57 protein-coding genes, 4 tRNA genes and 2 rRNA genes (2 of these 63 only partly in view) are annotated in these 56,024 nt (G+C 54.4%); 36 read left to right on the top strand and 27 right to left on the bottom strand.

All coding sequences use genetic code 11. The annotated features are described in order from the left end of the window. A protein-coding gene (glyS, locus tag DOP62_RS09005; protein WP_208675470.1) for a glycine--tRNA ligase subunit beta crosses the window boundary here: on the top strand, positions 1-1,892 show its 3' portion. 295 nt of this gene lie to the left of the window's left edge; 1,892 of the gene's 2,187 nt are visible here — the last part of the coding sequence; its start codon lies beyond the left edge, outside the window; it ends in the stop codon at positions 1,890-1,892. Positions 1,893-1,904: 12 nt separating this feature from the next. Then, on the top strand, positions 1,905-2,468 hold the full coding sequence (locus DOP62_RS09000; protein ID WP_208675471.1) for a bifunctional 4-hydroxy-2-oxoglutarate aldolase/2-dehydro-3-deoxy-phosphogluconate aldolase: 564 nt from the start codon (positions 1,905-1,907) through the stop codon (positions 2,466-2,468). Positions 2,469-2,487: 19 nt separating this feature from the next. On the opposite strand, the gene DOP62_RS08995 is transcribed toward DOP62_RS09000, so the two are convergent. Together DOP62_RS08995 and DOP62_RS08990 are read right to left on the bottom strand one after the other, a co-directional pair. Next, positions 2,488-3,078, bottom strand: a complete 591-nt coding sequence (locus DOP62_RS08995; RefSeq protein ID WP_208675472.1) for a hypothetical protein — start codon at positions 3,076-3,078, stop codon at positions 2,488-2,490. A gap of 97 nt (positions 3,079-3,175) precedes the next feature. Then, positions 3,176-3,424 (bottom strand): hypothetical protein, encoded by a 249-nt coding sequence (locus DOP62_RS08990; RefSeq protein ID WP_208675473.1) that lies wholly within the window; start codon positions 3,422-3,424, stop codon positions 3,176-3,178. 176 nt (positions 3,425-3,600) lie between these two features. On the opposite strand from DOP62_RS08990, the gene DOP62_RS08985 reads away from it, so the two are divergent. Continuing rightward, on the top strand, positions 3,601-4,263 hold the full coding sequence (locus DOP62_RS08985; RefSeq protein ID WP_208675474.1) for a Fe2+-dependent dioxygenase: 663 nt from the start codon (positions 3,601-3,603) through the stop codon (positions 4,261-4,263). 168 nt (positions 4,264-4,431) lie between these two features. Then, positions 4,432-4,776, top strand: a complete 345-nt coding sequence (locus DOP62_RS08980) for a hypothetical protein (protein ID WP_208675475.1) — start codon at positions 4,432-4,434, stop codon at positions 4,774-4,776. 42 nt (positions 4,777-4,818) lie between these two features. Here DOP62_RS08980 and DOP62_RS08975 read toward each other — a convergent pair whose 3' ends face one another. Continuing rightward, entirely contained in the window at positions 4,819-5,526 is a 708-nt protein-coding gene (locus DOP62_RS08975; RefSeq protein ID WP_208675476.1) for an XRE family transcriptional regulator, read from the bottom strand. Between the two features lie 365 nt (positions 5,527-5,891). Between DOP62_RS08975 and rpsF the strand changes: the two genes are divergently transcribed. The 3 genes from rpsF to DOP62_RS08960 all read left to right on the top strand — a co-directional run bounded on the left by rpsF (position 5,892) and on the right by DOP62_RS08960 (position 7,599). Beyond that, on the top strand, positions 5,892-6,215 hold the full coding sequence (gene rpsF / locus DOP62_RS08970) for a 30S ribosomal protein S6 (protein WP_208675478.1): 324 nt from the start codon (positions 5,892-5,894) through the stop codon (positions 6,213-6,215). A gap of 166 nt (positions 6,216-6,381) precedes the next feature. Then, positions 6,382-6,852, top strand: a complete 471-nt coding sequence (locus DOP62_RS08965; protein ID WP_208675480.1) for a hypothetical protein — start codon at positions 6,382-6,384, stop codon at positions 6,850-6,852. 123 nt (positions 6,853-6,975) lie between these two features. After that, the gene (locus tag DOP62_RS08960; RefSeq protein WP_208675482.1) at positions 6,976-7,599 is read left to right on the top strand and encodes a DedA family protein; all 624 of its coding nucleotides are present in this window, start codon (positions 6,976-6,978) and stop codon (positions 7,597-7,599) included. 110 nt (positions 7,600-7,709) lie between these two features. Here the strand turns inward: DOP62_RS08960 and DOP62_RS08955 are convergent, their stop codons facing one another. Next, entirely contained in the window at positions 7,710-8,912 is a 1,203-nt protein-coding gene (locus DOP62_RS08955; RefSeq protein ID WP_208675484.1) for an argininosuccinate synthase, read from the bottom strand. 17 nt (positions 8,913-8,929) lie between these two features. On the opposite strand from DOP62_RS08955, the gene DOP62_RS08950 reads away from it, so the two are divergent. The 4 genes from DOP62_RS08950 to DOP62_RS08935 all read left to right on the top strand — a co-directional run bounded on the left by DOP62_RS08950 (position 8,930) and on the right by DOP62_RS08935 (position 11,765). Further along, entirely contained in the window at positions 8,930-9,340 is a 411-nt protein-coding gene (locus DOP62_RS08950; protein ID WP_238154281.1) for a hypothetical protein, read from the top strand. Continuing rightward, a complete protein-coding gene (locus tag DOP62_RS08945) occupies positions 9,337-9,687 on the top strand; it encodes a YtxH domain-containing protein (protein ID WP_208675486.1) in 351 nt (116 codons plus the stop codon). Before DOP62_RS08950 ends, DOP62_RS08945 begins: the two co-directional genes overlap by 4 nt. Beyond that, positions 9,684-10,097, top strand: a complete 414-nt coding sequence (locus DOP62_RS08940) for a hypothetical protein (protein ID WP_208675488.1) — start codon at positions 9,684-9,686, stop codon at positions 10,095-10,097. Before DOP62_RS08945 ends, DOP62_RS08940 begins: the two co-directional genes overlap by 4 nt. 72 nt (positions 10,098-10,169) lie before the next feature. Then, positions 10,170-11,765, top strand: a complete 1,596-nt coding sequence (locus tag DOP62_RS08935; protein ID WP_208675490.1) for an NCS2 family permease — start codon at positions 10,170-10,172, stop codon at positions 11,763-11,765. Positions 11,766-11,798: 33 nt separating this feature from the next. Here DOP62_RS08935 and purF read toward each other — a convergent pair whose 3' ends face one another. From purF to dnaN, 4 genes are all read right to left on the bottom strand, one after another. Further along, entirely contained in the window at positions 11,799-13,280 is a 1,482-nt protein-coding gene (gene purF, locus DOP62_RS08930) for an amidophosphoribosyltransferase (protein ID WP_208675492.1), read from the bottom strand. A gap of 84 nt (positions 13,281-13,364) precedes the next feature. Then, positions 13,365-15,698, bottom strand: coding sequence for a phosphoribosylformylglycinamidine synthase subunit PurL (gene purL, locus DOP62_RS08925; RefSeq protein ID WP_208675494.1), 2,334 nt, complete (start codon positions 15,696-15,698; stop codon positions 13,365-13,367). A gap of 43 nt (positions 15,699-15,741) precedes the next feature. Further along, positions 15,742-16,608 (bottom strand): RNA metabolism, encoded by an 867-nt coding sequence (locus tag DOP62_RS08920; RefSeq protein WP_261789979.1) that lies wholly within the window; start codon positions 16,606-16,608, stop codon positions 15,742-15,744. Between the two features lie 30 nt (positions 16,609-16,638). Then, positions 16,639-17,766 carry a DNA polymerase III subunit beta gene (dnaN, locus tag DOP62_RS08915; protein WP_208676850.1) on the bottom strand — a complete coding sequence of 376 codons (1,128 nt, stop codon included), beginning with the start codon at positions 17,764-17,766 and terminating at the stop codon, positions 16,639-16,641. A 140-nt stretch (positions 17,767-17,906) separates the two neighbouring features. On the opposite strand from dnaN, the gene DOP62_RS08910 reads away from it, so the two are divergent. Continuing rightward, positions 17,907-18,728, top strand: a complete 822-nt coding sequence (locus tag DOP62_RS08910; RefSeq protein ID WP_208675496.1) for an HAD-IA family hydrolase — start codon at positions 17,907-17,909, stop codon at positions 18,726-18,728. Between the two features lie 111 nt (positions 18,729-18,839). Here DOP62_RS08910 and thrC read toward each other — a convergent pair whose 3' ends face one another. Beyond that, the gene (thrC, locus tag DOP62_RS08905; RefSeq protein WP_208675497.1) at positions 18,840-19,940 is read right to left on the bottom strand and encodes a threonine synthase; all 1,101 of its coding nucleotides are present in this window, start codon (positions 19,938-19,940) and stop codon (positions 18,840-18,842) included. A 121-nt stretch (positions 19,941-20,061) separates the two neighbouring features. Here thrC and DOP62_RS08900 point away from each other — a divergent pair, with 121 nt between their 5' ends. Both DOP62_RS08900 and cobA read left to right on the top strand, forming a co-directional pair. Continuing rightward, a complete protein-coding gene (locus DOP62_RS08900) occupies positions 20,062-20,808 on the top strand; it encodes a sirohydrochlorin chelatase (protein ID WP_261789980.1) in 747 nt (248 codons plus the stop codon). A gap of 9 nt (positions 20,809-20,817) precedes the next feature. Next, complete coding sequence (gene cobA, locus DOP62_RS08895) at positions 20,818-21,609, top strand: uroporphyrinogen-III C-methyltransferase (RefSeq protein ID WP_208675498.1); 792 nt, start codon at positions 20,818-20,820, stop codon at positions 21,607-21,609. Here the strand turns inward: cobA and DOP62_RS08890 are convergent. Next, positions 21,606-22,139 carry an alpha/beta hydrolase gene (locus tag DOP62_RS08890; protein WP_208675499.1) on the bottom strand — a complete coding sequence of 178 codons (534 nt, stop codon included), beginning with the start codon at positions 22,137-22,139 and terminating at the stop codon, positions 21,606-21,608. The genes cobA and DOP62_RS08890 overlap by 4 nt on opposite strands. 213 nt (positions 22,140-22,352) lie before the next feature. Continuing rightward, positions 22,353-22,613 (bottom strand): hypothetical protein, encoded by a 261-nt coding sequence (locus tag DOP62_RS08885; protein ID WP_338441113.1) that lies wholly within the window; start codon positions 22,611-22,613, stop codon positions 22,353-22,355. 160 nt (positions 22,614-22,773) lie between these two features. On the opposite strand from DOP62_RS08885, the gene xth reads away from it, so the two are divergent. From xth to DOP62_RS08870, 3 genes are all read left to right on the top strand, one after another. Further along, on the top strand, positions 22,774-23,574 hold the full coding sequence (gene xth, locus DOP62_RS08880; RefSeq protein ID WP_208675501.1) for an exodeoxyribonuclease III: 801 nt from the start codon (positions 22,774-22,776) through the stop codon (positions 23,572-23,574). An 83-nt stretch (positions 23,575-23,657) separates the two neighbouring features. Then, positions 23,658-25,472: a threonine--tRNA ligase gene (thrS, locus tag DOP62_RS08875; protein WP_208675503.1), complete on the top strand. Its 1,815-nt coding sequence runs from the start codon at positions 23,658-23,660 to the stop codon at positions 25,470-25,472. Positions 25,473-25,901: 429 nt separating this feature from the next. Then, the gene (locus DOP62_RS08870; protein WP_338429572.1) at positions 25,902-26,393 is read left to right on the top strand and encodes a hypothetical protein; all 492 of its coding nucleotides are present in this window, start codon (positions 25,902-25,904) and stop codon (positions 26,391-26,393) included. A gap of 9 nt (positions 26,394-26,402) precedes the next feature. On the opposite strand, the gene DOP62_RS08865 is transcribed toward DOP62_RS08870, so the two are convergent. The 3 genes from DOP62_RS08865 to DOP62_RS08855 are packed head-to-tail and all read right to left on the bottom strand — an operon-like array spanning position 26,403 to position 29,650. Continuing rightward, entirely contained in the window at positions 26,403-26,990 is a 588-nt protein-coding gene (locus tag DOP62_RS08865; protein ID WP_208675505.1) for a cytochrome c oxidase subunit 3, read from the bottom strand. A gap of 35 nt (positions 26,991-27,025) precedes the next feature. After that, the gene (ctaD, locus tag DOP62_RS08860; protein WP_208675506.1) at positions 27,026-28,651 is read right to left on the bottom strand and encodes a cytochrome c oxidase subunit I; all 1,626 of its coding nucleotides are present in this window, start codon (positions 28,649-28,651) and stop codon (positions 27,026-27,028) included. A 48-nt stretch (positions 28,652-28,699) separates the two neighbouring features. Then, a complete protein-coding gene (locus DOP62_RS08855; RefSeq protein WP_208675507.1) occupies positions 28,700-29,650 on the bottom strand; it encodes a cytochrome c oxidase subunit II in 951 nt (316 codons plus the stop codon). Between the two features lie 230 nt (positions 29,651-29,880). Between DOP62_RS08855 and DOP62_RS08850 the strand changes: the two genes are divergently transcribed. The 4 genes from DOP62_RS08850 to DOP62_RS08835 all read left to right on the top strand — a co-directional run bounded on the left by DOP62_RS08850 (position 29,881) and on the right by DOP62_RS08835 (position 33,288). After that, positions 29,881-30,795 carry a COX15/CtaA family protein gene (locus DOP62_RS08850; protein ID WP_208675508.1) on the top strand — a complete coding sequence of 305 codons (915 nt, stop codon included), beginning with the start codon at positions 29,881-29,883 and terminating at the stop codon, positions 30,793-30,795. After that, on the top strand, positions 30,755-31,711 hold the full coding sequence (locus DOP62_RS08845) for a heme o synthase (RefSeq protein ID WP_208675509.1): 957 nt from the start codon (positions 30,755-30,757) through the stop codon (positions 31,709-31,711). The genes DOP62_RS08850 and DOP62_RS08845 overlap by 41 nt, the downstream gene beginning before the upstream one ends. 147 nt (positions 31,712-31,858) lie before the next feature. Further along, positions 31,859-32,212 carry a phenylpyruvate tautomerase MIF-related protein gene (locus DOP62_RS08840; RefSeq protein WP_208675510.1) on the top strand — a complete coding sequence of 118 codons (354 nt, stop codon included), beginning with the start codon at positions 31,859-31,861 and terminating at the stop codon, positions 32,210-32,212. Further along, complete coding sequence (locus tag DOP62_RS08835; protein ID WP_208675512.1) at positions 32,212-33,288, top strand: glycosyl transferase; 1,077 nt, start codon at positions 32,212-32,214, stop codon at positions 33,286-33,288. The genes DOP62_RS08840 and DOP62_RS08835 overlap by 1 nt, the downstream gene beginning before the upstream one ends. On the opposite strand, the gene DOP62_RS08830 is transcribed toward DOP62_RS08835, so the two are convergent. From DOP62_RS08830 to DOP62_RS08815, 4 genes are read right to left on the bottom strand one after another with little or no spacing between them, the layout of a single operon-like run. Then, positions 33,285-33,764, bottom strand: a complete 480-nt coding sequence (locus tag DOP62_RS08830) for a CYTH domain-containing protein (protein WP_208675514.1) — start codon at positions 33,762-33,764, stop codon at positions 33,285-33,287. The genes DOP62_RS08835 and DOP62_RS08830 overlap by 4 nt on opposite strands. Positions 33,765-33,776: 12 nt before the next feature. Then, positions 33,777-34,838 (bottom strand): Gfo/Idh/MocA family protein, encoded by a 1,062-nt coding sequence (locus DOP62_RS08825; protein ID WP_208675516.1) that lies wholly within the window; start codon positions 34,836-34,838, stop codon positions 33,777-33,779. Positions 34,839-34,889: 51 nt separating this feature from the next. Next, positions 34,890-36,314: a hemolysin family protein gene (locus DOP62_RS08820; RefSeq protein ID WP_208675518.1), complete on the bottom strand. Its 1,425-nt coding sequence runs from the start codon at positions 36,312-36,314 to the stop codon at positions 34,890-34,892. Between the two features lie 6 nt (positions 36,315-36,320). Further along, the gene (locus tag DOP62_RS08815) at positions 36,321-36,965 is read right to left on the bottom strand and encodes a hypothetical protein (RefSeq protein WP_338461211.1); all 645 of its coding nucleotides are present in this window, start codon (positions 36,963-36,965) and stop codon (positions 36,321-36,323) included. A gap of 54 nt (positions 36,966-37,019) precedes the next feature. Here DOP62_RS08815 and DOP62_RS08810 point away from each other — a divergent pair. Beyond that, positions 37,020-37,092: transfer RNA gene (locus DOP62_RS08810), tRNA-Ile, on the top strand. A gap of 44 nt (positions 37,093-37,136) precedes the next feature. On the opposite strand, the gene DOP62_RS08805 is transcribed toward DOP62_RS08810, so the two are convergent. Continuing rightward, positions 37,137-37,631 (bottom strand): hypothetical protein, encoded by a 495-nt coding sequence (locus DOP62_RS08805; protein WP_261789983.1) that lies wholly within the window; start codon positions 37,629-37,631, stop codon positions 37,137-37,139. 120 nt (positions 37,632-37,751) lie between these two features. On the opposite strand from DOP62_RS08805, the gene pyrE reads away from it, so the two are divergent. Next, positions 37,752-38,357 carry an orotate phosphoribosyltransferase gene (gene pyrE / locus DOP62_RS08800; protein WP_370538774.1) on the top strand — a complete coding sequence of 202 codons (606 nt, stop codon included), beginning with the start codon at positions 37,752-37,754 and terminating at the stop codon, positions 38,355-38,357. A gap of 48 nt (positions 38,358-38,405) precedes the next feature. Here pyrE and DOP62_RS08795 read toward each other — a convergent pair whose 3' ends face one another. From DOP62_RS08795 to DOP62_RS08785, 3 genes are all read right to left on the bottom strand, one after another. Continuing rightward, the gene (locus DOP62_RS08795; protein WP_208675527.1) at positions 38,406-39,080 is read right to left on the bottom strand and encodes a PilW family protein; all 675 of its coding nucleotides are present in this window, start codon (positions 39,078-39,080) and stop codon (positions 38,406-38,408) included. Then, positions 39,077-39,592: a pilus assembly FimT family protein gene (locus DOP62_RS08790; RefSeq protein ID WP_208675529.1), complete on the bottom strand. Its 516-nt coding sequence runs from the start codon at positions 39,590-39,592 to the stop codon at positions 39,077-39,079. The genes DOP62_RS08795 and DOP62_RS08790 overlap by 4 nt, the downstream gene beginning before the upstream one ends. Positions 39,593-39,836: 244 nt before the next feature. Continuing rightward, a complete protein-coding gene (locus DOP62_RS08785) occupies positions 39,837-40,592 on the bottom strand; it encodes a 2-phosphosulfolactate phosphatase family protein (protein WP_208675532.1) in 756 nt (251 codons plus the stop codon). Between the two features lie 160 nt (positions 40,593-40,752). On the opposite strand from DOP62_RS08785, the gene DOP62_RS08780 reads away from it, so the two are divergent. Both DOP62_RS08780 and DOP62_RS08775 read left to right on the top strand, forming a co-directional pair. Continuing rightward, the gene (locus DOP62_RS08780) at positions 40,753-42,273 is read left to right on the top strand and encodes a UbiD family decarboxylase (protein ID WP_208675534.1); all 1,521 of its coding nucleotides are present in this window, start codon (positions 40,753-40,755) and stop codon (positions 42,271-42,273) included. 15 nt (positions 42,274-42,288) lie between these two features. Further along, complete coding sequence (locus DOP62_RS08775) at positions 42,289-42,798, top strand: DUF3916 domain-containing protein (RefSeq protein ID WP_208675536.1); 510 nt, start codon at positions 42,289-42,291, stop codon at positions 42,796-42,798. A gap of 93 nt (positions 42,799-42,891) precedes the next feature. On the opposite strand, the gene DOP62_RS08770 is transcribed toward DOP62_RS08775, so the two are convergent. Further along, positions 42,892-43,329 (bottom strand): YidH family protein, encoded by a 438-nt coding sequence (locus tag DOP62_RS08770; protein ID WP_208675538.1) that lies wholly within the window; start codon positions 43,327-43,329, stop codon positions 42,892-42,894. A gap of 196 nt (positions 43,330-43,525) precedes the next feature. Here DOP62_RS08770 and DOP62_RS08765 point away from each other — a divergent pair, with 196 nt between their 5' ends. Continuing rightward, on the top strand, positions 43,526-43,966 hold the full coding sequence (locus DOP62_RS08765) for an Rrf2 family transcriptional regulator (RefSeq protein WP_208675539.1): 441 nt from the start codon (positions 43,526-43,528) through the stop codon (positions 43,964-43,966). Positions 43,967-43,973: 7 nt separating this feature from the next. Here the strand turns inward: DOP62_RS08765 and DOP62_RS08760 are convergent, their stop codons facing one another. The 4 genes from DOP62_RS08760 to DOP62_RS08745 all read right to left on the bottom strand — a co-directional run bounded on the left by DOP62_RS08760 (position 43,974) and on the right by DOP62_RS08745 (position 46,698). Then, positions 43,974-44,738: an SDR family oxidoreductase gene (locus DOP62_RS08760; RefSeq protein WP_208675540.1), complete on the bottom strand. Its 765-nt coding sequence runs from the start codon at positions 44,736-44,738 to the stop codon at positions 43,974-43,976. Positions 44,739-44,747: 9 nt separating this feature from the next. Then, on the bottom strand, positions 44,748-45,389 hold the full coding sequence (locus DOP62_RS08755) for a DUF3386 domain-containing protein (protein WP_208675541.1): 642 nt from the start codon (positions 45,387-45,389) through the stop codon (positions 44,748-44,750). 115 nt (positions 45,390-45,504) lie between these two features. Continuing rightward, positions 45,505-46,326: an inositol monophosphatase family protein gene (locus DOP62_RS08750; protein ID WP_208675542.1), complete on the bottom strand. Its 822-nt coding sequence runs from the start codon at positions 46,324-46,326 to the stop codon at positions 45,505-45,507. 3 nt (positions 46,327-46,329) lie between these two features. Then, positions 46,330-46,698, bottom strand: a complete 369-nt coding sequence (locus DOP62_RS08745; RefSeq protein WP_208675543.1) for a 2Fe-2S iron-sulfur cluster-binding protein — start codon at positions 46,696-46,698, stop codon at positions 46,330-46,332. A 92-nt stretch (positions 46,699-46,790) separates the two neighbouring features. Between DOP62_RS08745 and DOP62_RS08740 the strand changes: the two genes are divergently transcribed. From DOP62_RS08740 to DOP62_RS08695, 10 genes are all read left to right on the top strand, one after another. Beyond that, positions 46,791-46,877, top strand: a tRNA-Ser gene (locus DOP62_RS08740). Positions 46,878-47,000: 123 nt separating this feature from the next. Then, positions 47,001-49,247, top strand: a complete 2,247-nt coding sequence (gene dnaK, locus DOP62_RS08735; RefSeq protein ID WP_208675544.1) for a molecular chaperone DnaK — start codon at positions 47,001-47,003, stop codon at positions 49,245-49,247. Positions 49,248-49,256: 9 nt separating this feature from the next. After that, on the top strand, positions 49,257-50,141 hold the full coding sequence (locus DOP62_RS08730) for a DnaJ C-terminal domain-containing protein (protein ID WP_208675546.1): 885 nt from the start codon (positions 49,257-49,259) through the stop codon (positions 50,139-50,141). 71 nt (positions 50,142-50,212) lie between these two features. Further along, a complete protein-coding gene (locus DOP62_RS08725) occupies positions 50,213-50,623 on the top strand; it encodes a DUF3110 domain-containing protein (RefSeq protein WP_208675548.1) in 411 nt (136 codons plus the stop codon). Next, positions 50,624-51,550 (top strand): N-acetylmuramic acid 6-phosphate etherase, encoded by a 927-nt coding sequence (gene murQ, locus DOP62_RS08720; RefSeq protein ID WP_208675550.1) that lies wholly within the window; start codon positions 50,624-50,626, stop codon positions 51,548-51,550. A 58-nt stretch (positions 51,551-51,608) separates the two neighbouring features. Next, positions 51,609-53,120, top strand: a complete 1,512-nt coding sequence (locus DOP62_RS08715; RefSeq protein ID WP_208675551.1) for a site-2 protease family protein — start codon at positions 51,609-51,611, stop codon at positions 53,118-53,120. Between the two features lie 274 nt (positions 53,121-53,394). After that, a 16S ribosomal RNA gene (locus tag DOP62_RS08710) occupies positions 53,395-54,883 on the top strand. Between the two features lie 162 nt (positions 54,884-55,045). Next, positions 55,046-55,119 (top strand) — tRNA-Ile (locus DOP62_RS08705). Positions 55,120-55,152: 33 nt separating this feature from the next. Further along, positions 55,153-55,228: transfer RNA gene (locus tag DOP62_RS08700), tRNA-Ala, on the top strand. Between the two features lie 204 nt (positions 55,229-55,432). Further along, positions 55,433-56,024 (top strand): 23S ribosomal RNA (locus DOP62_RS08695) (it continues 2,286 nt past the right edge of the window). Together the 16S and 23S rRNA genes with 2 tRNA genes alongside form the textbook arrangement of a ribosomal RNA operon.

Below are 56,024 nucleotides of genomic sequence, written 5' to 3'. Positions count from 1 at the left end.
TCAGCGACTTCACCGTGCGGGAAACGGACAAAGGCGCCTTTGTCTTTGTGCAAAAGCGAGAGCAGGGTCAACCTCTAGCAGACGTACTCCAAGCACTTGTCCCCAGTTGGATCCAAGACCTCGAAGGTAAGCGCTTCATGCGCTGGGGTGATGGCGAGCTGCGCTTTTCGCGTCCGATTCGCTGGCTGGTTGCTCTGATTGACGATCAAGTTCTGCCCTTGGAACTGACCAGCGGCGGCAGTACCGTGCAGAGCGATCGCCTCTCGCGCGGTCACCGAGTCCTCCATCCCGAAGCTGTGACGATCGCCCGGGCTAGTGACTATGTCGCCGCCTTGGAAGCAGCCAGTGTCCTTGTCGATCCAGCTCAGCGGCAGGCCAAGATTGAAGACCAAACGGCAGCGATCGCGGCCAAGGTTGGGGGACAAGCCGAACTGCCCGAAGAATTACTAGCAGAAGTAGTGCATCTGACCGAATGGCCAACCGCCGTCTTGGGTCAGTTTGAAGAGCGCTTTCTCAACCTGCCAGCGGAAGTTTCGACGATGGTGATGACCAGTCACCAGCGCTATTTCCCGATTTACCAAGCCACGGCTCAGCGCGATCCCGCCGCCATCGATGCGCGATCGGAACTGCTGCCCTGTTTCGTCACCATTTCTAATGGCGATCCTGCGGCTAGCGAGACGATCGCCGCTGGCAATGCCCGCGTGATTCGGGCACGATTGGCTGATGGTGAGTATTTCTATCGCACCGACAGCAAGCAGCCGCTGGAGAGTTTCCTCAGTCAGCTCGAAGCCGTCACCTTCCAAGAGCAATTGGGTTCGGTGCGCGGCAAAGTCGATCGGATTGGCGCGATCGCTCACCGACTCTGCGATCAACTGGGAATTCACTCCAGCGATCGCCTACTGGTTTCGCGGGCTGCTCAGCTCTGCAAAGCTGACCTCGTCAGCCAAATGGTCTACGAATTTCCGGAACTGCAGGGCGTGATGGGCGAAAAATACGCCCGCGTCAGTCAGGAACCGGATGCCGTCGCCACGGCAATTCGCGAGCACTATCTACCTAAAGGGGCTGGCGATCAGCTGCCGCAAACCCTAACGGGGCGCATGGTTGCCTTGGCCGATCGCCTCGACACCTTGGTCTGTATCTTCGGCTTGGGACTGTTGCCCAGCGGTTCTTCCGATCCCTTTGCCCTGCGCCGTGCTGCGAATGGCGTCCTCAATATCCTTTGGGATGGACAACTCCGTCTTGATTTGACGGCTCTCATTCAGGGCATCGCCGCTGATTTCCACCATGCTTTCCCGAAACTGGCGGGTAGCGCCGAAACCCTCATTCAGCAGTTGACTGACTTCTTCGGTCAGCGGCTGCGCACCTTGCTCCAAGACGAGCAGGGTATTGATTACGACCTTGTGAATGCGGTGCTGGGTGACAACGATGCCAGCTATCTGCAACGGGCGATCGCGGATCCCTTGGATGTGCTAAATCGGGCAAAACTGCTGCAAACCCTGCGGCAAGACGGTCGTTTGGCCACGCTGTATGAGACAGTCAATCGCGCCACTCGCCTAGCCAGCAAAGGCGATCTCGACACCGCGACTCTCGACCCGACTGGCCTCGTCGAAGCAGCGCTATTCAAACAACCCAGCGAAGCTGCGTTCCTGTCTGCTCTGACGATTTTGCAGCCTTTGGCAACCGCTGCCCAAGCCAGCCAAGCCTATGAACCTTTAGTGGATGGCTTACTGACTGCCGCACCTGCAGTCCAATCTTTCTTTGATGGCGAAACTAGTGTGCTGGTGATGGATCCCGATTCCGCTATTCAGCGCAACCGCCTCAACCTCTTGGGTCTGCTGCGCAATCAAGCCCGCGTCCTGGCTGATTTTGGAGCGATCGTCAAAGGTGAATAGCTGCGATCGCCAATGACACCGGATTGGGTGACTGAGCTTCAACAAGCGCAGGTTGTTGCTGTCTTGCGATCGCCGAATCTAGGGAAGGGGCTAGCGATGGCAGAGGCCGCGATCGCCCGAGGTTTGCGTTGGCTAGAAGTCACTTGGACCAGCGATCGCCCCGCGGAATTGCTATCTCAGTTGCGGGAAAAATATCCCGATTGTTGCTGGGGTGCCGGAAGCCTTCTGAGTCTGACTGATTTAGAGGAAGCGATCGCGGCTGGAGCGATGTTTGGCGTCAGCCCGATCTTGTCACTGCCGCTCTTGGAACGTGCCCAAGCGAAGGACTTACCGTTTCTACCCGGCGCACTCACCCCGACCGAAATTATGACGGCTCAGGCAGCCGGTGCCGCCGTTGTGAAGCTCTTCCCGGCTAGCAGTACTGGCGGCCCTGCCTACGTGCGATCGCTGCAACAACCTTTGGGTCATCCCAAGTTATTTGCCTGCGGCGGTATTCACCCCGATGCCGTTCAGAGTTATCTCGATGCTGGCGCGATCGCAGTCGGTCTCGGCTCCCAACTCTTCGCAGCGACCTGATTGATATCGGTTCTTCAAGTCAGATTGAATGTTTTTCCTGTGCGAGCTTTTTGAGGATGATTTCGACTTCCTTTGGATCACGGATATTGAAGAACCCTAATTCCCGCCGTTGGCGATCGCCGTCACTATCTCGGGTAGTTTCCGCTGCAATAATCACATCCCCAATACCGTTGTTGCCTTCCTTGCGGTAGAGATTGTTGAACTGCTGGGGATAGTAGCTACGAATTACGGTCTTGCCAGCGCCTTCAAAGGTAATCGCTCGCTGATTAGTAATGATGTAGACCGTTTGAAAAGCCTGTCGCCAACTCCAAAAAGGACTGAGCAGCATGCCAATGCCGATGAGAACAAAGGGCAGGCCAAACATTGCAAACAGGTACTGCGGCTGAAAGCCCCGGCTAAGATCCGGCACTTGGAAACCGAGCGCTGCCCACATCCAAAACACCGAGAAGGCAGTCCACGGCACTGCAAATAGTGCGATCGCGAGGGTACCGCCAGTCAAGATCATCAAACTGGGTTCTGGTTGCCCAATCCAGAGAATTTCCTCGCGCAGATCCAGCTCGCGATCGATTTTGCGACGTAGCTGAGGAGAAATCTTAAGGCCGGACGACATGGAGTCCCCATGGATCGAGGGCTGACGGGCAATTTGAGCAGACCGCTCGGCGCTATTGTAGCCAGCCCTTCTCATCTTGCTGATAGCGACGACTCACCTAGCCCTCGCCACCCTCTCCTCCTTCTCCCCCCTCATTGGATGGTTGATTATCAGGGCGAGACTCATCATCACCGTTGTCTCCACCCTCGTCATCATTAGGAGCTGAAGGGGTTGCTGGGTTCGCAGGCGTGGTTGGTGCTACTTCGGGTGCAGTTGGGGGCGTTGGCTCAGAAGCTTGCTGACCACAGGCAACTGTGGCTGTCGCTAGCCCAAGGGTCAGGAACAGCTCAACAGGTTTCAAGCGCACTTGGGGCCTCTTTATTAAGAGAATTTTTCATTAAAGATTATCTCATCCTTCCGATCAAACTCTTCGGATGATCCGCTAACTCAGGATCACGCAGGACTGGCGATCGCTTGTAACTAGGGCTGCTGTCAAGGCAGCGATCGCTATGATTGCGATCGCCTCTATTTCTTGCTCAACCCGTGATCATCACGATTGAATCTCTGTTAGATACCGATCAGATCAAGCTAATTCAAAGCCAGTTAGCAACCGCTCCGTTTGTGGATGGCCGTACAACAGCGGGTTGGCATGCGCGGCTAGTCAAGCAGAATCAACAGCTCTCACGGACTAGTAATTTAGCGAAAAAGTCGCAAGAAACTGTGCTTACAGCTCTAGGCAACAATGCCCTATTTGAAGCTGCTGCCTATCCTCAGCGCATTCATAGCCTCCTGTTCAGTCGCTATGAACCCGGCATGGAGTATGGTCGCCACGTGGACAATGCCTTGATGGGAAGTGGCGATCGCGCTGATCTATCCTTCACCCTCTTTTTGAGTGCCCCCGACAGCTACAGCGGGGGAGCATTGGTGATTGAAGGGGCCTGCGATGAGCAGTCCTTTCGCTTACCAGCTGGATCCCTATTGCTCTATCCATCTTCAACCCTGCACCGAGTTGAGCCTGTCGAGCAGGGCTATCGATTGGCTTGTGTGGGCTGGGTGCAAAGCTGGATTCGTGATCCTGCAAAGCGGGAACTTTTGTTTGACCTAGACACCGCTCGGCGATCGCTCTTTGCCCGCGAGGGCAAAAGCATCGAGTTTGACTTACTGTCCAAAACTTACGCCAATCTTTTACGCCGCTGGTTGGAGTAGTTCTTGCAGCTTCTTGAGTGCGATCGCAGCAGTAGCGCCCTAATGAGCAATCGCACCAGATTCTGACCTCAGCGCAGCAATCTAAAGTCAGCCAAAACAGCCTAGGGGTTCCACTATACTTCAGACTATGTCTGTCCTAGTTGACAATTGAGCCTGAGCAGGATTGTTATGGAGCTCTTGAAACTCTTCGCAGGAATTGGCTTGGTTATTTACGGCATCTATCAAGTAGGTCAGAGTATCTTTTTTACAACTAAAAGCTCAAGCTTCGATTGGGGTGGATTTCCCGCTTCAACTCCCGTCCTTATCTTTTTAGCAGGCATTCTAGCGCTAGTCTTTATACCCGGAAAACTCAGCAATATTGGCTGGGGAATTATGGTTGTGGGAGTAATTCTAATTTTTTATAACACCAGTATTATCGTTTCACCCGTAAGCTTAGTGCAATTTTTGATCGCGACCGCTGCAATGGTTGGAGGATTGAAGTTGATGTATAGCAGTAGCCGTCATATCCTCTGAATTCAATCTCTTACACCAACCACTACAAGGCGATCGCAACTGTTATTGATCGGGAAGCATAGCTAGCAACTGACTAGGAGTGACAGGGACTTCAATCACTGCACTCAATGCTGTCGCGATCGCTGCACAGTTTTCTTGAATTTGCTGGCGTGTGAACTCTGACTTACTCTCTAAGACCGCTTGAAGTGCTTGAGCATCCTCTGGCGCCACACTGGGCAAAGCTTGAATAAATGCCTGAATCACCGTTTCCAGCTTCTGTCCCGATTCTTGGGCCTGATCAGCTAGCAGCGTCCGCAAGTAACGCCCAAACCAGGGAACAGGGGTGTTTGCTTCTGCACTCGTATCCCTCGCTTGAATATGGACTTCAAGTTGTTCAATTAGTTGGCGCAGTGCTAGCAAAACATCGTGAGGATCTTGATCAATTGGCTGGCCTAAACCATCTGCTGTTGCCTCACCACTCAGGACAGCATCTAATTGTTCAAGCGATAAATTTGCTAGTCGAGAAATTCGGCGCATTAAACTCCAGCGAATATCCCAAGGATCAATTTCGCTACCCTCATATTTATTAATCAGCGTGGCTGAAACACCTAGTAAACGAGAAAGCTTTCGTTTCGATAAGCTTTCATGCACTAGAACTTCAGCTCGAGCCGGTAGAGCGCGACCAACCAAGTTGGCACGAATCTCTTGGAGCAGACTAGAAAGACGTAAAGCTCTCTGCTGGCCTTTAGTATCCAACGCGTTGGCAGACATGAGATTGATTCCTAAGTTTTAAGTGTCCTTTAATTCCAATAGTAGTTAGTGGAAAAGAAGGTACACATTAAATCATCTATGCGATTCTCGGGAGTCTCCCATGGACTTGCGGCAGGTTGAACAGTGAGCTGATCAGTTTGGACAGCAAATATCTTTATATTTCCTTTAGATTTCAGCTCACCCCTCTTTTGTTAGGCCTCCAAGAAGGCTGGCGCTAGGCGATCGCTGGAACCGTACCCCCAGAACTATCGACCATGGCGATCGCAGAGCCCCATTTTTCGGTACGCTAAAAGATCCTTGCTTCAAACTCACCCCAACCCATGGGCTGAAGATTTGGAGCCCCATGACCACAAGGACTAGTTCTGATGAAGGACTTCTACTACGAGACCATGTACATCCTCCGGGCAGACCTGACGGAGGAACAGGTTGAGCAAGCGATCGCCAAATACCAAACGCTGCTCACCGAAGCGGGCGCAGAAGTTTTGGATACGCAACACCGCGGTAAGCGTCGCCTTGCGTATCTGATTAATAAACAGCGCGAAGGCATTTACGTCCAAATCAACTACACCGGTGACGGTTCACAAATCGCGCCTCTAGAGCGTGCTCTGCGGTTAAGTGAAGATGTCTTGCGGTTCCTGACCGTGAAACAAGAAGTCCGTCCGCCGGCTCCGGTTGCTGTCGAAGCCTAGTCGACATCCACAATTGATAGAACCTTTACGTTTGGTATGAAGCTCAGAGCCTACTGATAACAGTAGGCTTTTTTGTCGGCTGACTCCTCTGGGGACCCCTCGATCGAGGTGCTAGAGTGGTCAACAATTTCAGCCGTCTTCGACCGTTGGAGTGGCGATCGCTGCGATGTCTCGATTCCCTGAACCCCCACCAGAGAAGCTCTACGCCGAACTGCAGCGTCTCCAAGAAGAAATTTTGCTCCGCGACCAACTGATTCAGCAGTTGTCCCGCCAACTCTACACGGAACTCGATCGTCAGGCGATGCCTCCTGAAGCAACCGCAGCTGAGGCAGTCCCAATCAGTGAACCTGAACGAGTCGAAACCAGCACAGAGCATTTGCAACAGGAATACCTAGCTCTCAAAGCCCGCAATCAACAGTTGGAACATCAACTGCTACAACTGCCCCAGATTTACCAACGTAAATTTGAAGAGCGACTGGAACCGCTTCAGGCTCGTCTTCAGTTTTTAGAGGCAGAAAATCAGCGGTTGCAAGCACATCTACATTCCGAAGCACCACTGCTGCCCGAAGCCCCCGTTCGCCAACCTGTTCAGCTCCCGCTCCGGCATTACGTTTCAGACTATTCAGCTCAGCCGTAGGCCATCACAGCTTGGATCGTGAACGCTCCGATGCTCGGCATTGGGCAAAATTTCGGATCCCATTGATCCCCGCAAATTTGTTATGTCCGCTACGATCTAGGCCATGCGATCGCAGATGTGTCCATGCCCTTGGAATTGCTCTCCTTAGAAACGGTCCAAGACCTAGCCCACCGCTTCGGTTATGTGACTGTTTTTCTGGGGATCTTGCTAGAAAATGCGGGCATTCCACTCCCCGGTGAAACAATCACCGTCGTGGGAGGCTTTTTGGCAGGCAGTGGAGAACTCAGACTGTCCGGCGTTTTAGCCTGCGCGATCGGCGGTGCCATTCTCGGCGACAGTTGTGGCTACTGGCTAGGGCGCTGGGGCGGCTGGCCACTGTTGCATCGCATGGGCCAATGGTTTCGCTTTAGCGAAGGGCAGCTGATCTCGGTGCGCGATCGCTTCAGTCGCAATGCCCCTCAAGCCGTTTTTCTTGGTCGCTTCATTGCCTTGCTGCGGATTTTTGCGGGGCCGCTTGCAGGTATCGCTGGCATGCCCTATCAGAAGTTTTTGCTCTACAACGCCATGGGAGCCGTGTTGTGGGGCGGCATTACGGTCGGTTTGGCCTACTTCCTAGGACAGGTGGTACCGCTCGAACAAATCATGCACTGGCTCGCCCAACTGGGGCTGTTCGCGCTTGGGATCGTGGCCCTTGTCGTCATCGCTCAAGTGTGGCTGCATCGACGGCAGGAACGCGCTTCGCTGTAGGTTGCGATCGCTGGTGGTGCACCACTTCTCGGGAACTTTTGCAATAAAAAAGGGGCTGATGCTTCTTAGCTCTCAGCCCTCGCGATTTAGTCAAGCGTTAAGACTTGGCCCTAGCGGTTCTGGGTTTGCGACCAGATGCGAGTCGGCATGCCCCAAACGTAAATGAAGCCTTCTGCTGCCTTGTGGTCGAAGCGATCTTCAGCACCGTAGGTGGCCATGTCGGGGCTGTAGAGCGACAGCTCGGAGCTGCGACCCACAACAGTGGAATTGCCTTTGAACAGGCGGAGGCGAACGGTGCCGGTGACGCGGGCTTGCGTTTGCTGAATGAAGGCATCCAGTGCTGCTTTCAGCGGGCTGTACCAGAGGCCGTTGTAGACCAAGTTGGACCAGCTGTTTTCGATGCTGCGTTTGTACTGGCTGACATCGGCAGTGAGGACAAGGCTTTCCAGATCTTGGTGGGCTTGAATCAGCACCAAGAGAGCTGGGGTTTCGTAGATTTCCCGCGACTTGATCCCGACCAAGCGATTTTCGATCATGTCGATCCGGCCAATGCCATGCTCACCGGCGATCGCATTCAGTTGCTGAATCAGCGCGACGGGCTCCAGCGCTTGTCCATTTAATGTGACTGGCAGCCCTTTCTCAAAGCCCAGCTCAATGTAGGCCGGTTCATCGGGAGTATTGGCGATCGCTTTTGTGAGGGCGTAGACCTCCTCCAGCGGCTCATGCAGCGGATCTTCGAGTGGGCCAGCTTCGATGCTGCGACCCAAGAGATTGCGATCGATGCTGTAGGGCGAGGATTTTTTGACGGGAGCCGGAATACCGAAGCGCTCACCGTAGGCGATCGTTTCCTCGCGGCTCATGCCCCATTCCCGTGCCGGTGCCAGCACTTTCAGGTCAGGATTGAGCGCGGCGATCGAGACATCAAATCGCACTTGGTCATTGCCTTTACCGGTGCAACCGTGAGCAACGGCGTCAGCACCATATTTCGCTGCCGCTTCCACCAAGAGCTTGGCAATCAGCGGCCGGGCCAACGCGGTCGAGAGCGGATAGCGACCTTCGTAGAGGGAGTTGGCTTGGATCGCTGGGAAAGCGTAGTCGCGGACAAACTCAGCGGTAGCATCCACCACTAGCGATTCCACTGCACCCGAGTCTAGGGCTTTCTGGCGGATCGGTCCGAGTTCATCGCCTTGACCAAGGTCAGCGGCCAGCGTAATCACCTCTTCGACGCCCCACTCTTGCTTGAGGTAGGGAATACAGACCGAGGTATCGACGCCTCCTGAATAGGCCAGAACCACCCGCTTGGCGCGACCCATGACAATCCACTCCGCTGTTGAAACAGCCTTTTATTATCGCAGTTTGCCTGCGGTCTCAGAAGAAGGTCGCTATCATTGCAGGGAGCATTTTTGAGCCTTCGGCTGTGCTGACTTGGGCGATCGCGATCGCAAACGGAATTCTGGCGCTGGTGCTGTTGTGGGCGGCTGGCAAGGTCTGGCGTCTGCGCGGCAATCTGCGCCAGTGGCGGCGAGAGCTGCGGCAGGTCAATCGGCAGGTCAGTACGGTGCTGGCTGCAGCTCCGGCTGATTTACAGCAGGCGGCGGATCAGGTGAGTCAAAGTCGTTGGCAATATCTACGGCTGCGGCAACTGTGGCAGCAGTGGCAACTATTGCTGAAATTTCTGGGACTCGTGCAGCCGTGGGTTCCTCTGTTCACCCCACCGAAAAAGTCTCGGGCAGCCCAATGACCTCTTCGCGCGACAAGTTTTGGAGTGGTGTGTTGCTGGGGGCAACTGCTGGGGCGATCGCGGCGCTCCTGACGGCTCCTCGGCGCGGCAAAGAGACTCGCGTTGTTCTGCAGCAATCCTTAGAGCATCTGCCCGAGGTCACCGCTGAGGTTGCAGAAAAGGTACAGGAACAAGCGGAACGGCTGGGAGTTGTAGCCGGCGATCGCTGGGGCACTGTGCGCGGTCGTCTCCAACAGGCTTGGCGATCGGGTGTGGCAGCAGCCAAACAGGAATGGCAAACCACGACAATCGCGGTGGAATCCGTCAGTGAGCGTGAGTCCTCTAGCCCCGACCAGTCGGCCTCATGACGCCCATTTTTTGGCTGGGGATTTCCTTCCTATTCGTCGCTGCTAGCCTGTCGGTGCTGCTCTGGGTGGCAGTTCCAGCCGTGCAAGAACTAGCGCGGACAGCGCGGAGTGCCCAGCGGCTGTTGGATATGCTCGCTCGGGAACTGCCGCCGACGCTGGAAGCCATGCGGCTGACGGGCTTAGAAGTCAGTGAACTGACGGATGAGATGAGTGAAAGCGTCCGCAGTGCCGGTTCCGTGGTCAAGCAACTCGACGCGGGGCTACAGGGCGTGCGGGAGCAAGCAACTAACGCTCAGCGCACGACTCGCAGTTTAACGGCAGGGGTCAAAGCCGCCTGGCGATCGCTCCACGCCTCACAGCCCTCTACCAACAATCGCTCCAGTTCTGCACCAGATTTAGAAGATTGCTAGCGCAGACGCTGCAGTTCTCAGCACTTGCCAGCAAAATGAGCGGCAGTATTTGTCGTTGCGCCCTCACTCCTGATGATCAGTCGCGATCGCCCTCGCTGGTTTGTCGGACAAGACTTGGATGGTTTTCTCGGTCTTGCTCTCGATAACCTGATTCAAATCCTGCTGATCCTTGGGCTGTGCCAAGGCCTGTTGGGCTACCCGCCTAGCTTGGTCTACGAGCGGATTTTGCCCGCGATCGCTCTCAGCTTAATCGTCGGCAACGTCTACTACAGCTGGCTGGCCTACCGATTGGATGAGCAGGAAGACAGAAGCGATCGCACAGCGATTCCCTACGGCATCAACACCGTCAGTCTGTTTGCCTACGTCTTCTTGGTGATGCTGCCGGTCAAGCTCACCGCCTTGAGTCAGGGGTTCTCAGAGGAGGCCGCTATCGAAGCCTCTTGGTCCGCAGGATTAGTCGCCTGCCTAGGCTCCGGGGTGATTGAGTTATTCGGCGCTTGGGTGAGCGATCCGCTGCGACGCTGGCTGCCGCGAGCTGCGTTGCTTTCGACCTTAGCCGGGATTGCAATCACCTTTATTGCCCTGGGCTTTTTGTTCCGGACCTACGCCCATCCGATCGTGGGATTAGTGCCCTTCGGTGTGATTTTGCTGACCTACTTTGGTCGAATGAAATTCCCAATTCCGGGCGGCCTTCTCGCGGTTCTTCTCGGTACTGCTTTGGCTTGGATCACCGGTCTTTCCCGCTGGGATAGCAACAGCTTTGGCCTGGCGTTGGAACCGATTGGCTGGCACGGTCCCAGCCTGCACCTCTCAGCAATTTGGGAATCGCGATCAATTTTGCTCTCGCAGCTGAGCGTGATTCTGCCGATGGGTCTGTTCAACTTGGTCGGCAGTCTGCAAAACCTCGAAAGTGCTGAAGCAGCGGGCGATCGCTATCCCACCAAACCCTGTCTCGCTGCCAATGGCATCGGAACGTTAGTGGCTGCAGTCTGCGGCTCCTGTTTCCCAACCACGATCTACATCGGTCATCCCGGCTGGAAAGCCTTAGGCGCCAAGGTGGGTTATTCCTGGCTGAATGGCTTGGTCATGGGCGTAATTTGCCTGACCGGTACCATTGGCCTGCTTTCCTACTTCATTCCGATCGATGCAGGCATGGCGATCGTGCTCTGGATTGGCATTGTGATCAGTGCCCAAAGTTTTCAGACGACGCCGATCGCCCATGCACCCGCCGTCGTGGTCGGGCTGATGCCCGGCATTGCCGCCTGGGGCGCTCAGACGATTAAAACGAGTCTCCGCATTGCTGGTTTAGGTACAGCGGACAAACCCTTTAGCGCTGCTTTGATCGAACCGTTTCAGCGCCAAGACCTCTACCTGTCAGGAGTCTTGGCCTTGGAACAAGGGCAAATTTTCTCAGCCATGTTGCTGGCAGCCATGACGGTCTACATCATCGAACGTCAGTTTGGCTGGGCTGCCCTCTGTAGCTTGATTGCTGCCCTGCTGAGCTGGATCGGCCTGATTCACAGTTACGAATGGATCGCCTCAGACACGGTAATTCAGCTGGGTTGGGGTGCAGGCAGCGAATGGGCGATCGGTTATGTGCTGCTGAGTCTGTTGCTCTTTTACGCCGCATGGCAAAACCAGCGATCGCAGAAAGAACTCAAAGAGTAAACCTGCGATCGCCTGTAGATATCCGTAATCGGCTTAGGCCGTTACGGTTTCCAGCATCAGCTTCGATCGCTTGATCTCTTCTGGAATCGCGATCGGGTAGCGACCGTTAAAGCAAGCGGTGCAGAAGTTACCGATGCTCTCTTGGGTTGCTTCCAACATCCCCTGTTCGGTCAGGTAAGCCAGAGAATCAACACCAATCTGCTCAGTAATTTCACTGACCGATCGCGTCGCCGCAATCAGCTGGTCTTGGGTATCCGTGTCAATGCCGTAGAAGCAGGGATGGGTTACCGGTGGGGAGGAAATGCGCATGTGCACTTCCGTCGCGCCAGCATCCCGCAAGGCTTTGACGAGCTTGCGACTCGTGGTTCCCCGCACGATCGAATCATCGATGATGGCGATCCGCTTACCCGCCAAGACATCCTTGAGCGGATTGAGCTTCATGCGAATACCCGTTTCCCGCATCGATTGGGTGGGCTGAATAAACGTCCGCCCCACGTAGCGGTTCTTGATCAACCCTTCGGCATAAGGAATGCCGAGCGCTTCAGAAAAACCGATCGCAGCGGGAATGCCGGAGTCAGGTACACCCAGCACGAGGTCGACATCCGCCGGAGCTTCCTTGGCTAAGCGTTGGCCAATGCGGCGGCGATAGCTATAGAGCGACTCGCCATGGAAGAGGCTATCGGGCCGCGCGAAGTAGATCATCTCAAAGACGCAGAGCTTCGGCTGCGGCGCCTCTGCCCAAGTCCAGCTTTCCAGGCCAGCTTCCGTAATCCGCACCATTTCGCCCGGTGCGATATCGCGCACATAGTCCGCACCGATGATGTCGAGGCCGCAGGTTTCTGACGAAAGCACATAGCGGGTGTGCCCTTGGCTCTCTAGCGTGCCCAGCACCAACGGCCGGATGCCATTGGGATCGCGGGTGCCGTAGAGCGCTTCAGGAGTGCCAATCGTGAGGCTAAAAGCCCCTTGACTACGGCGACAGGCGGACTCGATCGCCCCGCGCCAGTCTTGACCTTCAGCCACCGCTTCCGCGATCGCGAAAGCAATCAGCTCCGAATCGGTGGTGGTCGTCAGTTCATGGTTCTTGGATAGCAGTTCTTGGCGCAGCTCTACGGTGTTGACCAAGTTGCCGTTGTGGGCCAGTGCGACGGGCCCGAGGCGGGTTTCGAGTAGCGCTGGTTGAGCATTGGCAATACGGCTCGATCCCGTGGTGGAGTAGCGGGTGTGCCCCACCGCGAGGCTACCTTGCAGTTGTTGCAGAATCTCCGGATCAAATACCTGGGAGACCAGCCCCATATCCTTGTGGAGCATGACGCGATCGCCCTCGAAGACGGCAATCCCTGCCGACTCTTGGCCCCGGTGCTGGAGCGCGTACAGCCCGAAATAGGCCATGCGCGCCACTTCTTCGCCCGGCGCATAGAGGGCAAACACCCCACAGGCTTCTTCAGGACGGTCAGGTCGCTCCAGACCCAAATCGCAATCCAGATCGGTGGTCAGCGGCTGAGTCGGGATCATGCCCTTGCAGAGCTCCTGATTGGCAAAAAGATGGCCAGCGTTGTAGCGGCTAATGCAAATTTAACAATGAGTTAAGCCTTGCGGTTAGTCTTTGGCCAAACGACGTTCGATCGCCCCGCCCCAAGTCTGCTGGAGCTGATCGACTGAAAGCTGGATGAGCGGCTGATTTCCAGCAGTAATTGCCAGTCCAGCGTCTGCTTCAGCAACGGTGCCGATTGCTTGCCAAGCAGCTGGGATTTGCGCCTGTAGTTCCGCTTCCCAAGCCGAAACATTAGCCGGATTGACAGAAACAAGAATCCGAGCACCGCCTTCGGCGAACAGCAACCAATCGGGGCGATGGCCGATCAGTTCACCCAAATTGACCCGAGCGCCCAGTGAACCGGCAATCGCCGATTCAGCGATCGCCACCGCCAAGCCGCCTTCAGCACTGTCGTGGGCCGATCGAATCCAACCTTGATGAATGCCCAGGCGACAGACAGCCTGCACTCGCCGCTCTAGGTCGAAGTCCACCCGTGGCGGCATCCCTGCCACCGTTTGATGGGCGATCGCGAGATATTCACTGCCCCCCAAGCTGAGGCGATCGTCAGTCGCTTGTGTTGGCAGACCCAGCAGGTAGAGGCGATCGCCAACGGATTGGAAACCTTGACCACAAACGCGATCGAGGTTGGGAACCAAACCCACCATGCCAACCACCGGCGTTGGGTAAATCGGCTGCGGTTGCCCTTCAGAGTCCAGCGTTTCGTTATAGAGCGAGACGTTGCCGCCAGTCACCGGCGTCGCAAATTCGCGGCAGGCTTCCGACAAACCACGGCACGCTTCAGCCAACTGCCAATAACCGATCGGCTTCTCAGGACTGCCAAAGTTGAGGTTATCGGTCACGGCCAGCGGTTCAGCACCAACACAGCTGAGGTTGCGGGCCGCCTCTGCAACCGCCGCTTTTGCCCCCTCGTAGGGCTGCAGGTAGCAGTAACGAGCATTGCAGTCCGTGGTGGCTGCCACGCCCTTGTTGGACGTTTTCAGCGCAGCAGCGCCCATCTGCGGTCGTAACCGCACCACAGCGGCATCTGCCGCCCCCGGCAAGACAACCGTGTTGTTCTGGACTTGGTGGTCGTACTGGCGATAGACCCAGCGCTTGGAAGCGATCGTGGGGCTATCCAGCAGAGTCAACAGCAGATCATTCCAACTGCGATCGCCACAACCTGTCGCAGTGGCAGCAGGAAGCTGATCCACCGACCATTGCCAAGCTTGTTGGGCATAGGCGGGCGGCTCGTCTGGGAGCTGCCGGTGGTAGATCGGCGTATTGTCGGAAAGCGCTGTGGCCGGAATTTCCGCCGCGATCGCCCCTTGCCAGAAAATCCGCACGATTGGCTCGGAAATAATCTTGCCGGCGACAACGGCTTGCAACCCCCAGCGGTGGAAGATGTCGACTAGCTCTTGCTCGCGACCAGCCGCGGCCACAAATAGCATCCGCTCCTGCGATTCCGAGAGCAGGTACTCGTAGGGCACCATGCCGCTTTCGCGCACAGGAATCAGGTCGAGATCCAGCTCGACGCCCACGCCGCCCTTAGCGGCCATTTCTGCCGTTGAGCAGGTCAGGCCTGCCGCGCCCATATCCTGCGCAGCAACGACAGCGCCGGTTTTGAAGGCCTCCAAGCAAGCTTCAATCAGCGATTTTTCAAGGAAGGGATCGCCGACTTGCACCGCCGGGCGATCGTCCATCGACTCATCGCTCAGCTCAGCACTGGCAAAGCTGGCCCCACCCATGCCGTCGCGTCCCGTGGTCGAACCGACGTACAGCACCGGATTACCAATCCCCGAAGCGCCTGCTTTGACAATCTCGTCAGTTTCCATCAGCCCCAAGGCCATGGCATTGACCAAGGGATTGCCGTTATAGGCCGGGTCAAAGGCGACTTCGCCGCCCACTGTTGGCACACCGACACAGTTGCCGTAGTGACTAATCCCTGAGACCACACCGTGGAACAGTCGCCGCGTCCGGGGCTGCTCGAGGTCACCAAAGCGGAGGGAGTTGAGAATCGCGATCGGGCGGGCTCCCATCGTGAAAATATCGCGGAGAATGCCACCAACCCCTGTCGCTGCTCCTTGAAACGGCTCCACAGCAGATGGGTGATTGTGCGACTCGACTTTGAAGGCGAGATGCAGGCCGTCGCCTAGATCAACGACACCGGCATTCTCACCAGGACCGACAAGAATGCGCGGGCCTTCCGTCGGGAATTGACTAAGCAGCGGTCGCGAGTTTTTGTAGCAGCAGTGCTCCGACCACATCACCCCAAACATGCCCAGCTCGGCTTTGTTGGGATGGCGGCCCAGCCGCTCGACAATGGCATCGTACTCCTCGGGTTTGATGCCCTCAGCAGCAATTTCATCGGCCGAAAAGGGAGCAGAGGAGATCGCCGTCATGGCTTTGGAATTCCCGCAGAAGTCGTCCTTAATTGTATCGGCGTTAGACCCACGGGTCGTCGTCGTCCAAAGCCTCTGGGGGAATCAAGGGCTCTACTGGAGGGGCGATCGCGGCTGATTTAGGTCTTAGTTCCGGCAGGGGCTGTAGGGCAGTATCGACCGCCTCCCAGTCTTCACTGCTGTCCGAGAGATCTGCCAGGGGTGTTGGCTGCGGCTCATCCCAATCCAAGGGCTGCTGGGCTTGCTCTCGCACTTCTTGAACTTGGGCAAGTACCTGCTGCGCTTGTTCTTTCGCCTTGCTGACCTGCAGCTTCAGTTCCTGCTTCCAATGGCGGGCGCGCTGCCGAAGATCACCCAATAGTTGCCGATAGTCCGGTTCAGCCCCGGCGACCGATTCCACCAACCCAAGGTCATAGACCGGCAATGCCTCAGGATCGAGTTCTGCAACCAGAACCCGCTCTTGGCCATAGCTCAACACCAAGGTTGGATCGAGATCCCAAAGCATGCCCGCGACACCCCGCCATCCGTGGGGGCTGACCAGATAGGAGCGAATGTAGCCGGTCTGTCGATCGAAGCAACAGTCAACGATTTTGCCGAGGTGGAGTCCTGCATCGGTCCAAACCTCGTGCTGCAGCAGTGATTCAAGGCGATCGATTTTTTCAGGATTCGCAGGCTGCGGTGCTGCTTCCAGCACAACGCTATCGTCGCCGAGGGCATGCAGCTGATCGAGGCGAAAGGCAGAAAACTCACCACGAATCAGCCCTTGCCGGCAGAGGAATCCCAAGACCCGATGGGCAGGCGGATGCATCCAAACGCGATCGATGCGACCGTGCTCGTCCGTTGTTTGGCGATCGAGGACCTGTCGATTGAGAAGGTCGCTAACCCGCAGTTCCTCAGGCTGATCTGACATCACCAAGCTGCAACAAGAAGGATCTCAACTCTAGCTGCGCAACTGAATCGGCATCACCAGATAGGTGATTTTGACAGGGCCTAGAGGGCTGAGTACCACTGGACTGGTGTTGCTGTTGAGCTGAATTTGAATATCCGTGGTTGCCAGCGCCTTGAGCCCTTCCGAGAGATAGCGCACGTTAAAGGCAATTTCTAGCGGCTCACCAATGATTTCAGCGGGCACCACTTCTTGGCCACTGCCTACGTCTTGTGCATCAACCGACAGAGCTAAGCTATTGCTCTCAGGATCGAGCTTGAGCCGAATCGCATTGTTCTGCTGATCAGCAAGGACTGCAATGCGATCGAGGGCTGCCAAGAGCCGTTTGCGATCGACGGCGACATTGCGGTTAAACTCACGCGGAATCAGCTGGCCGTAGTTGGGATACTGGCCATCCAGCGTCCGACTAGTCAGGTACTGGTCACCCCATTGGAAGACAATTTGGCCTTGGTCGTGATAGAGCGCGATCGCCTCATCACTGCCGCGGATCGAGATCATCCGTTCTAGGTCCCGCAGCGCCCGTGACGGCACCGTAACAGCGAACTCAGCCGCTGGGATTGCTGCTGCATTTTCGGTTTTGACCACGGCTAAGCGATGGCCATCGGTTGCAGCAAATTCCAGACCATCGGGCTGCACCTTGAGATGAACCCCTGTCAGAACCTGCTTTGTCTCATCACTGCTCGTTGCAAAAAGCGTGCCGCGTAGCCCCTCAATGAGAGCACTGGCTGATAGTTGCAGTGCTTCCTGACTTTGCACGAGGGGGAGTTCAGGAAACTCGTCAGCACTAATGCCTCGCATTTGGTACTGGCCAGAGCCAACCGATAGCGTCGCCGCAGTTTCCTGCTCTTCCAGCGTGACATCGCTATCGTTGGGCAGGCGTGAAACGATGTCGTTGAGCAGCTTTGCAGGCAGAGTGATCGCACCGCTCCGCTCGATTTGAGCTGCAAAGCTGGTTTGAATACCAAGGCTGAGATCAAAGGCGGTTAAGCTCAGTCGTTGCGTACCGGCGTCAGCAGCCAAAAGGACGTTGGCGAGAACCGGATGGTTCGGGCGGGATGGCACTGCACGACTAACAAGCGACAGACTGGTGTTCAGTTCGTTTTGGCGACAGACCAACTTCATGAGGGGAGGCTGCCCGAGCCCTTGATCGCAATCTTGCCAAAGCATCGTAGCACTGCTCTTCCACAGGCCTTTTGACCGTGCGATTACTGGATCGGATCTCTTTTTAATTTTTAGATCAGTAGTAATAGGGGCTGTGGAAAATGTGGAAAAGATCTTGGAAATCTTTTATAGCAAGGCTTTCAGCGATCGACCTCTGTGGAAAAGCTGTGGAAAAACTGAAGGGGTTTTCCACAGGGGTCTTTAGAGGGATCCCCTTTCTCCACAGACTTAGGGGGTTTTCCACAAGAAATCCACAGAGTTATCCACAGAGTTATCCACAGGCCTTACAGGCGATTATTTTCGATTTTGATGGCACTTTAGTAGATTCTTTGCTAACTGTGGTTGAGATTGCCAATGCCCAAGCTCCTGATTTTGGCTATAAGCCGATCGATGCACGGGATTATGCGCAACTGCGCCAGTGGTCCTCACGGGCGATCGTGCGCCGAGCAGGGCTTTCCCCTTGGCAGCAAGCGCGCTTGCTGCGGCGCGTGCAGCGTCAGCTTGGTGCTTGCCTTCCGGCTTTGAAGCTTTTCCCAGGGATCGCAGAGTTACTGGTGCAACTGCGATCGCGATCGCTCTGCTTAGGGATTCTGAGTTCTAACAGTCAGCAAAATGTAGAAGCTTTTTTGCAAAGGCAAGGCTTGCGATCGCTGTTTTCTGTGGTTCAGGCCGGAACACCCATTTTGAGCAAGCGTCGTGCCTTGAGTCGGCTCATTTATCAGGCTGGCTGGCAGCCAGCTACGGTGATGTATGTCGGCGATGAAACGCGCGATGTTGAAGCGGCTCGTCAGGTGGGTTTGATTGCTGTCGCGGTCACGTGGGGATTTAACGATCGTCGTAGCCTAGCTGCTGTGAGACCGGATTGGTTGCTGGAAACTCCCGCAGACTTATTGCAAGCCGTGACCCGTGTGATGCAAGAGTAATCGCTGAAAATAGAGCATATTTTATTGATACTTTTAGAAAACAAAAAAGCCCTGACTCTGTCGATAAATCAGGGCAAAATAATTGCTATGCACTTAGGAAAAAGTCAGGAATTAAAAGCCCATAGTGTGAGCCACAATCTCTAAATCTGGCTCAATTCCTGCTTTGAAATCAGTATGGCTAAATTCAATTGCACTGCTGGGGTCTTTCAATCCATTGCCGGTAAGGACACAGACGATGGTTGCGCCATCTGGAATTTCGTCTTTGCACTTCAGCATTCCTGCAACAGAAGCTGCGCTGGCGGGCTCACAGAAAATCCCTTCCTGTCCAGCCAGCATGCGATAAGCATCCAATATTTCGGCATCGGTGACAGCATTAAAGGCACCATTGCTCTCTTCATGAACCTTCAATGCCCGCTGCCAGTTTGCTGGATTCCCAATGCGAATTGCAGTCGCGATCGTGTCGGGTGATTGCACAATTGAGCCTGTTACCAAGGGAGCTGAACCAGCGGCTTGGAAGCCCATCATACGCGGTAATTTTTGGCTCAGTCCTTTGGCGTGGTATTCCTGAAAGCCCATCCAATAGGCGCTGATATTGCCTGCATTGCCCATGGGAATGCAGAGCCAATCGGGAGCCTCACCAAGAACATCAATCAACTCAAAAGCAGCTGTTTTTTGGCCTTCGAGTCGGTAGGGGTTAAGGGAGTTGACGAGCGTGACGGGATACTGATTGGCAACTTCTCGCACAATTTCCAGAGCGCGATCGAAGTTACCTTTAATGGCCAGAACTTCCGCACCATAGAGCAGGGCTTGGGCTAGCTTGCCTTGGGCAACAAAGCCATCCGGAATCAGCACAAAGGCCCGCAATCCACCACGACGAGCATAGGCAGCAGCAGCCGCCGAAGTATTGCCCGTACTGGCGCAAATGACCGCTTTGGCACCCGCTTCTTTGGCTTTGGTGATGGCCATTGTCATCCCCCGGTCCTTGAAGCTGCCGGTGGGATTGAGACCGTCGTATTTGACAAATACTTCAACGCCACGACCAATTTCACGAGCGATCGTCGGCACTGGAATCAAGGGGGTATTACCCTCGTGCAGCGTCACGATCGGCGTTGTGTCACTGACTGGCAAGTAGTCGCGATAGGCTTCGATCAGTCCGGGCCAACCGTGGGCACGGCTTTGAGGTTGGGCGGCAGACGGATACGTTGCGGTCACGAGTACTCTGGAGTGGAAGGGATTGATAGTGGCTCAACCGAAGCACGATCGCGCTTCGCAGAGAGTAAGCCATGACTCAGTTTACCGTGCTCTTTCCCTCCTCCAATCTGAGACTTTGCCTGTGAGTACGCTTCGCATTCTGGTGGCCCATGGTAGTCGAGATCCTCGGTCAGCGATCGCTCTACAGCAACTCGCCACTGAACTAGCACCTCGACTTGGTTCAGCACCAGCGATCGCCTTTTTGGAGGGGCCGCATCCGCCCTTATCTGAGCAGATTGTGCAGTTGGCTCAGCAGGCGAAATCTCAAGGCACGATCGCCGTCCAGATTTATCCTCTTTTCCTCTTGGCGGGGACTCACACGACAGAAGATCTGCCAGCAGCAGTGGCGACTGCTCAAGAACAACTTCGCCTACCTGTGGAACTCCAAGCCGCTTGGGGCGAGTCGAGTAGTTTGCGAAACCTGTTGCGATCGCAAGTTCAGCCCCAGACCGAAACTTGGCTCTTGGCCCATGGCAGCCGGCGTAGTGCTGCTAACCAGCGGATCGAACAACTCGCGGCTGAGTTTGGTTGGTCACCCGTCTTTTGTCGTGCTGAACCCTTTTTGGGCGATCGCTTAGCGGACACTCAGCCCCAGCGCATCTTGCCACTCTTGCTATTTCCAGGACCGATCTATGACAGTGTTCAAAATATTTGTGTAGCGGCCAATGCCACTGCTTGCCTCGCCCCACCCCTCAGTCAGTGGCCCCTGTTTCTCGATGCGATCGCCCAGTGGCTCCAAGTTGACGTTTTGATCAGCGATAATCGAGCCTCGGCCCCTACTCGTTTTCCACAGAAGCCTGGGGAAATTGGGGAGAAAATCTGCTACTAACTGCTGACCTTGACCCTGATTTCTTCTGATACAAAAGGAAAAGTTTATCTTGTCGGTGCAGGGCCTGGTGATCCAGGCTTGTTGACCCTGCGAGGCAAGACATTATTGGAAGCTGCTGAGGTAGTGATTTATGACGCCTTAGTCAGCGATGCAATCTTGGCAATGATCAATCCGGCTGCTGAAAAAATTCACGCTGGAAAACGGCGAGGACAACACTCATTACTGCAGACAGAAACCACGCAATTACTCATTGAAAAAGCCCAGCAAAAAGCAGTGGTTGTGCGTCTCAAGGGCGGCGATCCATTTGTCTTTGGCCGGGGTGGCGAGGAAATGGCCGACCTCCAGGCAGCGGGAATTTCAGTTGAAGTTGTTCCCGGTGTGACGGCAGGTGTTGCGGTGCCAGCCTATGCTGGCATTCCGATTACTCACCGCGATTGCAGCTCCAGTGTGACTTTCGTCACCGGTCATGAAATGGCTGGCAAGTATCGCCCCAGCATTGCTTGGGAGGCGATCGCGCGCGGGAGCGAAACAATTGTGATTTATATGGGCCTACATAATTTGGCCCTGATTGTTCAGCAGTTGCGATCGGCTGGATTGGCAGACACCACGCCGATCGCACTGATTCGCTGGGGAACTCGACCCGAACAAGAAGAACTCTTTGCCACGCTCGAGACTGTTGTTGCAGCCGTAGCTGAACGTCAATTTCAAGCACCCGCGATCGCAGTAATTGGTCAGGTTGTGACGCTGAGTCCCCTGCTGTCCCAACGGTCGACCGGCGATCGCGAGATGTCTGAGACTTAGTTACTGCTTCCGCCAGAACCGAGCGATCGAATCAATTCCTCAAGGTTGCCAATTTGAGCGACCAAGCCGAGGAGTGAATCGACATTGACACGAATATCGGTGGGGTAATTGTCGAGCAACTCAACTGGAGAGATCTGACCATCTTGTGCCAGCGAGAGCAGAATGGCGGCTCGCAAAGCCTGCCGACCGTCTTGATTAGAGACGCGCGGCGCAATGATCGTGCCAGCACGATCGAGGAGACCGGTGCCCAGGCTGCTGTAGAGCAGATCGCTCGCCTGCACCAAGCTAAAAGGAAAGCTCAAGTTCAGGAACTCTTGTAGTTTCTTGGGATCTTGATTTCCCAGCTTCAAAATGGTGCCGAGAAAGCCGCGAGCCTCGCCGGTCTCTGCCAAATATTTCAGGTCTGCAACTTCAACTGACCGATTCCAAGGACCGTAGATGAGCGTAACGGTTTCCGCTGCTTTGCCGGGAACAGCACTGGCTAGCAGTACAGTCAGACCCGAGAGAAGAGCAGTGAGCGGGCGACGCATGGGCAAAACTCACGAAAGCTTAGTCGTAGTGTGCCATCGCTCTTCGGAAATCTCGGTATCTTGGCTGAAATTGAAACGAATAGCTGATTTCTGCCTAATCCTCAGCCCCGTAATGAATTGATCCCGTTTGCGTGAATGGTTGCGATCAACCGTTCCTAATCAAGAGTCCAACCGCTTGCTAGACAGCCCTAACGCAAAACGGCTGATTGGCTCTCAGGGGGTTGGTGTGAAAGAGTTACCTGTATTGCGCTGCCGCATTTGCTCGAGCTGTTGCTGACGAAATTGTGCAGCCTCGCGGTCAATGTTTTGGCTTTGCTCTTGCAGTGACCAATTGGGATTTCCATCTGCTGCCTGCTGCAACCGCTGGAAGATGCTAAAAGCATCGCTGGGCTGACGACTGGCCGGATTGCTCGGGTCGTTGTTGGGGGTAAAAGTGGTGCCGCTACCAACGGGAGCAAATTGGGCTTGAGCCAAGGGGGCGATGCAGAGGCCAAGGCAACCGCCGAGGAGAAGAGAGGCTAGCGATCGCTTCATAACCATCAAGAATCGGTCAGATAACGCTCTTATCCTAGCGGACGCAGGAAACGGTAAACCGCGATAGATTGAGCTGCGGCCTGCTTCTGTCTCGATCGTGATGCGTATTGCCACTTGGAACGTCAACTCTATTCGCAGTCGTCTCGAACATCTCCAACGTTGGCTTACCGATCAGCCTGTGGATGTTGTCTGCTTACAAGAGACAAAGGTGGTTGATGAGCAGTTTCCCTTGGTTCCGCTCCAGGAATTGGGCTACCATTGCGCGATCTCAGGGCAAAAGTCCTATAACGGTGTCTCGATTCTCAGTCGCCAACCTTTAGAAGATGTGCAGATTGGCTTTGGTGCGGTGTTAGCTGCTGAAACTGTTGGTGATTTGGATGACCAGAAGCGTGTCATCTCTGGACGCATCGGTAGCCTGCGAATCATCAACCTCTATGTGCCCAACGGCTCAGAAATTGGCAGCGAAAAATACGAGTACAAGCTGCGTTGGCTGGATTGCTTACAGCGTTATTTGAGGGCTCTGGGCGATCGCGAAAGCCAAATCCACATCTGCGGCGATTTCAACATTGCTCTGGAAGATCGCGATATTTACGACCCCAAGGGCAAAGAGACGCACATCATGTCGTCGCCAACAGAACGAGAAGTGTTGCGGCAGTCGGTGCTCTCCCTTGGCTTCGTCGATGCGTTCCGCCTATTTGAAGATGGTGCCGATCAGTTCAGTTGGTGGGACTATCGCACGGGCGGTTTCCGGCGGAATCGTGGCTGGCGAATTGACCATCACTACCTCTCGGAATCAGCCAAGGCACGGGCGATCGCCTGCTACATCGATCGCGAGCCGCGCGGCTGGGAGAAGCCCAGCGACCATACCCCTGTTGTCCTAGAACTAGCCGATGAGTCTTGAGCGACAGGGAGAGGCGATCGCGCCGGTAGGATAGAACAGTCGCCTGCCTGTTGATTGGGCGTCACTGGATTCTTGTGCCCCTCATGGTTCAATCTGCTCCGTCTGCCGAAGCTATTCACCTGCCCAAAACCAGCGAGTCAGACCGACTCAAGCGCATCCGACACACGATGTCGCATGTGATGGCGATGGCAGTGCAAAAGCTCTTTCCCAAGGCGCAGGTCACGATTGGCCCTTGGACGGAGACAGGTTTTTACTACGACTTCGACACGCCGGAGCCATTTACTGAAGCTGATCTCAAGGCCATCAAAAAAGAGATGGCCAAGATCATCCAGCAAAAACTGCCAGTGATTTGCGAAGAAGTCAGCCGTGAAGAAGCTCAGCAGCGAATTTTAGCCTTAGGTGAACCCTATAAGCTGGAAATCCTTGAAGGATTGACGGAACCGATTACGCTCTACCACTTGGGCGATCGCTGGTGGGATCTCTGTGCCGGTCCTCACGTAGAAACGACGGCTGAACTGAATCCCAAGGCTTTTGATCTGGAGTCAGTAGCAGGTGCTTACTGGCGTGGCGACGAAACCAAAGCGCAGCTACAGCGGATCTACGGCACCGCTTGGGAAACACCAGAGCAACTGGCGGAGTACAAGCGCCGCAAGGAAGAAGCACTCAAACGCGATCACCGTAAGCTTGGTCGTGAGTTGGGATTGTTCCTGTTTACCGATCCAGTGGGACCGGGACTGCCGCTCTGGACGCCCAAAGGCACGATCCTGCGATCGACCCTTGAGGACTTTCTCAAGCAAGAGCAGTTAAAACGGGGCTATCAGCCTGTCGTAACGCCCCACTTAGCTCGAGTTGACCTCTTCAAAGTGTCCGGTCACTGGCAGAACTATCGCGAAGATATGTTCCCGCTGATGGCTGAGGACGATGAAGCTCGAGGGCTGGAGCAGGGGTTTGTCCTCAAACCGATGAACTGCCCCTTCCACATTCAGATCTACAAGAACGAATTACGCTCCTACCGTGAGCTACCGATTCGGTTTGCGGAGTTTGGGACGGTCTATCGCTACGAGCAGTCGGGTGAGCTCGGTGGTCTGACACGGGTTCGCGGCTTTACCGTCGACGACTCTCACTTGTTTGTTCGTCCAGATCAACTTGCTTCTGAGTTTTTGAGCGTCGTTGATCTAATTCTTTCGGTCTTCAAGGCGCTCAACCTCAAAAAATTCAAAGCTCGCCTCAGCTTCCGCGATCCGGCCTCTGACAAATACATTGGCTCCGATGATGTCTGGGAAAAAGCGGAGTCTGCGATTAAGGCGGCAGCCGACACACTCGGTATGGACTACTTCATCGGTGTTGGTGAAGCAGCTTTTTATGGTCCGAAGCTCGATTTCATCTTCCAAGATGCGCTCGATCGTGAGTGGCAGCTAGGAACGGTTCAGGTTGATTACAACTTGCCGGAGCGCTTTGATCTGGAATACGTGGCAGAAGACGGAAGCCGTCAGCGCCCTGTGATGATTCACCGTGCGCCGTTTGGTTCATTGGAACGGCTCATTGGCATTTTGATTGAGGAATATGCTGGCGATTTCCCTCTCTGGCTGGCACCGGAGCAGATTCGCCTGTTGCCAGTGACCGAAACAGTTCTGGATTATTGCAACCAAGTGGCGAGTCAATTGCAAGCCTTGGGCGTGCGTGTGCATGTTGATCAAAGTGGCGATCGCCTCGGCAAATTGATCCGCAATGCAGAGAAAGCGAAAATTCCTGTCATGGCTGTGGTTGGTGCTCAAGAAGCGGAAGCAGGCAGTCTCAGTATTCGGACTCGAGCCACGGGTGATCTTGGGAGTTTGACGGTTGCTGATCTTACCCAGCGATTGACAACTGCGATCGCAGAGAAACTGCCTCACCTGTAGTCACAAGTTTCTCAATGAGATTACGCTGACTACTCAAAATAGATCTCAGACACCGGATCGATAGAAAGCGAGCTATCTTGATTTGGATAATGGATTGCAACCTAGCAAGCCAAGGTCACCTTTGGCACAATTAGCGATTGCATATCATTGGCAGTCGCTGTACTGTCTGCAACCTTTCTTAAAGGATTATGAATATGTAGAGTCGAGTGCCACACAGTTGGGCTTTAAGGCAGCACACTAAGAACACTAGACTGCAACCGTGTGTCAAAAATGAGTCTTGGGCCTCAACCGTTTGGTCAAGCTTTCCCTCATGAAGGTGAGCCGAAGCAGTCACCCGCTGCAGCACAGTCGCAACCTCAGCCTTCTCAAGAACAGCAAGCTGCGTCTGTCCGGCGTGCTTTGGGTGAGCATCTAGTTCTTGGTGGATTCTTGACTACACGTCAACTACAGGCAGCTCTACAAGATCAGTTCTGTGATGTCAACCCAACGGCCAAGCGACTAGGTGAGATTTTAGTTAGCTATGGTTGGGTTTCAGGGAAAGTCATTGATTTTTTCCTCCGATATCGATCGCATCACCTGATTCAACCGGGTAAACAACTAGGGGATTACCTTTTAGATCTCGGCATTATTTCGCGAGAAGATCTCGATAAAGCTCTACGCCTCCAAAAAACGAGCTATCGAGGTCATCCACTCGGTCAAATCTTAGTTAAATTTGGCTTGGTTAAAAAACAAACGATTGATTATTTAGTAGAGTCAATCATCAAGCCAGAACTCCTGCGCCTCAGTCAAAAGTGGAAGGGGCAGGATAGTAATCATGATCTTCCACAAGTTAATGCTTCTCCTCAAGTCGATGAAGAGATTTACTATGATGAACTGACACCTTTTTCAGAGGCATTTAGCCCTTTCAAAAAGAATCACTGACTACTTTAATTAGAGTAGATAAAGTAATACGAACAAAACAATCCAGACAATATCAACAAAGTGCCAGTAAATTTCAGCAGCTTCGATTCCAAAGTGATGCTTAGCTGAGTAATGATTGGGTTGCCGCGATCGCCAAAGCACTGCCAAAATTGCGAGCAAACCGACTAATACGTGCAAACCGTGGAAGCCAGTGAGTGCATAGAAAGTGCTGGCAAAGAGGTTATCTCTTAATCCAAAAGATAGCTGACTATATTCATAGATCTGACCAGCTAGAAAAACAGCTCCCATTAGAGCTGTAATGCCAAAATACCGCTGCACGCCCTTGACATCGTCTTTCTTGATTGCATCTTCAGCGCCATGAATTACAAAGCTGCTACTAATCAAAATGGTTGTGTTGATAGCTGGAACGAGTAACTCTAGCTCCGGCATTTGCTCCGGTGGTAGCGAATTGACAGCACGGAACGTTAAATAAGCAGCAAATAATCCTAAGAAGATCATCCCTTCTGCAACTAAGAAGAGAATCAGTCCAAAAATCCGATGATCGGGATGAGCCTCTTCTAAATGGGAATGCTTGGGAGCTTCAAGAGTGGTTGTCATGAGAGATGCCGATGATTTATTGCGTGAAGTAGGGCTTAAGACTGACTAATTTTGCGATCGCCATAACCATAGGGTTTAGTGACTAATGGCGCTTCTCCCACCCAATTCTCAACGGGCGGGGGGGAACTAGTCAGCCATTCCGGTGTAATTCCACCCCAAGGATTAGACCCTGCCTTAGCACCAGCAATCCAGCTCCAAACGGCATTGACTAGGAAGGGAATCGTCGAGATAGCCAAAATAAATGAGCCGATTGAGCAAATGAGATTAACGGTTGCAAATTGAGGATCGTATTCAGCAACTCGGCGGGGCATGCCTTGTAAACCTAACCAGTGCATTGGTAAGAAGCAGAGGTTGAAACCGATCAGTGTCAGAAAGAAGTGGGTTTTCCCCCAGCCTTCGTTCAGCAGACGACCCGTCATTTTAGGAAACCAGTGATAGATGCCTGCATAGAGGCCAAAGACACTACCCCCAAAGAGAACGTAGTGAAAATGAGCCACAACAAAATAGGTGTCGTGGACATGGATGTCTACCGGAACTGAAGCGAGCATGATGCCGCTAAGGCCACCGATAACAAACATCGAAATAAAGCCAACACCAAACAGCAGTGCGCTGGTTAGTTGGAGCTTACCGCCCCAAAGTGTTGCCAGCCAACTAAAAACTTTGATGCCCGTAGGAACAGCAATGATCATGGTGGCGATCATGAAAAACATGCGCAACCAGGGGGGTGTTCCGCTGGTGAACATATGGTGTGCCCAGACAATTAGGCTCAAAAAGGTAATCGCTAGACTGGAATAGGCGATCGCTTGATAACCAAAAATTGGTTTGCGTGCATGAACCGGCAGAATCTCAGAAATCATGCCGAAAACAGGCAGGATCATAATATAGACGGCCGGATGAGAATAAAACCAGAATAGATGCTGATAAACGACTGGATTACCACCGCCTGAAGGGTTAAAGAAATTAGTACCCACCATCAAATCAAAGCTAAGCAGAATCAATGCGCCTGCAAGAACTGGCGTTGATAAAATCGCCATGATGGATGTGGATAGCATTGCCCAACAAAAGAGGGGCATCTGATTTAAACCTAAGCCGGGCCGACGCATCTTGATGATCGTGGTAGCGAAATTAATCGCACCCAGAATTGAGGAAGTCCCCAGCAGTAAGACGCTGAGAATCCAAATCATTTCACCCGTTTTACCGCTCACTAAGCTCAGCGGTGGATAGGACGTCCAACCAGCACTTGGAGCTTCAATCAGAAAACTCGCAATTAGCAAAATTCCGGCTGGAGGCAGGAGCCAAAAAGCAACAGCATTAAGCTTCGGGAAAGCCATGTCGCGTGCGCCGATTAACAAGGGAATGAGATAGTTCCCAAAGGCACCGCTACCTGCTGGCACGATCCAGAGAAAGATCATGACTGTGGCATGGACAGTAAAAAGTTGGTTGTATAGCTCTCTACTGACAACATCGACGGTTGGGGTTGCTAGCTCAAGCCGCACAGCTGTCGCGAGTGCACCTCCGATCAAATAGAAAATGAATGTTAGTACGAGGTACTGAATCCCAATCACTTTGTGATCGGTGCTGAAGCCAAAGTATTCTCTCCAGCCAATACTGCTTTTGATTTCTTCGGGAGACTGATCGGGAAGAAAAGTGGTAGTTGTCATGAATTTAACTAAAGAGTCAACAAACAATCCAAAAGCTGGACTTGATACCTAGAGAGAAGCTGCAAGCTGATGGAGATGATGGATGTGTTCTGGTGCAACTTGAAGGTCTAAAGCAGCCGTTGCCTCTTCGAGCCGGCTGGGTAGAACAGTGGCGGTTGCTGTTTGTGATTGAATCCAGCGATCGTAATCTTCTGGTGTCTCGACAATCACCTGGCTTCGCATGGCTCCGTGATAGCTGCCGCAGAGCTCTGCACAAATGATTGGAAAAGTTCCCACTTGTGTTGGTGTAAATTGCAGTCGAGTCTGCTCGCCGGGAATAGCATCTTGCTTGAGACGAAACTGCGGCACCCAGAAGGCATGAATCACATCTTGAGCCTCAATGTCTAGCTGAACACTTTTGCCGAGTGGCAAATGTAATTCGCCCGCAATAATGTTCTGGTCGGGATAGTTAAAAATCCAAGCAAACTGGAGACCTTTAACATTGACAGTGACATCGGGTTGTTGAGCTGTAGGAGTCCCAAGTCCCGCTGAAACTCGTGGCATGTCCGCTGTCTCTTCCGCAGTAGAACTAGGAAGCTCTGCCGCGATCGCGGCAGAGCTGGGGTGAGCATGCGCCATATGGCTACCACCGCCATGACCAACGGAAAGTCCTCCCATCGTGGTGTAAACACTAAAGCTATAGACAGAAAGACCTAAAACAATCACGACAGGAATGCCTGTCCAGAGAATTTCAAGCGCTAGATTGCCATGGACCGGTGCGGCATCTGTCGCGTCGTTGGGCTGACGACGAAAGCGCCAAAGAGTAACAAAAATCAGCCCTTGAACCAGCAAAAAGAGGCCAGTTGCAATCGTCATCATCGTGTTGAACAAACCATCGACGAGTGGTGCGTCATTCGCTGCTGCTGTTGGCAGCAAGCCATGGTTTTGTCCATACCAGAGACTGAGGCAGGTAATAGCAACCCCTGCCAGAAGCGTCAAAATATTGCTGGGAATTGCCACGGCCAATCTTCCTGCGCAGGTGCCCCAATCTTAACGACTGTTCCTTGCTAGGCAGAGGATTCATTTACTAAAGATGACAATATTTTTCGATTTCCTTTGGGATCACTCCTGTCGTTGGTGTACAACGATACGTGTTTTGTCACTATTTGTAAGTTAGCCAGAGAAAAATCGTAGGATCTCTATCTTTTTGAAGATTTAGCGTTAGGCTTCGACTACATCAGGTGAGGAGTATGACGACCTCAATTGCCTCTCAACTTAAGCGCTTGTGCGGACATTTGGCGATCGCCACTTGGCTGTTGATTGGCATTGGCGGAGCGACCCGTGTCATGAATGCTGGCCTTGCTTGTCCAGACTGGCCTCTTTGCTATGGGTCGTGGCTGCCATGGCAGCAGTTCAACCTGCAGGTGTTTCTTGAGTGGTTTCATCGCCTTGATGCAGCTGGCTTGGGGCTTGGAACATTGGTTTTAGTGGTTCTTGGCTGGCGATCGCGATCGCAACTACCGAGCTGGTGGCCTTGGGCTGCAACGAGCTGTCTGGTGCTGATTGGTCTGCAAGCGACTCTTGGTGCCCTGACTGTGACGGAGCTGTTGCGCTTTGATATCGTGACCGCTCACCTCGGCACTGCCCTGTTGTTCTTGGTCAGTTTGCTAGGACTTAAAGCTGCACTTCAGCCGCGATCGCCCATGACTGCAGAGCCGGCTGTACCGCTTCCATTTATTGCGCTGGCTGCGATTGCAGTTTATGTCCAGTGCTTGTTGGGTGCGTTGGTTGGCTCACGTTGGGCAGTGCATCAGTGCCTTGCTGGGTCGCAGTTATGTGGCGTTCTTCAAAGCCACTTATGGGGTGTTTTGCCAACGACCCTTGTGATTGCCTGCCTTGCAGGTGTGGCTTGGTGGTGGGGTCAGCGCCGCTGGGCAAGTCAGCTTGGGGGCTTACTGAGCCTGCAATTGCTCTTGGGCTGGGGCACCTATCACTGGCACCTGCAAATTGAACCTTTGACTGTTGGTCACCAGATGGTGGGGGCAGCTCTGTTGGGTTTCTTGGCCAGCTCTGGCTTCCGAGCACATTTCAGCCCTCTGTCATCTGTCCCTGAGGAGAGTATGTATGACGTTAAGCAGCGACAGCAGACTGAGGTTCCCGCTTGAGGAAATTGCTGCTCAGCTTCTGGCTTATTGGCAGCTCACGAAGCCGCGAATCATCCTGCTCCTGCTGATCACTACCGCGGCAGGAATGGGTCTAGCGGCTCAAGGACCTCTGGATCCTCAACTGGCGATCGCTACTTTGGTGGGTGGAGCTTTTGCTGCCGCTGCCGCGAACACCCTCAACTGTCTCTACGATCGCGACATCGACGCGATCATGGAACGGACACGCTGGCGACCGCTACCCTCGGGACGCGTACAACCGATCGAAGCGTGGGTTTTTGCGCTCGTACTGGCAGCCTTGTCTTTCATCCTGTTGGATTGGCAAGCGAATCAGCTTGCCGCAGGTCTGGCACTAGCGGGAATCATTTTTTACGTTGTCATCTACACCCATAGCCTCAAGCGCCATAGTTCCCAGAACATCGTCATTGGTGGGGCTGCCGGAGCGATTCCGCCCTTGGTAGGCTGGGCTGCGATTACAGGAGAGCTGGCTTGGCCGGCGTGGATTCTCTTCGGCATTGTTTGCCTCTGGACGCCGCCCCATTTTTGGGCCTTGGCGTTGATGATTCGCGATGACTATGCAGCAGTTAAGGTGCCGATGTTACCTGTCGTGGCTGGGAATTTAGCCACTGCTCGCCAAATTTACGCCTACTCGTGGCTATTGCTGCCTGTCACGTTGGCGTTGGCTTGGCCGTTACAGGCGGCTGGACCTTTCTACAGCGTGACGGCGCTACTGCTCGGCGCCGAACTGTTACGGCGATCGCACTTACTTTGCCAAGCCCCGGATTCTCAACCGCTGGCGCGATCGCTGTTTAAATTCTCGATTTTCTACTTGATGCTGCTCTGCGGCGCGATCGCGATGGATTGCCTGCCGGGAGCCCCAAACCTGACCCATGCGATCGCGGTCTTGCAGGGATTCTAGAGATCGTGCGATCAGCTCTGCCTCATCATCTAGTGGAGGATCCGCATACATCCGCTCTAAATTGCGTGCCATCGAAAAGTGCAGCCAGTGCGACAGCAGTGCCAAGACCTGCGAGGATATCTTGTCTAGCGATCTCGACTAGCTCTGATGCCGCTGATTAAATTGCAAACTTCGATTGCTGCACTGCCTAGCGAACAGACAACGGCTCTATTAAAGTCCCTGTCTTCGACCTTGGCGCAGCAACTCGGGAAGCCTGAGCGCTATGTGATGACGCTGCTGGAAACCAATATCCCGATGACCTTTGCTGGCACTTTTGATCCCGCTTGTTATGTCGAGATCAAAAGTGTTGGGCAAATGAAGCCGACCCAGACTGCGCAAATGAGCCGCTTGTTCTGCGACCAGATTGCCTCAGAACTGGGCATCGCCTCTGATCGCATCTACATTGAATTTGCTGATGCCCAGGGCTACCTCTGGGGTTGGAACGGTTCAACATTCGGCTGATGCTGCAGCGTCCCCATCTCTACGTTGCGATTACCAACCATGGGTTTGGCCATGCCACCCGGACTGCTGCTGTCTTGGCAGAGCTGCATCGCCTGCGACCCGATGTGCGGTTCACGGTAGCCACGCAAGTACCCCGCTGGTTATTGGCGTCGTACTTTGGGGGTGAGTTTGAGCAGCGTCCCGTCGCTTTCGATGTGGGTGTTGTTCAGTCCGACAGTCTGCAAATCGATCGCACAGCGACCTGGGAGCGGTTGCAGCGCCTGCGACAAAATCAGGACAGTCTGATTGAGCAAGAAGCTGCCTATCTTCGCCAAGAGCAGGTGCAGCTTGTCCTTGCAGATATTCCACCGCTGGCGATCGCGATCGCGGCCAAAGCCCAAGTGCCCTGTTGGATGATGGGCAACTTTGGCTGGGACTTTATCTATGCCGATTGGGGCCAACCCTTTGCTGACACAGTCGACTGGATTCGGCATCTCTATAAAGACTGCGATCGCCTGTTTCGGCTGCCGTTTCATGAGCCGATGCAGAGTTTTCCCGTGCAGGAAGCAGTGGGATTAACCGGCGGTTCGCCGCAATTCTCCGAGCAAGACTTGCGTCAGCAGTTTGACCTGAGTGCCGATGCCAAGACCGTCCTGCTCACCTTTGGGGGCTTGGGGTTACAGCAATTTCCCTATGACACCCTGAACGCTTTTCCGGATTGGCAATTTCTCTGTTTCGATCGCCAGGCACCGGATTTGCCAAACTTGCGGACGATTCTCGATCCGCTTTATCGCCCAGTTGACTTCATGCCCCTCTGCGACTGGGTGTTTTGTAAGCCAGGCTATGGCACCTTCTCGGAAGCCTGCCGAGTCCAAGCCCCGATCGCTTCTCTGACACGGGCTGGTTTTGCCGAGGCGGAATTACTCTTGCAAGGACTACAGGCGATCGCGCCCCATGCCATTCTCAGCCCCGAAGCTTGTGTCGCTGGCGATTGGTCAGTGTTGAAAGATCCGCCTCAGCCGCCGCTACAAGCCTTGCCTTGGCAGCAAGATGGCAATCGTCAAATTGCGGAAGCGATCGCGGAAGCGCTGAACTAGCTGAGGCTAGAGTCCCAGGTGCGGTAGGGCGCAAAGCTCAGGTGAGCATTGCCATAGCGGCGATCGTGACTGACCTCGTCACCGATCCAGTCAGGGACTGCAAAGACTTCGTCGGGATCAGAAAGTTCAATCTCCGCCAGGATCAGGCCTTGGTTCTGGCCGTGAAATTCATCAACTTCCCAGCAGTGCCCTGCATGCTCCACGCGATAGCGCTGCTTCTCGACCACAAACCCTTGGCAGAGGTTAGACAGCATTTCCTCGGCATCCGATAGGGGGATCGGATATTCGTATTCCGATCGCGAGATGCCCTGCATGGGTCCTTTGATCGTCAGATAGCCGCGATCGCCCGCCACCCGCACTCGAATCGTGCGATCGCCATCTGCCAGCAGATAACCCTGACGATAGGTCACTCCTACTGCGCCCTCACGCCAGCCATCTTGGCGAACTAAGAACTTGCGCTCAATTTCCGTTGCCATCCCTACAGTGACCTAGGGAAGAATTGGCGTGATCTCTGTGGCCACTCCTGCCTCACGCCCGCTTTGCCAAGGTCGCCCATCCAGCGCCATCGTTTCAATTTCGCGGGCTAGGCGCAGCGCTTTAATTGCCTGCTCACCACCAACGGAGGGCTGGTCGCCGCCACGCACACAGTTGACGAAATGCTCCAGCTCAGCGTGCAACGGTTCGATATTGCTGGTTGAAACTTTCTCAATCAGTCCATCTTGGCGGTAGAGCACTTGGCCATAGTCGCTCGACAGATGGGTAGTTGTTTGGCGGTGAATCAGAATTTCACTATTCAGGAAATCTGCTTCAGTCAGGCAGTTGCGGCAGTGAGCCGCAATGCGGCGGATCTTGCGATGGGTGACTTTGCTGGCCGTCAGGGTGGCGATGATGCCGTTAGCAAAACTCAGGGTCGCGGTCACATAGTCAAGTTGCTCAGACCCCAAAGCCTTGCTGCCGCGCGCGCTGACTTGGGTGACTGGTGCATTGGCCAAGGCCAGTAACAAGTCGATGTCATGGATCATCAAATCCAAGACGACTGAGACATCGTTAGCTCGCTGAGCGTAGGGACTCATGCGATGGGCTTCCAACGCCAAAATTTCCTCGGTCTTGAGTACCTTGCTCAGTTCTTGGAAGGCGGGATTAAAGCGCTCAATGTGACCGACTTGCAGAATACATTCTGCCTCTGCTGCCGCATTGACCAGCGATTCTGCTTCCGCCAAGCTGGCAGCGATCGGTTTTTCGATCAGCACATGGACGCCTGCCTTCAGACAGGTCATCCCTACCTCATGATGCAGTTTGGTGGGTACCGCAATGCAGACTGCGTCGACCAGCGTTAAAAGCTCGCGATAGTCTTCGAAGTAGCGAATGCGGTAGTTGCTGGCCGTTTCCAGGCCTCGCTCGACATCCACGTCGGCGATTCCAACCAGCTCAACATCTTTCAAAAAGCTGAGGACACGGGCGTGGTGTTGGCCCATGTGACCGACGCCAATCACGCCGACACGGATCGGCTTGACCCGCTTGCTGAGGGCTTGCGCAGCAGCTGCACTCATCCCAGACTTCTCCAGCGAGAACCGCTCCAAGGCAGGGCACGGCTAAGACAGTCAGATGTTAGCATGCGGTTTTGCTTCATCGGACGCTGTGGGTTCCGGCGATTGCAACTGACGAATTTCGATAAACTCCAGCCGTGGACCTTCGGCGAGCGCCACGCGTATCTGACAATTTTGGTAATCAAAGCCTTCACCAGCTTCGGGAATTTTCTGCAACTGCGCTACGACAAATCCACCCAAGGTGTTGTATTCCTCTTCGAGGGGAAGATTGAGCCCTAAGCGCTCATTGACGGTTTCGAGGTCTGTTTGAGCCTGAACCAGTACCGTTTGTTCATCAATTCGCCGAAATTGTTCACTGTCGACGGCATCTTGCTCTTCATTCCCCAGAATTTCAGCCAAGATATCCTGCAAGGTGACGAGCCCTTCGGTGCCACCAAACTCATCAACCACGATCGCCATTGGGAGGGGCGATCGCTGCATTTGGGGGAGTAACTCCTTCAGGGAAAGATTTTCGGGAACAAAGCGGACGGGTTGCACCCAAGCCTTAATCGGACTACTTGGTTTCAGCTCCCCACTGGCCATCGGTACGGCCAAGGCGCGAAAGTCGATCAATCCCAAGACCTGATCGAGACTGTCACCAATCAGTGGGAAGCAGGCATGGCCAGAGTTTTGAATTGCTGCCAAAAGGTCGTGGAATGTGGCCTCTTCTTCGAGGGCGACAATGCGAGTCCGAGGCACCATGACTTCGCTCGCCGTAATCTCGCCAAACTCAATCACATTGCTGAGAATCTGCCGTTCCTCGGCTTCTAAACCCGTCGATTCGGCTGCAGAGCGAATGATCCATTGCAGCTCTTCGGGGGTGACGCTGCTGTACCAGCGCTGTTGACTATAGTCGATGCCAAAGATGCCCAGCAAGCAGCGGGTCGATCCGTTCAACAAACTGATGACGGGCGCGAAGATTTGGGCGATCGCAATACTAGGCGGCCCCAGCAGTCGTGCCATTTGCTCGGGATAGATCAGCGCTACCGCCTTGGGGCAGAGTTCACCCAACACGATCTGCAGATAGACCAGCAGGGCAAACGCTAAGGGAATGGCGAGAACATGACTGAGGGGTTCAGGCCCGATTGCTGGCAGTGGCAGTTGATCGAGGGCCTGCCGAATCAGGATAGCGATCGTGGATTCCCCGACCCATCCGAGGGCTAAGCTTGCCAGCGTGATTCCAAGCTGCGTTGTTGAGAGGAGTCGGTCAATACTCCGCTGTAGCCGTTCGACCATGCGGGCCGGAACATCGCCTTCTTGGGCGAGTTGATTGATCCGCGATCGCCGCACATAGACGATCGCGAATTCCGCAGTCACGAAAAAGGCATTGATCGCAATCAACAGAGCAATCGTTGCACCCCGCCACAGCCAAGCGCTGAGTGGTAGATCGGGACTGGAAGCGATCGCAACGGTTAAAGCAGAAGCAGGCAGAGGATCCATAACCGGCTATTCATTCAACGCCGGTAACGGTACCGGCACGCTGCTGCTAGGGCTCCCCAGCCAGTGCAAGGTCAACCCGAGCAGGGAACCTTCCATCAGGCTTTCAGCAGTGGTCAGTTCCAAGGTCAAAGGGGCGTTAGCGCGATCGAGCTGAGCCGGTAAAGTTGCTGCTAGGGGTGCACGGTTCCCTTGACGATTCATCAGCTCGAACCGACCCGCCAGCAAATCGACCGGTCGATCATCAGCAGGCTCTAAGCGAACTTGCAGGCGGAGTTGCCCATTCCTCCGCTCCACAGTTTCCAGCGTTAGCAGCAATTCGCCAGGCCGAGGTGTGGTTGCACTGCGATCGCCCGTGGTATCGGCAGGCTCGCGATCAGCGGTGGTATTGCGTTGGGACTGCTGCAGCGCTTGGATCCGCTTGAGGATCGCTTCCTCGGATAGAAAATTTGCGGCTTCGGTAGCGGGCAAAACGCGGGTTGCTAACGGAGCTGTCTCAGGGGCGCGTACTCCTGCCAGCGATCGTTGGCCAATCATCCAGCCCAAAAGGGCACCCGCTACAACACCGACACTACCAATCACCAACAACAACTGACTGTTGGGGGGTAGGCCGTGCTGGCGTCCCATGGGCGATCGTGGGGCAACGTGGCCCAAGCAAAAAATCCTGTGATTTGTAGAGCGTTGACCGCTAGTATGGTAGCGAAATCTCCAGGGTTGGCCGAGCGGATTAGGCAGCGAACTCATAATTCGCTTTAGGCGGGTTCAACTCCTGCACCCTGGATTCCGACTCCACAGACTGATTCCAGTCAAGCGATCGCCCCATCCCTAGAACAAGCCACGCACTGGCGGTGGGGGAAGTGGCTGCTGGAAAACAGAGGCAGGCTGAAAGACCGGAACTACCGGTGTAGGTTCGGCGATCGGCTGCGGTAGGAGCGACAGCGAAGTATCGAAGGGATTGTTCGCATCGGCTACCCGCAAGACCGGATCGTCAGATGTTTGTCGATCTTGGCCCCAACGGGTCAGATCATTGACAGCAGCGCCATCCCGACGAATACGATCCTCTGGGAAGCCGCCGAAGCCCAAAATATCGTTGACGTTCCACCACAGGTTGGTGCCATTGAAGTAGTTGGGAGAAACCCAAAAATAAGCCCGGTTAAAAGCATCATCGAGGGGAACGGGCAGCGCCCCTGGGGGAACCACCGCCGGCGGAGTCACGGTTTCCGGTGCTGTTTGCGCTTGGCTGACTGGTGCCACGATCGCGCCCAGCAAGACGGTGCTGAGTAGCGCCAGAGTTCGAGAACAGGAACGCAACTGAGCCATCACACTGCACACCGCCATAGAGCTTTGCCTCTAGCTTAGAAGGCTTCTCGCATTTTGCCAGAGGGAAAAGAAAAGTCTTAGCCGATAAAATCAACAACTGCTGATCCCTTCGAGGCAATGATGCTGATCTCCGATCCTAGCTGGGCTGTTCAAGCAGATTTATCTCGACTCCACGATTTACTGCTCGACTTGCTCTGCGATCGTGCCTATCGCGAAGGAGACTTTCTGCTGTCTTCGGGTCAGCGCAGCACTTACTACATCAACGGTAAGCAAGTGACGCTGCATCCCCAAGGAGCGGTAGCTGTTGGACGTTTGCTAGCTGCTCGTCTTCCACAAGAAATTACGGCGGTGGCTGGGCTAACGTTGGGTGCTGATCCAATCGTGACGGCGGTCAGTGTGGTTGCGGCTTATGAAGGGCGTCAGTTAACCCCATTGATTGTCCGCAAAGAAGCGAAAGGACACGGCACGCAAGCTTATATTGAAGGCCCAGAACTACCAGCAGGGACGGCGATCGCTGTTCTGGAAGACGTGGTTACGACGGGCGGCTCGGCTTTGAAAGCAGTTGCTCGCCTCCGAGATGCTGGCTACGTGGTCGATCGTGTGTTGTCCTTGGTCGACCGTCAGCAGGGTGGTGCTGAACTCTATGCCAAAGAAGGTCTAATTTTTGATGCGCTCTATCGCATCTCCGATTTACAACAACGCTACCAAGAACTAACTGCTCGTTGATTGCCGATCAGATCATCAGTCAGCTTAAGCTAATTACCCGTCCGCAGGTCACGATCGCGGTGTGACGAGTCGACTGTCACAGATCACCTGTTGCTCACCGCGGTTGGGATAAACCACCAGACCGATTAGCAGGGATGCCAGTCGCTGTGATTCCAACAGCTCTGCATGGACAGCGGCTGTATGGCTAGATCTGCGAGTCGTTGCTAGTTCTGCGCAGGCTTCTACTGCTGCATTGAGATCGGCTTGACTTGCAATGCCATCAAGCAGAACATCTGCCTGCTGGCTGGAATTCTCGGTGTAACGACCATCACTGGTAAAGCTTGGGCCACAGCGATAGATGGCATGGGGACCTTGCCAGATATGATTGGATGCGATTGGTTGAACAGCATAAGTAATTGTATGAAAGCCTCCGCTTTCTTTCGGGACTTCTAAACTCAAAATCGGCTGACGATTACTATTGCTACATTGCGTTGAAGCGGTGAGATCAGTATTGAGAACAATGCGGCGCGATCGCCGGATTTCACTACTGATAAATTCCAGCGCCAGATTCAGTTGATTCCGTTGCTTGGAGAGCTCAGCGACTCGGCGATCGGTGCTTAAGTTGGTGCTGAGGACAAAGCCACCTGCCAAAATAACTATGAATCCAAGAACGCTACCAACCAGTAATTCGGCAACGGTAAAACCAGCGGTGGCTGTTGTGAGATGGTGCTGTTTTTGTCTCACGAGCGACCATCCTTGACACAGGCATTTTGCTGAATCGTGCCGAGGCGGATGACGCCAAGGGGTTGTGAAAGGACTAAGCAGCGGGTGGTGTTTGTCCAAGCATGACCAAACCGTAAGGTGCCATTGCTGCTGGGTGTGATGGTTGCTAAGGGTGAAAATGTGACGCTGCTGAGCGTGCCGCTGACGGTCACCCCTAGATCAGAACCCCAGCCAGAATCACTGAGCGATCGCCCCATACTGACTAGGCAATCTGCGGGATTGACGGTTGCCTGATTACCGGAAAATGTCACTTGACAGGTGCGATTTGTTCTTTGTGCTTCTCGCTTCAGAATCAGTAGCTGGGCATGAGCATTTGTTTGAGCCAGTCGCGTGGCATAGTCGCCCCAAAAGCCAGCGAGCGACGGGAAAGAAACAGCTGCGACAATCGTGCTAATTGTCAAAGCTGTAATAGTTTCAACAATCGTAAATCCTGTCTCTATCTGCGTGTGAAATATTGCTGGCAGCTTGTTCATTGCCAGTCCCTAACAGCTGGATTAATCCCCAGTTTCTGTGCAGGATACTGACTCGCAGAAAGACTAAAATTTTTCCTTCCAGATTATGAGACTTTTATTCATTAATTCTCTGCAACAAAAAATGATTGCCTACTTTTGTTTCATCTTGCTCTAGTATGTTTAATCAAAGAAAACTGGAATTGATTATCGTAAAAGTATTGAGTGTTCAAGGTGATCGCTAATGGAGTGGGCGATCGCCCGTGACTCAGGCGACGCTGGTTTGTGCTTGGACCGTGCTGGCACGAGGAGCAGCCATCAAAACGCCAGGCTCTCGTTGTTTAGGCAGCACCTGCAAAATATCCACCCGACTGCAATAGTCTAGGTCTGCCTCGCATTTCAGTCGTAGCAAGCGTTGGCCGTGGCTAGCTTGGCAGAGTAGGCCGTAGAGATTGTGCTCCCAGCGTTGGTAGAGCGCGATCGCGGCCAACATTTCGTCATTGCCAAGCTGAATCTGCGATTGCAAGGGAGCAGCGATCGCTCCAGCACAGACGCTGTCTTCTAGTGCATAGCTGCCTTCCCAGCCGGAGCCCACAATCCAAACCGTTTCCGGTTGTTCTTGCTTCAAAAAATCAACGACTGCCTGTCGATTGACTAAGGCAGCCGCAATCACTGTCTTGGCTTGTTGGATGCGTGTCAGCGATCGCGTGCCGTTGGTGGTGCTGATAAACAGTCGGCGATCGCGAAAGCGTTCAGGGGTGACTTCCAGCGGCGAGTTGCCAAAATCAAAGCCTTCCACTTGCTTGCCGCCACGCTCTCCGGCTCGGAGGCGACGATCGGCTGGCCAAGCCTCACTCTCAGTTCGCAGGGCATCGAGATCGCTGAAGACCTGAACCGCTTCTGCCCCGGCATTCAGGGCTGTGGCGATGGTCGATGTGGCTCGCAGCACATCGATCGCGATCGCGCAATCCGGTGCTTCTGTAGCGGGAACCAGTTCGGGAGTGTGGAAGTAAAACAGCTTCACAGCAGACTTGGCGACAGAGATGCTCTCTATTCTCTGACATCTGCCTCGGTCTGCTCCAACGAATCCTCAAGTTTGATGATTGACACACCGGTCATGCGATCGCCTCCACCCTCCATGGGATGAAGCTGCCAATAATGGTCAGAGATGCCCAGGACTTGATATGCCGAGAGATTTACGCGGATTTCTCAAGTTGCTTGAAGAACGTGGCCAGCTACGCCGGATTACAGCGCCGGTCGACTCTGACTTGGAAATTGCTGAAATTTCCAATCGTCTCTTGGCAGCGGGCGGGCCAGCACTGCTGTTCGAAAACGTCAAAGGCACGGATTGGCCTGTGGCGGTCAATTTACTGGGCACGGTGGAGCGGGTTTGCTGGGCAATGAACTTGGAGCAGCCCCAGCAGCTCGAAGACTTGGGTCGCAAGCTCGGCATGCTCCAGCAACCGAAGCCACCGAAGAAAATTTCGCAGGCGGTGGAATTTGGCAAAGTGCTCTTCAGCTTGGTGCGTGCCAAACCCCAGCGAGATCTATTGCCGCCCTGCCATCAAGTCGTGCTGAAGGGGGATGAGGTCAACCTCGATCGCATTCCGATGATTCGGCCCTATCCCGGTGATGCGGGCAAAATCATCACTCTTGGCTTGGTGATCACGAAGGATCCTGAGACGGGGACACCGAACGTGGGCGTCTACCGGCTCCAGCAGCAGTCAGTCAACACAATGACTGTGCATTGGCTGTCGGTGCGGGGTGGGGCACGGCACCTGCGCAAAGCAGCGGAGCGCGGCCAAAAGTTAGAAGTTGCGATCGCGCTTGGGGTGGATCCACTAATCCTGATGGCGGCAGCAACACCGATCCCTGTGGATCTGTCGGAATGGCTATTCGCCGGGCTCTACGGCGGCAGCGGCGTCCATTTGGCCAAGTGCAAAACCGTCGATCTGGAAGTGCCAGCGGATTCTGAAATTGTTCTGGAAGGCACGATTAACCCAGGGGAAGTACTGCCGGACGGGCCTTTTGGCGATCACATGGGCTACTACGGTGTGGTCGAAGATTCGCCGCTGGTGCGCTTCCACTGCTTGACCCACCGGCGCGACCCGATCTATCTGACGACCTTCAGCGGTCGCCCGCCCAAGGAAGAGGCGATGATGGCGATCGCGTTGAATCGCATCTACACGCCGATCCTGCGCCAGCAAGTGCCAGAAATCGTCGATTTCTTCCTACCGATGGAAGCTTTGAGCTATAAGGCGGCGGTGATTAGCATCGACAAAGCCTATCCAGGGCAAGCTCGCCGCGCTGCTCTGGCATTCTGGAGTGCACTACCGCAGTTCACCTACACGAAGTTTGTGATCGTCGTCGATCGCGAGATCAACATCCGCGATCCGCGCCAAGTGATTTGGGCAGTGACCTCCAAAGTTGATCCAGAGCGTGACGTTTTCATCCTGCCGGAAACGCCCTTCGACACCCTCGACTTTGCCAGTCCGAAGCTGGGGCTCGGTAGCCGCATGGGGATCGACGCCACAACCAAGGTTTACCCTGAAACGGATCACCAGTGGGGTGAACCCTTGCGATCAGATCCGGCGATCGCAGAGCAAGTCACGCAGCGCTGGGCGGAATACGGTCTGGCTGATCTGAAGCTGGACGAAGTTGATCCCAATCGCTTCGGCTACGAAATGCCGCCGATTCGCTCCTAGAACTGGCAGGAGTCCATGCGACAACTAAATTTTGCTCAGCGGCGCAAATTGCGGGGCATTCCTCGACGGCTGCGATCGCTGGATCGCTGGGCCGATCGCTTTGCAACGCTGGCGCTGCCCAGTCCTAAGGATTGTGGCGATAGTGGCTTTTGGAACTGGAAGTTACCGGTGATTAGTTCCCTCGCCAATCATCCTAGTCGTCGCTTGCAGGCGCACTGTTTACAGGCGTTGATTCAGGCAGCCACCAACCTCGCCACCCAAGCTCAGTCTGCCGATGCTGACTGTCATGTTGCCTGCCTGATTGAGTGGCCGGCTCTGTTCTACAGCGAGGTGACGCTGTTCTACAGCCGTGACTACTACCGCAGCTTCTACGGCGATCGCCATGCCCTCGCACCGCGATCGCTGGCGCATGACTATGGACTACAACTGCCATCTGGCTGGGTGGAGCGTGGTTTTGATGTGACACAACCAGATCAGCGTGGGCCGATTGAATGGTGGGTGATTGGTCAACCGCTTCAGCCCTAACTCAGATAAGTAGAAGACTTAGGTCTGTAGCTGCTCAGTCATAAAAGCTACAGTTATTTAAGGCTTAGATTATTGCATTAAGGGCAGCTATTACTACTCAAAAATGACCATATTTAGAGTATCTAATGGCGCTGAAAAAATATAGTAAATCACACCAATTCCGAGGATTAAGATCGTAATACTGGAGAGAATTACCCAGCGATCAGGCGGATTATAGGTATCGAGTTCAATATCATCTCTCACCCCAAAATAATGTTGTGTTGATAGCAATACCATCAGTAAGCCAACGATGGAGAAAGCTAAGCCTAGCTTCCAAGCGCTACCTGGAGCTTGGGGTGCAATGGGAGGTCGCAAGATCCTGAGTCGGACAATGAGCATACCAAAGCCCATCAAGGAAATGGCACTTCGCATCCAAGCAAGGTAGGTGCGTTCATTGGCAAGATGATCACGAATCCGATTGGGATTTTGAGGCTGGGCAGAAGACTCGCTGACCTTATCCTGATTAGTTTTCGTGGAAGAAGATGAAACCATAAAAAGTTGAATACCAATATGAGACTGAAGCTAAACTAGCCCATTATCTAAAAAGATCCACGTTTTTTCTGGGATGTTTTTGATTGATTGGCTCAGTCAAGTGACTCAGATTTTCCCGTTTATCTTACTGGCATAAGCCAGCATTTTCTCAGTCTGGGTCATTTCAGTAAGTAAGCATGATATAGCTCCTAAAGATATGAAATTGACTGTTCGCGCTCACTACAGCCTCAAGGCACTGATCGATCTCTGCCTGCAATCGGAGGATGAGCCGGTGTCGATGCGGGCGATCGCTCAGCGTCAAAATATTTCACCAGCTCTGCTGGAAAAACTGCTGGTGGAGCTTTGCAAAGCTGGACTAGTGACGGCGACTAAGGGACGGCGTGGCGGCTATCAACTAGCCCGACCCGCTGCCAAAATTTCACTGGCGGATATTCTGGCCGCTGTTGGTGAATTGAGCGATCGCGATCGCCAACCTTTGGCTCCCGAAGAAGCGGCTGATTGGGTGTCGCGGGCGATTTGGCAGCGCTTGGATGCTCAATGGCAGGCGACTTTACGGCAAGTCAGCCTCGCAGATCTCTACTACGACGCCCGTAGTTGGCAGGCCGCCCAAGGCAACGAAATCGAAATTGTGATCTAGGCGATCGCTACCAAGGAATTGGGCTGCCATCCCAGGCGAAAAAGTTACCGCTGTCTGCCGGAGTCAATCCGCTGATCACAGCCAACAGCTGACGTACGGTGCGATCGGGGCTGAACAGTTTTTCGGGTGGAACGTTGGCTTGAAAGGGGGCTGACAGATCAGTGGCGGTCGTGCCCGGATGGAGTGCAACCACGATCGCATTCGGATGGCGTCGCTGCCATTCCAGCGCCAAGGTACGCGTCAGCATGTTCAGCGCAGATTTCGAGGCGCGATAGCTGTACCAGCCGCCTAGTTGGTTGTCGCCGATGCTGCCGACTCGCGCCGAAATGTTCGCCAAGACTGCCAGATCCTTGTGCTTAAACAGCGGCTCCAAGGCTTGCGCCATCAGGATTGGGCCAAAGGTATTAGTCGTAAAGGTCTGCAGCAACAACTCACGACTGACCTGTGCCAGCCGTTTTTCGGGGCCAAGACCGTTGCCATGCAAAAAGCCCGACGCATTCACCAGCAAATCGAGGCGCGGCACAATCGCGATCGCCTTCTCTGCTGCTGCCGCGATTGCCTGATCATCGGCTAAATCGAGAGGAATCAGCTGGAGGCGATCGCCATACTGCTGCCGCAGAGCTTGTAACCCTGAACTTTCGGCAGGCTGACGGCTGCTCGCCAAGACGCACTCGATCTGCGGTTGCGCCAGCAAATTCTCGACTAAGGCGAGACCAATGCCCCGACTGGCCCCTTGAATGAAGGCAAATCGGGGTTGAAAAGCAGCCGTCATCAGTCGTTGTTACGCGGCGGGAGTGAGCAATTCCAGATTGCTGAAGCGGAAGCTGATCGTGCCTGAAGCCGAACGAATCGTGCGAGCACTCAGCAACTGATAGCCGCCAACGGTGACGTATTCGTCTTCAAATTCACTGTGATCGCCTTTTTGCTCGCCAGTCGTCGGGTCATGGTAGACCGAGTCGTAGCGATGCGAGAGGTAGCCCTCGGCGCTTTTGTGGGTACTGAAGGTGTTGATCGTCACGACCACGCCGTGAATGTGGCGATGGACCAGCACGACTTCGTTATCCCGCACTTTGTAGCGATCGCCAGCAGATTTGCCGTTGACCAGAATTTCAACGGTGCCGTCGTTATCGCTGTTGCCGAATTCAAACTCATTTTTGCCGTGGGTATCTTCAAAGCCCCGACGGACGCGGTGAATGGCGACTTCAAACAGCTGACCATGGATCAGTTTGACCACTTCCGGCTCCTCAATGCCCGAGATGCTGGGCTTGAGGTCAGCGCTGACTTCCACACTGCCTTCCCAAGACTGGTTGCCATCGCTGTAGGTAACGTTGGCGCGATAGCCGGGAAAATTGGCATCCCAGGTGTAGCGATTTTCGTAGGCAGCGCGGAACAGTTCCCGTGCCGAAAGCTGAGCAGCGACCATGTCAACGCCTCTAAATGGATGCGATCGAAACTCTTCCTAGCGTAGCGATCGCCGGTTGTGATGAGTGAGGAAAAGAGCGATCGCTGGCTGTCATCCAAGCTGATACTTGCAGTGATTAAAACGATTGCAGCGGTTTGATCTGCAACAGTGTCTCGCTCAGCTCCGCGTGAATCTGACCATTCGTGGCCAAAATTCGACCACTGGCAATGTCAAAGGGGCTGCGATCGTAGGCTGTGACGAGTCCGCCTGCTTCCTGCACTAGCACTACACCCGCTGCCAGATCCCAGGGCGAGAGGCCGCGCTCCCAATAGCCATCCAAACGCCCGCAGGCCACATAGGACAAATCCAAGGCTGCCGATCCGCCTCGCCGTACGCCTTGGGTGACATGGGTCAGGCGACAGAATTCGGCGTAGTTGTTGTCCTCAACTTCGCAGCGATCATAGGCAAAACCCGTCACGAGCAGAGATTTCGCCAAGGTCTCAGCTTTGGAAACACGAATTGGTTGCCGATTCAGGGTGGCGCCCAATCCCTGAGCAGCGCGGAATAACTCTTTTAGGTAAGGCGCATAGAAGACACCGATGATCGGCTGATTTTGATAGAGCAGCGCGATCGAGGTTCCGCAGAAGGGATAGCCGTGGGCGTAATTCGTCGTGCCATCCAACGGATCGACTGCCCAAGCAAACTCCTGCTGGCGATCGCCTAACCAACCAGATTCCTCAGCAAGGACGGCATGCTCAGGGCAATGACGTTCCAAAACGCTAAGAACTGCTGCTTCTGCTGCGCGATCAGCTTCTGTTAGGAGGTCGCCGGGGCGTCCTTTCTCTTCGATCTGCGTCAACCGACCCCAAAAGCGATCGAGTTCAGCCCCTGCTGCCAAGGCCGCTTCTGTCGCCACATCCAACCAAATCTGGAGCTGGCGATCGCTGATTGCTGCCACTGCTTATTCCTCGTCCAAGGGCAAACCAAAGCTGACTTTGCCTTGGCCAAAGTACCGACCAAACTGCAGCATGTAGACTTCGTCTTCGTCTTGGGTTTCCACAATCACATCCGATCGCGGATAGCTGACGCAGAGCAGGGCATAGCCGTGTTGACGCAACGGTGCTGACAGACCCATTGCCTCGGTTTGCTCGATCGCTCCACCGAGAACGCGCACGGCACAGGCTGTACAAGCCCCATTGCGGCAAGAAAAAGGCAATTCATAGCCCTGTTCTTCGGCGGTTTGCAGGATGTAGCGATCGGGCGGAACCTGCACCGTAAACTCCTCATCGGTACGGCGATCGCGAATGCGGACGGTGTAGGTGTCGCTCATGCAGAGTTCCCGGCAGCCAACTGCTGTTTTGACCGAAGTTCTCTGCTACGATATCAAGTCTGTGCGAGACAACTAAATAGTTCTTGCCCCCTGGAGAGATGGCCGAGCGGTTGAAGGCGCAGCACTGGAAATGCTGTTTAGGGGTAACTCTAACGAGGGTTCGAATCCCTCTCTCTCCGTTTTCATCAAAATCGACAGTGCTTCATCTCCCTATCAAGGAGCGGAGGGCCGCAAGCTAGAATGGGTCAGCCATTTTCGGCCACTGGCTTGAAAGGCGTGCCCCCACCCTAGTTTGAGACAGCATGGGACGAGTCGTAGGCATTGACCTCGGAACGACGAACTCCGTTATTGCCGTAATGGAAGGCGGCAAGCCGATGGTGATCGCCAATGCTGAGGGTGTGCGAACTACCCCCTCTGTAGTGGGAGTTAGCAAAACCGGCGAGCGCTTGGTGGGCGAGTTAGCGCGCCGTCAGTTGGTGCTCAATCCGCGCAATACCTTTGCCAATATCAAGCGGTTTATCGGTCGTCGTTACGATGAGCTGACCGACGAATCAAAACGGGTGCCCTACACGGTGCGCCGTGATCCGGAGGGCAACGTGCGGATTGTTTGCCCCCAGCTCAGCCGTGAATTTGCGCCGGAAGAAGTAGCGGCAATGATTCTGCGCAAGCTGGCGGAAGAAGCCAGCCGCTATCTCGGTGAGCCGGTCACGGGTGCAGTGATTACGGTGCCGGCTTACTTCAATGACTCCCAGCGCCAAGCGACACGGGATGCCGGTCGGATTGCGGGGCTGGAAGTTAAGCGGATTCTCAATGAACCGACGGCAGCTTCGCTGGCCTATGGACTCGATCGCCGCGATAACCAAACCATTCTGGTCTTCGACTTGGGCGGCGGCACTTTTGACGTGTCGGTGCTGAAGGTTGGCAACGGGGTATTTGAGGTCAAAGCCACCAGTGGCGACACCCAGCTCGGTGGCAATGACTTCGATCGCCGCATTGTTGATTGGCTGGCTGAGCAGTTCCTCGAAGTAGAAGGGATTGACCTGCGGCGCGATCGCCAAGCGCTGCAGCGTCTGATTGAGGCAGCGGAGAAAGCCAAGATTGAGCTATCGGGCGTCAGCGTCACCGATATCAACCTGCCGTTCATCACTGCCACAGAAGATGAACCGAAGCATTTGGAAACGCGACTGACGCGATCGGAATTTGAAGCGCTCTGCGAAGACCTGCTGGAGCGCATGATGCGGCCGCTGCGTCGGGCCTTGAAGGATGCGCGCTTGCAACCCCAGGACATCGATGAAGTGGTGCTGGTGGGTGGCTCAACTCGCATGCCGATGGTGCAGCAGTTGGTGCGATCGCTGATTGGTCGTGAGCCAAATCAGAACGTCAATCCCGACGAAGTCGTCGCGATCGGGGCAGCGATCCAAGCCGGTATTTTGGCTGGCGAAGTCAAGGACATCCTGCTGCTAGATGTGACGCCGCTGTCGCTGGGGCTAGAAACAATCGGCGGCGTGATGAAGAAGCTAATCCCGCGCAATACGGCCATTCCTGTGCGGCGATCGGACATTTTCTCCACGGCTGAAAATAATCAGACGATGGTAGAAATTCACATCCTCCAAGGCGAACGCCAGCTGGCAGATGGCAATAAGTCCCTTGGCCGCTTCAAGCTAACGGGTATTCCGCCGGCGCCACGCGGGGTGCCGCAGGTGCAGGTGTCGTTTGACATCGATGCCAATGGCATCCTCCAAGTCTCGGCGCTCGATAAGACGACCGGACGGGAGCAAACCGTCACCATTCAAGGTGCATCCACGCTGTCACAAGAAGAAGTGAAGCGGATGATGAAGGATGCCGAACTCTATGCCCAGCAAGATCGGCAACTGAAAGCGCGGATTGAGAAGCGTAATCGTGCCCAAACCCTAATCGCTCAATCGGAGCGTCGCCTGCGGGAAATTTCCCTCGACTTTGGCCTCTACTTTGCGGAATCAAAGCGGCGCCGGATTGAAAGTACGATTCGCGAGTTGAAGGACTACCTTGAACGCCAAGACGATCGCGGTTTGGATTTAGCCTTAGCTGAATTGCAGGATGCACTGTTCGACCTCAATCAAGAAACAGCTGCTCGGCTGCGTGATGAAGAAGGCGAAGGCTTCTTTGAACCGTTGAAGCAGACCTTTGCCAGCCTGCGAGGGGATGGCGATCGCGATTTTGAGCGCAGTTGGGATGATCGCGGTGGCGATCGCTGGGATGCGGATCCATGGGATCGTAGCCGTCGCAGTACCCCCAGCTACGGTTACGACGATCGCCGCAGCCCCGTCAGCGATCCCTATCGAGGTGAGCGCTGGGTGGAAGAACAAACCTCGGCTGGCCGCCGTGAACCAGTGCGCGATCGCAATGGCGGCAATGGATCTGTCCGTCCGGAACCTGCTCCACGGCGCGGCCGACCGACTTGGGAAGAAGAACAACCGCCACGGCGCGATCGCAGTCAACCACCGGCTAAGCCAGCTAGCGGGCGTCGCTGGAATGACGGCTGGGATGATGACGATGATGAGTGGTTCTAGAGGGCAGCGATGACCCGATCAGCACCACCCATGCAAAATTTTCGCGACTATTACGCCCTGCTCGGGATTCCCCAGACAGCGAATCAGGCAGACATTAAAGCTGCATTTCGTCGTTTGGCTCGTCAATGCCATCCCGATCTCAATCCAGGCGATCGCCAAGCTGAAGAGCGATTCAAGCAAATCAGCGAAGCCTACGAGATCCTCTCGGATCCCGATCGCCGCGCCGAATATCAGCGCTTTAGCCGCTACTGGCAACAGCAAGGCTTTACCGAAGCTGAAAGCAGCGATGACTACGGCGATTTCCCTGACTTCGACATTTTTGTCGATGAATTATTGGGTCGTCGCACTGTTGAGCGATCGCCTCGCCGTTCAGCCCGCCGCTCGGCTGCGACTGCATCAGCTCTGTCGCGGGATCTTGAGCGATCGCTGGAAGTTGATCCCAAGACGGCGCTACAGGGTGGCTCTGCACTGCTCAAGCTAGACGATGGCCGCCAGCTAGAAGTGGATATTCCAGCTGGAATTCAAGCCGGTGAGTATCTGCGTCTGCGTGGTCAGGGGATCCAAGGGGGTGATTTACTGCTGCGGGTGCAATTGCAAGCGTCAGACTTCCAGATCCAAGGTGCAGACGTGATCTACACCTTGAATGTCAGTCCAGCCACGGCGGTGCTCGGTGGTCAGGTAGCCGTTCCCACTCTGGACGGCCCAGTCCAAATGAAGTTGCCCGCCTCTTTGCGATCGGGACAACGCCTGCGCTTGGCCGGCAAAGGCTACAGCAAGTCCAGTGGCGATCGCGGCGATCAAATTGTGGTGATTCAGCTCCAACTGCCGACCCGCCTCAGCCCTGAAGAACGCAAGCTGTATGAGCAGTTGCGATCGCTCGAGCAAGCCCGTTAAAGCTCTGCAACCCTGCCCCATGAGATTGCGGGATCAGGGTAATAAGATGGTGCCAGCGATCACAGGCGCCGATGAAAGTCTACGTTCTGCTCTACAACGCGGGCACGGATAACGAAGGGATCCACTCGCTGTCGATCGGGGATGACAACATCATCCTGATGTTTGAAGACGAAGACGACGCCCAGCGCTACGCGATGCTGCTCGAAGCGCAGGACTTTCAGGCCCCGTCAGTGGAAGCGATCGATCGCGAAGAAGTCGAAGCTTTTTGCCAAGACTCGCCTTACCAGCCGCAGCTAATCCCCCGCGATTTCCGGCCTAGCAATGACTTTGAGCGTCTGCTGCTAGCGCCGCCCGAACTGAATCGAGAGGAAACCGATTGGTCTGAGGACGGTCGTCCGGCAGATATTGCGGATGAAGAAGCGGACTCTTTGCCCGCTAGCGATCTCGAAGCATTGCGTCGCCGTCTAGAAGGCTTGCTGTAAATGGATCCATCCCTGAGCGATCGCGGCCATCTACTGACAGAGCAGGCCAATCCAGCGAGTCAAAATCTCGATCAGTTGTCGCCGCTTGAATTCGTTGATCTATTCACCCGCGAAGATCAGTACTGCTTGACAGCTGTTGCTCAGGCTCGTGAAGCGATCGCAGCAGCCATTGAATACGCAGCACAAGCGATCGCCCTTGGGGGACGACTGTTCTACATCGGGGCTGGCACCAGTGGGCGTCTAGGCGTCTTGGATGCCGCCGAATGTCCGCCGACGTTTTGCAGTGATCCCGAACAAGTCCAAGGCATTTTGGCCGGCGGCCCTGCTGCCATGTTTCGCAGTTCCGAAGGGTTAGAAGATCGAGCAGAAGATGGTGCAGCCGCGATCGCAGAACACCAGATTGGCCCTCGTGATTTCATCGTGGGGATCACGGCAGGCGGTACAACGCCCTATGTCCATGGAGCGTTAGCAGCTGCTCGGGCAGCCGGTGCCAAGACAGGCTTTCTCGCTTGTGTCCCTGCTGATCAAGTAGCGATCGCCGTCGATGTTGATATTCGCGTTCCTGTTGGCCCCGAGTTACTTTCAGGCTCAACCCGCCTTAAAGCGGGCACTGTCACCAAGATGGTGCTCAACCAAATTTCAACGGGAGCGATGGTTCGAATCGGCAAGGTCTACGGTAATCGCATGGTCGATGTCGCGGTCACCAATCGCAAGTTAGAAGATCGGGCGCTACGGATTTTGTCAGACCTCCTCGGAGTCGATCGCCAGCAGGCTGCCAGATTGCTCGAGGCGAATGGGCGATCGGTCAAACAAGCTCTGCTGCAGCATTGGACTGGCGTAGATCCTGCAAGCGCTGCCGACCTACTTAATCAACATCAAGGCCAGCTGCGCGCGGCCCTAACTGCATCGGCCACAGCACTTCGGTAGATTGGGCAAAAGCCTAGTCGACTCAGGACTAGGACTGTTATTGCCTAGGAGAGCTTGCATGCCGCTCGAAAATGCCACGCCGATCCTGCTGCTTGTGGGCGCGATCGCACTGATTGGCTGGGGCTTTTGGCGACGGCGTGGCCTCGGCCGATTAGGAACCTTAGCGAGTCTTCAGTCACTGGCGCTGGTCTCCCCTTGGCTGATCTTTTTTGGCCTCTCGCTGTTCGGCATCTACTTACGTCTCACTGTTGTGCTCGTTTTGTTGGTGAGCACGACTGTCGTTTACATCTTGCTCGGCCGACAAATTCGTCAACTTAGCCAAGATCCTGAGGTTCAAGCTCAGCTGCGCGATCGCTTGGCAGCGATGGCTGCTCGTAATGCTGCGATGGCACCCGATCGATCGCCTGACTCAGAGGCTGACACTCTGGAAGGTGATGGTCAGCCGCATCCTCTCCCTGCTGATGACCTTCAGCAAATCAAAGGCATCTTCGGGGTAGATACCTTTTTTGCAACGGAAACCATCCCCTACCAAGAAGGCGCCATCTTCAAAGGCAACCTGCGCGGTGAAGCAACCGTTGTGCAGCCCCGCTTGGCTCAGTTGTTGCAAGAGCGCCTCGACGATCGCTACCGACTGTTCTTGATTAACGATCCCAGCGATCGCCCAGCGGTTGTCGTCTTGCCTAGTACTGCTTGCGAACCCCCAAAGGTTTTGCCAGCTCAATATTTCCTAGCAGTGCTGCTGGCTGGCTTTACCCTTTGGACCTGTTTTGTGCGGGGTGCTGAGCAGCTCTATCCTAATTTCGACATTCTCTTGGCGCCAGAACGGCTGAAGGAAGCTGCGCCTCTAGCAATCGGCCTAGCGGTTCTGTTGGGATCACGAGAACTGGCCCATCGCTGGATGGCAGATCGTTATCAAGCTCGTCTCAGCCCGCCCTACTTTTTGCCTTCAGCAGAACTCGGAGGGTATGGCGCTTATTTTCGATTGCAGTCGATTCTGCGCAACCGGACGGAACTGTTTGATATTGCAGCCGTGGGGCCTGTGTTTAGTGGTGGTCTTTCCCTGCTAGCGCTGATCCTCGGTCTAATCTTTACGAGCCAAGGTGGGGGTGGCTGGCCGATTTCCAGCCAAGTTCTTCAAGGCTCTGTTCTTGTAGGTCTCTTGGCAAGGGCCGTATTGGGAACGACTGTCCAGCAAACCCAGCTGCTAGTTCATCCGCTCGTAATTGTTGGTTGGACAGGATTGGTCATCAACGCTCTTAACCTCATCCCTATTGGTCAGCTCAGCGGCGGACGGCTGGTTCAATCGGTCTATGGGCGCAAGATTGCTGGACGTGTCGGCACCTTCTCCCTGCTGATCCTAGCGATCGCAGCTTTCACAAATGTCATTGCCTTCTACTGGGGCATTCTGGTTCTCCTGTTTCAACGGCAGCCAGAACGACCTTCTGCTGAAGAACTCTCCGAGCCAGACGATACCCGTGCAGCAATCTGCCTACTACTGCTCTTCCTAGCGATCGCTGTGCTGCTTCCTCTGACTCCTAGCCTCGCTGGTCGTCTCTCGATTGGGCTTTAACCGAGTCTCCATCTACCTTCGAGCCTCTCGGAAAAAATCTTTTGGAAAAGGGGTTGACGGTGGGTGGTGGTTTAGGTAGATTAATTAAGCGCCGGTGAGAGCGGAGCGGAAACGCGAAGCGAAAGCGGCGAAAGAACCTAGACAAGAGAATAGTTTAGAAGCCAGTCTTGAGGGACTCGTCAATAAAATGATGAATCCGGTTAACTGGGTTCGGGAAAACTTACGGACTTGGAAGTCTTACGAATGAGTGAGAGTTCAAATTAAGAGTCCAACCAAAATGGAGAGTTTGATCCTGGCTCAGGATGAACGCTGGCGGCGTGCTTAACACATGCAAGTCGAACGAGCTCTTCGGAGCTAGTGGCGGACGGGTGAGTAACGCGTGAGAATCTGCCTACAGGACGGGGACAACAGTTGGAAACGACTGCTAATACCCGATGTGCCGAGAGGTGAAACATTTATGGCCTGTAGATGAGCTCGCGTCTGATTAGCTAGTTGGTGGGGTAAGAGCCTACCAAGGCGACGATCAGTAGCTGGTCTGAGAGGATGATCAGCCACACTGGGACTGAGACACGGCCCAGACTCCTACGGGAGGCAGCAGTGGGGAATTTTCCGCAATGGGCGCAAGCCTGACGGAGCAACGCCGCGTGGGGGAGGAAGGTTTTTGGACTGTAAACCCCTTTTCTCAGGGAAGAAGAAAGTGACGGTACCTGAGGAATAAGCCTCGGCTAATTCCGTGCCAGCAGCCGCGGTAATACGGGAGAGGCAAGCGTTATCCGGAATTATTGGGCGTAAAGCGTCCGCAGGCGGTTAATCAAGTCTGTTGTCAAAGCGTGGGGCTCAACCTCATAAGGGCAATGGAAACTGATTGACTAGAGTATGGTAGGGGTAGCGGGAATTCCAGGTGTAGCGGTGAAATGCGTAGATATCTGGAAGAACACCAGCGGCGAAAGCGCGCTACTGGGCCATAACTGACGCTCATGGACGAAAGCTAGGGGAGCGAAAGGGATTAGATACCCCTGTAGTCCTAGCCGTAAACGATGAACACTAGGTGTTGCGTGAATCGACCCGCGCAGTGCCGTAGCCAACGCGTTAAGTGTTCCGCCTGGGGAGTACGCACGCAAGTGTGAAACTCAAAGGAATTGACGGGGGCCCGCACAAGCGGTGGAGTATGTGGTTTAATTCGATGCAACGCGAAGAACCTTACCAGGGTTTGACATCCCCCGAATCTCTTGGAAACGAGAGAGTGCCTTCGGGAGCGGGGAGACAGGTGGTGCATGGCTGTCGTCAGCTCGTGTCGTGAGATGTTGGGTTAAGTCCCGCAACGAGCGCAACCCACGTTTTTAGTTGCCATCATTCAGTTGGGCACTCTAGAGAAACTGCCGGTGACAAACCGGAGGAAGGTGTGGACGACGTCAAGTCATCATGCCCCTTACATCCTGGGCTACACACGTACTACAATGCTCCGGACAGCGAGACGCGAAGCCGCGAGGTGAAGCAAATCTCCCAAACCGGGGCTCAGTTCAGATTGCAGGCTGCAACTCGCCTGCATGAAGGCGGAATCGCTAGTAATCGCAGGTCAGCATACTGCGGTGAATACGTTCCCGGGCCTTGTACACACCGCCCGTCACACCATGGAAGTTGGCCATGCCCGAAGTCGTTACCCTAACCGTTCGCGGAGGGGGGCGCCGAAGGTAGGGCTGATGACTGGGGTGAAGTCGTAACAAGGTAGCCGTACCGGAAGGTGTGGCTGGATCACCTCCTTTCAGGGAGACCTACCCTACTGATAACTGCGAGAAGCGAAAGCTTCATATTTGATAGAGCGGTATCAGAGGTCAACCTAGGTCGGTCGAGTCTTTCGAGCAAGGGCTTCTAAACTAGTCTGGGTTTTTTCTCAGACAAAACTGTTTGGGTCAAGAGCAGGATGTGGGCTATTAGCTCAGGTGGTTAGAGCGCACCCCTGATAAGGGTGAGGTCCCTGGTTCAAGTCCAGGATGGCCCACCTAGCTTTTTCATGTAAGTGAGGAAGTGATGTGGGGGTTTAGCTCAGTTGGTAGAGCGCCTGCTTTGCAAGCAGGATGTCAGCGGTTCGAGTCCGCTAACCTCCACCAAAACACTGCTTGAAATTCAAAAAATCAGTTCAGCATCTTAGGTTTTCAGCTTCTATTGAAGTTGAGAATTTAGGAATGCTGAGTTGAAAGACTCAGCAAGAACCTTGAAAACTGCATAGAGATGAGAGTGTAGGTATCACAGACACCATCTTTATCATCACTTGATGAGTCAAGTGAGAGAAATGGAAGTCAGAAAGAAGTAGTGGTCAAGCTACGAAGGGCTTACGGTGGATACCTAGGCACACAGAGGCGAAGAAGGACGTGGCTACCGACGATACGCCTCGGGGAGCTGGAAGCAAGCTTTGATCCGAGGATTTCCGAATGGGGCAACCCCATGTACGGCCACCTGAATCCATAGGGTGGCGCGAGCAAACCCGGCGAATTGAAACATCTTAGTAGCCGGAGGAAGAGAAAACAAAAGTGATTCCCTCAGTAGCGGCGAGCGAACGGGGACCAGCCTAAACCAAACTCCACGGAGTTTGGGGTTGTGGGACAGCAACGTGGACTGTGAATGTTAGACGAAGCAGCTGAAAACTGCACCAGAGAAGGTGAAAGTCCTGTAGTCGAAAATTGAAGCAGCCTAGCTGAATCCCGAGTAGCACGGAGCACGTGAAATTCCGTGTGAATCCGCGAGGACCACCTCGTAAGGCTAAATACTCCTGTGTGACCGATAGTGAACCAGTACCGCGAGGGAAAGGTGAAAAGAACCCCGGAAGGGGAGTGAAATAGAACATGAAACCGTGAGCTTACAAGCAGTCGGAGCCCGATTCAACGGGTGACGGCGTGCCTGTTGAAG

This window comes from Synechococcus elongatus PCC 11801 (assembly GCF_003846445.2).
Lineage (GTDB): Bacteria > Cyanobacteriota > Cyanobacteriia > Synechococcales > Synechococcaceae > Synechococcus > Synechococcus elongatus_A.
This window is presented reverse-complemented; position numbering and strand designations above follow the sequence as displayed.

Bases quoted from the DNA above. Each gene is read 5' to 3' on its own strand.
- DOP62_RS08980 (WP_208675475.1), top strand. From the start codon at position 4,432: ATGGAGCTCTTGAAACTCTTCGCAGGAATTGGCTTGGTTATTTACGGC.
- DOP62_RS08830 (WP_208675514.1), bottom strand. From the start codon at position 33,764: ATGGCAACGGAAATTGAGCGCAAGTTCTTAGTTCGCCAAGATGGCTGG.
- DOP62_RS08975 (WP_208675476.1), bottom strand. From the start codon at position 5,526: ATGTCTGCCAACGCGTTGGATACTAAAGGCCAGCAGAGAGCTTTACGT.
- DOP62_RS08745 (WP_208675543.1), bottom strand. From the start codon at position 46,698: ATGAGCGACACCTACACCGTCCGCATTCGCGATCGCCGTACCGATGAG.
- DOP62_RS08940 (WP_208675488.1), top strand. From the start codon at position 9,684: ATGACGCCCATTTTTTGGCTGGGGATTTCCTTCCTATTCGTCGCTGCT.
- DOP62_RS08890 (WP_208675499.1), bottom strand. From the start codon at position 22,139: ATGCGTCGCCCGCTCACTGCTCTTCTCTCGGGTCTGACTGTACTGCTA.
- pyrE (WP_370538774.1), top strand. From the start codon at position 37,752: ATGCTGATCTCCGATCCTAGCTGGGCTGTTCAAGCAGATTTATCTCGA.
- DOP62_RS08760 (WP_208675540.1), bottom strand. From the start codon at position 44,738: ATGACGGCTGCTTTTCAACCCCGATTTGCCTTCATTCAAGGGGCCAGT.
- ctaD (WP_208675506.1), bottom strand. From the start codon at position 28,651: ATGACAACTACCACTTTTCTTCCCGATCAGTCTCCCGAAGAAATCAAA.
- rpsF (WP_208675478.1), top strand. From the start codon at position 5,892: ATGAAGGACTTCTACTACGAGACCATGTACATCCTCCGGGCAGACCTG.
- DOP62_RS08725 (WP_208675548.1), top strand. From the start codon at position 50,213: ATGAAAGTCTACGTTCTGCTCTACAACGCGGGCACGGATAACGAAGGG.
- DOP62_RS08755 (WP_208675541.1), bottom strand. From the start codon at position 45,389: ATGGTCGCTGCTCAGCTTTCGGCACGGGAACTGTTCCGCGCTGCCTAC.
- DOP62_RS08910 (WP_208675496.1), top strand. From the start codon at position 17,907: ATGTGGAAAAGATCTTGGAAATCTTTTATAGCAAGGCTTTCAGCGATC.
- DOP62_RS08995 (WP_208675472.1), bottom strand. From the start codon at position 3,078: ATGTCGTCCGGCCTTAAGATTTCTCCTCAGCTACGTCGCAAAATCGAT.
- DOP62_RS08835 (WP_208675512.1), top strand. From the start codon at position 32,212: ATGCTGCAGCGTCCCCATCTCTACGTTGCGATTACCAACCATGGGTTT.
- DOP62_RS08850 (WP_208675508.1), top strand. From the start codon at position 29,881: ATGACGACCTCAATTGCCTCTCAACTTAAGCGCTTGTGCGGACATTTG.
- DOP62_RS09000 (WP_208675471.1), top strand. From the start codon at position 1,905: ATGACACCGGATTGGGTGACTGAGCTTCAACAAGCGCAGGTTGTTGCT.
- DOP62_RS08955 (WP_208675484.1), bottom strand. From the start codon at position 8,912: ATGGGTCGCGCCAAGCGGGTGGTTCTGGCCTATTCAGGAGGCGTCGAT.
- DOP62_RS08780 (WP_208675534.1), top strand. From the start codon at position 40,753: ATGCCGAGAGATTTACGCGGATTTCTCAAGTTGCTTGAAGAACGTGGC.
- xth (WP_208675501.1), top strand. From the start codon at position 22,774: ATGCGTATTGCCACTTGGAACGTCAACTCTATTCGCAGTCGTCTCGAA.
- DOP62_RS08765 (WP_208675539.1), top strand. From the start codon at position 43,526: ATGAAATTGACTGTTCGCGCTCACTACAGCCTCAAGGCACTGATCGAT.
- DOP62_RS08770 (WP_208675538.1), bottom strand. From the start codon at position 43,329: ATGGTTTCATCTTCTTCCACGAAAACTAATCAGGATAAGGTCAGCGAG.
- DOP62_RS08730 (WP_208675546.1), top strand. From the start codon at position 49,257: ATGACCCGATCAGCACCACCCATGCAAAATTTTCGCGACTATTACGCC.
- DOP62_RS08840 (WP_208675510.1), top strand. From the start codon at position 31,859: ATGCCGCTGATTAAATTGCAAACTTCGATTGCTGCACTGCCTAGCGAA.
- DOP62_RS08790 (WP_208675529.1), bottom strand. From the start codon at position 39,592: ATGAACAAGCTGCCAGCAATATTTCACACGCAGATAGAGACAGGATTT.
- DOP62_RS08715 (WP_208675551.1), top strand. From the start codon at position 51,609: ATGCCGCTCGAAAATGCCACGCCGATCCTGCTGCTTGTGGGCGCGATC.
- DOP62_RS08845 (WP_208675509.1), top strand. From the start codon at position 30,755: ATGACGTTAAGCAGCGACAGCAGACTGAGGTTCCCGCTTGAGGAAATT.
- DOP62_RS08865 (WP_208675505.1), bottom strand. From the start codon at position 26,990: ATGACAACCACTCTTGAAGCTCCCAAGCATTCCCATTTAGAAGAGGCT.
- DOP62_RS08965 (WP_208675480.1), top strand. From the start codon at position 6,382: ATGTCTCGATTCCCTGAACCCCCACCAGAGAAGCTCTACGCCGAACTG.
- DOP62_RS08775 (WP_208675536.1), top strand. From the start codon at position 42,289: ATGCGACAACTAAATTTTGCTCAGCGGCGCAAATTGCGGGGCATTCCT.
- DOP62_RS08945 (WP_208675486.1), top strand. From the start codon at position 9,337: ATGACCTCTTCGCGCGACAAGTTTTGGAGTGGTGTGTTGCTGGGGGCA.
- DOP62_RS08960 (WP_208675482.1), top strand. From the start codon at position 6,976: ATGCCCTTGGAATTGCTCTCCTTAGAAACGGTCCAAGACCTAGCCCAC.
- dnaN (WP_208676850.1), bottom strand. From the start codon at position 17,766: ATGAAGTTGGTCTGTCGCCAAAACGAACTGAACACCAGTCTGTCGCTT.
- purF (WP_208675492.1), bottom strand. From the start codon at position 13,280: ATGATCCCGACTCAGCCGCTGACCACCGATCTGGATTGCGATTTGGGT.
- DOP62_RS08825 (WP_208675516.1), bottom strand. From the start codon at position 34,838: ATGAGTGCAGCTGCTGCGCAAGCCCTCAGCAAGCGGGTCAAGCCGATC.
- murQ (WP_208675550.1), top strand. From the start codon at position 50,624: ATGGATCCATCCCTGAGCGATCGCGGCCATCTACTGACAGAGCAGGCC.
- thrS (WP_208675503.1), top strand. From the start codon at position 23,658: ATGGTTCAATCTGCTCCGTCTGCCGAAGCTATTCACCTGCCCAAAACC.
- DOP62_RS08820 (WP_208675518.1), bottom strand. From the start codon at position 36,314: ATGGATCCTCTGCCTGCTTCTGCTTTAACCGTTGCGATCGCTTCCAGT.
- dnaK (WP_208675544.1), top strand. From the start codon at position 47,001: ATGGGACGAGTCGTAGGCATTGACCTCGGAACGACGAACTCCGTTATT.
- purL (WP_208675494.1), bottom strand. From the start codon at position 15,698: ATGACGGCGATCTCCTCTGCTCCCTTTTCGGCCGATGAAATTGCTGCT.
- DOP62_RS08805 (WP_261789983.1), bottom strand. From the start codon at position 37,631: ATGGCTCAGTTGCGTTCCTGTTCTCGAACTCTGGCGCTACTCAGCACC.
- DOP62_RS08920 (WP_261789979.1), bottom strand. From the start codon at position 16,608: ATGTCAGATCAGCCTGAGGAACTGCGGGTTAGCGACCTTCTCAATCGA.
- DOP62_RS08935 (WP_208675490.1), top strand. From the start codon at position 10,170: ATGATCAGTCGCGATCGCCCTCGCTGGTTTGTCGGACAAGACTTGGAT.